Here is a 42419-nt window from a genome sequence, read left to right as displayed (position 1 = left end):
GCGTAGGCCCAGCCCTGCGTCGCGTGGCCCGAGGGGTAGCTGAAGCTGTCGGCGAGCGCCTGGGTCCGCTGCACGCAGATCGGCGCGTCGTTGCCGACGAAGGGCCGCAGGCGGCGGTAATGCACCTTCGGTCCGCGGGTGACGCCGGCGATGTCGAGGCGGGCGCGCTCGAACAGGGTGATGACGGCGGGCACCCGCGCCTGGTCGATCCGGGTGCCGAGCACGCAGGCGAAGGTTTCGAGGATCGCCGCCGCCCCCTCCGCCACGTCGTTGGCCGCCAGCTCCCAGCGCGGGCTGCCCTTCAGCGTCCGCGTGGCGTTGAAGGCGGTGCGGTCGGCCGTCTCCAGGGTCGAGCGGCTCGCCGGCGGCGGCGGCAGGATCTGCGTGGTGTCGGGCGCGGCCGCCTCGCTGAGGTAAGGCTTCAGCGCCGGCCGGCCCGGCCGGATCGTGTCGGCGCCGACCGAGGGCGCCGCGGATTCCGGGAACGGGGCCGGCGCGGGCTGCGCCGAGGCGGGCGGGGCGACGAGGGCGAGTAGCAGCAGGGCGGGCAGGCAGCGAGGCATCGGGTCCGTCATCCGTGGCGGTCCCGACAGCCATAACGCCCCGATCCTGAACGGGATACCGCGGATGTGGCGATATCCTTCCGGGTCGACGTCCAGGGCGGTTCAAGCCGGCGGTTCAAGCCCCTGCGCGGCCGGTCCGTCGCGCTCCGCGCCGCCCGGCCGCAGGCTCGCTTCAGAGCCCCGCCGGCACGCGCAGGTGCCAGTCGGTGGCCCGCTGGAAGGCTTGGCCGATGCGCAGGGCCATCGCCTCGTCGTAGCCGCGGCAGGCGATCTGCAGGGAGAGCGGCAGGCCGGAGGCCGAGAACCCGTTCGGCAGGCTCAGCCCGCAGAGGTCGAGCAGGTTGCCGAACCGGGTGAAGCGCGACGGCAGGTGCGCCTCGTCCACCTCGGAAAGCGGCACCGCTGCGGTCTCGGTGGTCGGCGTCAGCAGCGCGTCGATGCCCGCCCAGGCGAGGCCGAGCGCGCGCTTCAGCGCGTCGCGGCGCTGGAGCGTGGCGAGGTAGTCCTGCGCCGAGACGGTCTTTCCGGCCAAGATACGCCCGCGCACAGCATCGCCCAGCGGCGCGGCGGGGTCCTCGGCGAGCGCGCCGTTGACGAAGTAGGCCTCGGCGTTGGTGATGCCGCTCATCGCGACGAGGTCGGCGAACCGGAACGGCAGCGCGACGGCGACGATCTCGGCGCCGAGGTCGGAGAGCACGTCGAGCGAGGCGTCGTAGGCCGCGAGCATCTCGGGCGAGCAGCCCGCGCGCTCGACGTCGGGCATCCGCGCCAGCCGCAAGCCGCGCACGCCGCGGTCGAGCGTCGCGAACGGGTCGGCCGGCAGGATGCCGCGGGTCGTCGGGTCGAGGGGGTCGGCGCCGGAGATCGCCGCGTAGAGGAGCGCCGCGTCCGCGACGGTGCGGGCGAGCGGCCCGGGGGTGTCCAGCGTCGTGCTCAGCGACACGATGCCGTGCGTTGAGACCCGGCCGACCGTGACCTTGAGCCCGGTCAGCCCGCAGAAGGCGGCGGGCAGCCGCACCGAGCCGCCGGTGTCGGTGCCGATGCCCCAGGGCGCCATGCGCGCGGCCACCGCCACGCCGGTGCCGCTGCTCGACCCGCCGGGGGTGCGCGGCACGTCGAGGTCCCACGGGTTCCAGGGCGTGCCGAGATGCGGGTTGGTGCCCCAGCCGCCGTAGGCGAACTCGACGGTGTGGGTCTTGCCCAGCACGATCATCCCCTGCGCGATCAGGCGCTGGGCGATCGTCGCGGTGCGGGTGGCGCGGCGCGCACGGTGGGCGGCCGAGCCGCCCAGGGTGATGCGCCCCTCCAGGTCGATCAGGTCCTTCAGCACGATCGGCACCCCGTGCAGGGGGCCGACCGCGTGGCCGGAGCGGATCGCCCGGTCGGCGCCCTCGGCGGCGAGCCGCGCGTCGGCGGAAAACACCTCGGTGAAGGCCCGGAGCTTCGGTTCGTGGGCCGCGATCCGGGCGAGCGATGCCTCGACCGCCTCCACCGGCGAGAGTGTTTTGCCGGCAATCCGTTTGGCCAGCACCGCGGCCGGGAGGAGCGCCGGATCGTCGATCGTGTCCGTCATGGGGGAACGCCTACGGCATGCTGACGCGGGTGAGGTCGACGAACCAGGATTGGGGCGAGACGAAGCCCTTCACCTTCGGGCTCATGCCGCGGGGGTTGAGGTCGTGGACCACGTAGAGCCACGGCGGATCGTCGACGAGGCGCTCGTGCGCGGTCCGGGTCGCGGCGGAGATCGCCGCCGGATCGCTCGATTCGGCGAGCGTCCTCAGGGCGGTGTCGAAGGTCGCATCCTTCCAGTTCGGGAAGTTGAAGCCGTTCGGCGGGAACCGGTCGGCCCCGAAGTAGCGCACCATCACGCCGGCATCCGAGGAGGGCGACGACACGTTGAGCGCGTTCGAGCCCTGAAGGCCCGGCGCGTCGGGCAGCGCCCGGGCGGAATTGAACAGGACCGTCCACTCGACGACGTTGAACGACACGTCCACGTCGCAGGCCTGCTTGAGGTTCTCCTGCAGGAACTCGTTCATCGGCATCGGCGACATCTGCCCGGAGCCCGAGGCCGAGATCATCACCTTGATCGACAGCGGCTTCTTGGCCGCGTAGCCGGCCTCGGCGAGCAGCGCCTTGCCCTTCTTCGGGTCGAACCCGTAGCGGTTCTGCGGCGATCCGAAATCCGGGTCCTTGTCGTTGAGCCAGCCGGTGGCGGGCTCGGCGGTGCCGTTGAGGAAGCTGACCACCGCCGAGCGGTCGATGCAGTAGTTCAGGGCCTGGCGCACGCGCACGTCCTTCACCGGGCTGCCCGTCGCGCCGATGTTGAACATCCACGGCCAGATATGCGGGTAGCTGCCGGTGGTGATCGTGAAGCCCGCCTGCTTGAGCGAGGGGATCGCGTCCGGCGCCGGCACCTCGATCCAGTCGACCTGGCCGGCGCGCAACGCCGCGATCCGGGCGTTCGCCTCCGGGATCGGCATCATCCGGACCTTGTCGACCTTCGCCGTCCGGGCCTTGTCCCAGTAGCCGTCGTTGCGGGCGAGATCCACGGATTCGCGCGGGCTCACCTTGACGATGCGGAACGGCCCGGTGCCGGCGGCCGGCACGGAGGGCACCTTCGCCCAGTCGCGCCCGGCCTTCTCGAAGGAACTCGGCGCGGTGAACAGCAGGTAGACCGCCATGTAGGGGAAGTACGAGGCGGGCTGCGTCGTGGTGATCGCCACCGTGCGGTCGTCGATCTTCCTGTAGCTGCCCAGGATCGGCACCCGCGCGCGGGAGATGCCCGCCCCTTGCGCCTCGAACTGCGGGCTGTCGTTCTTGAAGTAGCGGTCGAGGTTCCAGATCACCGCGTCGGCGTCGAACTTCGTGCCGTCGTGGAAGGCGACGCCGTCGCGCAGGTGGAAGGTCCACACGCGCTTGTCGTCGGCCGACTGCTCCCAGGCGGTCGCCAGGCCCGGCATCAATCCGGCGGGCGCGTCGGTGCGGGTGAGGTCCCATTGCACCAGCCCCTCGAAGATCGGGTAGCCGAGGAAGCGCAGCCCCTCGAAGCCGTTGTTCGGCATGCCGGTGGCGGTGGGGATGTCGGTCGCGGTCATCGCGATGCGCAGCGTGGTCTCGGCCAGCGCCGGCGCGGCCGCCAGCGCGGTGGTGACGGTGAGGGCAGCCAGGGTTCGGCCGGGCATCGCGGGCCTCTTTCGACGGGGTCGGGAGCGCCCGCCCGGCAAGTCCCGCGCCAGATGCGGCCCTTCGCGCGACCCTTCGCGACCCTTGGCGCGGCGCGACGGCCCCGGCACCGGCGTTGCATCGCGGGCCTTGCGCGGCCGTATCGCGCGGCGCCACGATGGCGCGCGCCCGCGGACGGCATGAGGACGGATACGGTGGCAGCAGCGATGAACGGCGCCGAGAGCTTGGTCCGCACCCTGGTCGCCGGCGGCGTCACGGTGTGCTTCACCAACCCCGGCACCTCCGAGATGCATTTCGTGGCGGCGCTCGACCGGGTCGAGGGCATGGCCTGCGTGCTGTTCCTGTTCGAGGGCGGGGCGACGGGGGCCGCCGACGGCTACGCGCGCATGGCCGACAAGCCGGCCTCGACGCTGCTCCATCTCGGCCCCGGCCTCGCCAACGGGCTGGCCAACCTCCACAACGCGCGCCGCGCCCGCTCGCCCCTCGTCAACATCGTCGGCGAGCACGCCACCTACCACCGCACCTACGACGCGCCGCTGACCTCCGACATCATGGGGTTCGCGGCGCCCGTCTCGGCGTGGCTGAGGATGGGGACGACGGCCGAGGTCATCGCCGCGGACGGCGCCGACGCGATCGCCGCCGCCCGCACCGCGCCCGGCCGCATCGCCACCCTGATCCTGCCCGCCGACACGGCGTGGAACCCCGGCACCGGCATCGCGCCGGTGCCGCCGATCCCCGAGCGCGCGCGGGCGGGCGACGCGGCGATGGCGCAGGCGGTGGCGGCGCTCGCCTCCGGCGAGCCGGTGGTGCTGCACTTGAGCGACCGCGCGGTGCGCGGCGAGGGCCGCCGCATCGCCGCCCGCATCGCGAAAAAGACCGGCGCGCGGCTTCTGGCGATGACCGCCAACGCGCGGATCGACCGCGGCGCCGGCACGGTGCCGATCGAGCGCCTGCCCTATCCGATCGATGCGGCGATCGAGACGCTGGCGCCCTATCGCCACATCATCCTGGTGGGCGCGACGCAGCCGGTCGGGTTCTTCGCCTATCCGGGCAAGCCGAGCCTGCTCGCGCCCGCCGACAGCGCGACGATCGTGCTCGCGACCCCGGAGGAGGACCAGATCGAGGCGCTGGAGCGCCTCGCCGAGGCCGTCGGCGCGCCCGCCGACGCAGGTTCCGCCGCCGGGCCGCGACCAAGCCTCCCAAGCGCGGGCCCGCTCGCCGACGACACGATCGGCCGGGTGCTCGGCGCGCTGATCCCCGAGGGTGCGATCGTCTGCGACGAGTCGATCACCACCGGGCGCACCTTCTTCGCCGCGACCCATGAGGCCGCGCCCCATAGCTGGCTCCAACTCGGCGGCGGCGCGATCGGGCTCGGCATCCCGATGGCGACCGGCGCGGCGATCGCCTGCCCCGACCGCAAGGTGATCGCGCTCCAGGCCGACGGCAGCGCGCTCTACACGGTGCAGGCGCTCTGGACCCAGGCGCGCGAGCGCCTCGACGTGGTGACGCTGATCTGGTCGAATCGCGCCTACGCGATCCTGCGGCACGAACTCGCCAACGTCGGCGCGGCCAATCCCGGCCCGAAGGCGATCGGCATGCTGACGCTCGACGACCCCGCCATCGACTGGGTCAGCCTCGCCAAGGGGTTCGGCGTGGAGGCGAAGCGGGTGGAGACGCTGGCGCAGTTCATCGACGTGTTCCGCGCGGCGCTGGGGCGGCGCGGGCCGTTCCTGATCGAGGTGGCTTTGTGAAGAGCCCGAGCGCAGCGAGCCCTCCCCCCTCTGCGGGGGAGGGTGGGCCTCGGCTCACGCGAGGGTCGGGAGAGGGGAGCGACGGTGCCGGAAATGTCGCTCCCCTCTCCCGACTTAGCTCGCGGGCCACCCTCCCCTGCAAACAGGGAGGGAAGAGGGCGTGAGCGACTTCACCTTCACCCTCCCCGGCCTCGCAGCCCCCGCCGAGATCCGCGTCGATCGCTACGGCGTCCCGCACATCCGCGCGGCCACGCAGGACGACGCCTTCCGCGTGCAGGGCTTCAATGCGGCGCGCGACCGGCTGTGGCAGCTCGACCTGTGGCGCAAGCGCGGGCTCGGGCGGCTCGCGGCCGATTTCGGGCCGGGCTACCTCGCGCAGGACCGGGCGGCGCGGCTGTTCCTCTACCGCGGCGATAGGGAGGCGGAGTGGGCCGCCTACGGCCATCCGCGCACCAGGGCGATCGTCACGGCCTTCGTCGCGGGCCTCAACGCCTACGTCGCCCTGACGGCGGACGAGCCCGGCCTGCTGCCGCCGGAATTCGCGGCGATGGGCACCCGGCCGGCCGTGTGGACGCCCGAGGACGTGGTGCGCATCCGCAGCCACGCGCTGGTGCGCAACGCCGCCTCCGAGGTCGCCCGCGCCCGCGTGCTGGCGCGCGCCGACGTGGCGACCGACGCCCTGCGCCAAGCCTTGAGCCCACCGCACGCGACGGTTCCTTCGGATGGTCTTGAGTCGGCTCAATGGCCGGCCGATCTCCTCGACGTCCTGCGACTCGCCACCGCCCCGGTCGGGTTCGATCCCGCCCGCCTCGCCGCCGCCCGCGACGCGGCCTGGGCCTGGACCCAGGTCGACGCGCATGGCGGCGTCGGCCGGTCCGTGCCCGCCGCGGTGCCCGAGCCGGCGGGCGACGGCTCGAACAACTGGGCGGTGGCGCCCGCGCGCACCGCCACCGGGCGGCCGATCCTCGCGAGCGACCCGCACCGGGCCTACGCGCTGCCGGCGCTCCGCTACGTCGTCCACCTCACGGCGCCCGGCCTCGACGTGATCGGCGCGGGCGAGCCGGCGCTGCCGGGCATCGCCATCGGCCACAACGGCACGGCCGGCTTCGGCCTGACCATCGCCCCGATCGACCAGGAGGACGTCTTCGTTCTCGACACCCACCCGGAGGACCCGGACCTGTTCCGGTTCGCGGACGGCTGGGAGCCGATCGCGCGGGTGTCGGAGGCCGTTCCCGTGCGGAGCGGCCCCGACGAGACGGTGGTGCTCGGCTTCACCCGCCACGGCCCGGTGATCTGCGAGGACCGCGCGGGCCGAAAGGCGTTTGCGGTCCGCACCGTCTGGTCCGAGCCGGGAACCGCCGCCTACCTCGGCAGCCTTGCCTATCTCGACGCCGCGACGCCGGAAGCCTTCGGCGCGGCGCTCCGGCACTGGTCGGCCCCCTCCGTCAACCAGGTCTATGCCGATACCGGCGGGCGGATCGCGTGGTTCATGGCCGGCCTCGCGCCCATCCGCCCGAACTGGGACGGGCTGCTGCCGGTGCCGGGTGACGGCCGCTACGCCTGGGCCGGCTTCCACGAGGCCGACGCGCTCCCACGGCAGATCGATCCATTAGCCGGCTATGTCTACAGCGCCAACGCGATGAACCTGCCCGACGGCTACCCGGCGGAATCCCGGAAACTCGGCTTCGAGTGGCACGAGCCGTGGCGGGCGCGGCGCATCCAGACGGTGCTGGCGCACCAGCCGCGTCACGCGCTCGCCGATTCGCAAAGCCTCCAGGGCGACGACGTCTCCGAGCCGGCCCTGCGGCTCGCCCACCTCGCCGCGACCCTGCCCCGGCCCGAGGACGCCGAGGCGCGCGCGGCGATCGCGCTGCTGGAGAGCTTCGACGGCCGCCTGCACGAGGATTCCGCCGCCGCCGCCCTCGTCGAGGTGTTCTGGGCGCATCACCTGTGCGCCGGCCTGCTCGCCGCCCTCGTCCCCGACTCGGAGACCCGCCGCCTGCTGCCGCCGGGCGACATGCAGAGCCTGCTCGACCGGCTGGAGAACCCGCGCCCGCCCCTCGACGCGCCGGCCCGCGACGCGCTTATGGCGACCGCGCTCGCGGCCGCGTGGCGCGATTGCGCGGCCCGCCTCGGGTCCGATCCCGCGGCCTGGGCCTGGGGACGCCTCCACCATGCGCTGTTCACGCATCCGCTGGCCGCGCAAGGCTTCACCGGCCACGATGTCGGGCCGCTGCCGAAGGGCGGCGCGGGGCCTTGCGTGATGCACGCCGCTTACGACCCCGAGACCTTCCGGCTCACCCACGGGGCCTCGTTCCGGATGGTGCTCGATGTCGGCGCCTGGGACGAGAGCGTGTTCATCAACGCGCCGGGCCAGTCGGGGCATCCGGACAGCCCGCATTACGCCGACCACGCGCCGGCCTGGGCGAAGCGCGGCTACCGCCCGCTGCTCTATTCCCGTGCCGCGATCGACGCCGCGACCGAGACGGTGATCGCCCTGGTGCCGGCCGGTGCATGACGTGCTGCCGGACTTATCATGTCTAGGCACCGGCGGCGTGAGGCGGAGTTCACCGGTTCGGATCGAACCGCCCCCCAGCGACAGGACAACGCTGTGAAGCTCTTCATCGCCGGCCTCGCCACCGAGACGAACACTTTCGCGCCCCTGCCGACCGGGCGCTCGGCCTTCCTGGCCGACTACGCCCGCCGCGACGGCAGCCGCAACCCGCCCACCTTGAGCAACATCGGCCTCAAGGCGTGGCGGGCGATGGCCGAGGCCGACGGGCATGAGGTCGTCGAGAGCCTCTCGACCTTCGCGCAGCCCGGCGGGATCACCCTGCGCGCCGTCTACGAGGAGTTGCGCGACACCCTGCTCGACGATCTCAGGGCGGCGCTGCCGGTCGATGCGGTGCTGCTGTTCATGCACGGCGCGATGGTGGCCGAGGGTTTCGACGATTGCGAGGGCGACACCCTGGCGCGCGTGCGCGCGCTGGTCGGCCCGGAGACGACGGTCGGCGTCGAGCTCGACCTGCACTGCCACCTCACCGAGGCGATGCGCGCGAACGCCGACGTGATCGTGATCTACAAGGAATACCCGCACACCGACATCGTCGCGCGCGCCCACGACCTCTACCCGCTGGTGATCGCGACCGCCGCCGGCGAGATCGCCCCGGTGATGGCGATCCACGATTGCCGCATGATCGACATGTGGCGCACCTCGCGCGCGCCGGTCGCCGCGTTCGTGCGGCGGATGGAGGCTCTGGAGGGCCGCGACGGCATCCTCTCGGTCTCGTTCGCGCACGGCTTTCCGTGGGGGGACGTCGCCGAGGTCGGCGCGCGGATGCTGGTCGTCACGAATGGCGACGCGGCAAAGGCGGCGGCCGTCGCCAAGGACCTCGCCGAGGCGGTCTGGGCGATGCGTGAGGCGGCCACGACCCGCGCCGACACGATCGATGCTGGCATCGACGCCGCGCTTGCCTCCACCGACCCGCGCCCGATGGTGCTGGCCGACATCGCCGACAACGCCGGCGCCGGCGCGCCCTCCGACAACACCGCCGTACTCGCGCGCCTGGCCGCGCGCGGGGTGCGCGACGCGGTGCTCGGCTTGGTCTGGGACCCGGGCGCCGTCGGCATCTGCTGCGAGGCCGGGATCGGCGCGCGCTTCACGCTCCGCGTCGGCGGCAAGTGCGGCGTCACCTCGGGCGATCCGATCGACCTGCCCATCGTCGTGCGCGGGCTCGGCGAGGCGCACGACCAGTCGGGCCTCAGCGGCGGCCGGGCGCTGCTCGGCCCCAGCGCCTGGGTCGAGGCGGACGGGCTCCACGTCGTGCTGACGAGCCTGCGCCAGCAGCCCTTCGCGCCGGACGCCTTCACCGGGCTCGGGCTGACGCTTGCCGACAAGCGCATCGTGGTGGTGAAGTCGATGCAGCATTTTTACGCCGCCTTCGCACCGATCGCGAGCGCGGTCCGCTACGTGTCGGCACCGGGCGCGGTGCCACCCGATTACGGCGCGATCCCCTACACCAAGCGCGATCCGAACTTCTGGCCCCGGGTGGCCGACCCCTTCGCCGACCCGTTCGTGGAGACACCTGCCCGATGACAGCCCCCACCTTCGATGCGGCCGCGATGCTCGCCGGCCTCCGGCCCTGGATCGCATGTGAGAGCCCGACTCACGACGCGGACGCCGTGAACCGGATGATGGGAATCGCCGCCCGCGACCTCGCCATCGCCGGCGCCGCGGTCGAGACCATTCCCGGCCGGATGGGGCTGGGCAACTGCGTGCGGGCGAAGTTCCCGCATCCGCGGCGGGACGAACCCGGCATCCTGGTGCTGGGCCACCTCGACACGGTCCATCCCGTCGGCACGCTCAAGGACCTGCCGTGGCGGGTCGAGGGCGAGCGCGCCTACGGTCCCGGCATCCTCGACATGAAGGCCGGCAACTTCCTGGCGCTCGCCGCGATCAAGGCGCTGATCGCGGCCGGCATCGCGACGCCGCTGCCGGTGACGGTGCTGTTCACCAGCGACGAGGAGGTCGGCAGCCCCGCGACCCGCGACCTGATCGAGGCGGAGGCCGCGCGCCACCGGTATGTCCTCGTCCCCGAGCCGGGCACGCAGGACGGCGGCGTCGTCACCGGCCGCTACGCCATCGCCCGCTTCGACTTGGAGGCGGTCGGCCGGCCGAGCCATGCCGGCTCGACGCTCGCCGAGGGGCGCTCCGCGATCCGCACGATGGCGGCAAAGATCCTGGCGATCGAGGCGATGACGGACGCCGACTGCACCTTCAGCGTCGGCATCGTCGATGGCGGCCGCTGGGTGAACTGCGTGGCCACCACCTGCACCGGTCAGGCGCTGAGCATGGCCAAGCGCCAGGGCGACCTCGACCGCGGCGTCGCGCGAATGCTGGCGCTCGCGGGCGAGGCGGACGGCGTGATGTTTCACGTGAAACGCGGCGTCACGCGGCCCGTCTGGGAGCCGGACGCCGCGACGATGGCGCTCTACGAGACGGCGCGCGGGCTCGCGGACGGCTTCGGCCACGCCCTGCCCCACCGCAGCGCCGGCGGCGGCTCGGACGGCAACTTCACCGGGGCGGCCGGCATCCCGACGCTCGACGGGCTCGGCGCCGTGGGCCGCGGCTACCACACGCTGGACGAGCACATCCTGGTCGCGTCGCTGCCGCAGCGGGCGCGGCTGTTCGCCGGGCTGCTGACGCGGCTGGGTTGATACGGGAGCCGGTCGATGCAGGACCCGTTTTCCCGGACGGGTGAAGCGACAGCGAAACCTGATCCGGGACCCGTCACGGAACGTCGCGAAGCGTCGAAACCCTTTGCACCGATCGGATCGAGCCGCTGACGCGACCCTTCGTTTTGCTCTCGTCCCGGATCACCGTCCGCTGGCCCTCCAGGCGTCCGGGAAAACGGCGCGCGACCGAAGTCTTCGACCGGAAACCGTATGAGGCAATCGGTTAGCCGGCCCGGGCGCGACCGTGCCTGATCTGACGCGTGAGACTGAGCAGAAGAGGCCGCGCGCGGATCTTCGCGGGACGCGCGTCGTGGAACCCGGCCGTTCGCGACCCGAACCCACGAAGGTAAGCGCCGTCCCGCACGCCTCAGACGCCATCTCGCGCGATCATGGGCGCGCGCGAAGCAGCGTCGCCGCCGCGCGCTTGGCCGCCGTCACCGGGTCCGCCACGCCGCCCAGGTACGCCTCGGTGACCGCGCCGTCGAGCAGCAGGACGATCTGGTCGGCGAGTTCGGCGCGGTTCGGGCGGCCTGCGTCGAGCAGGTGGAGGATGTGCTCGCGCAGGCCGCGCTTGTAGGCCTGCACGATCGCGTAGATCGGGCCCGCGGCGTCCGCCGCCTGAAGGCTCGCGTGGATGAAGGGACAGCCGCGATAGTCGGCCTCGCGTTCGCGCCTGTCGAAATGGTCGAAGACGCCCAGGATGGTCTCGTCGTCCGAGAGCCCGGACGTCGCCATCGCGCCGAGCGCCTGGAGGGCCGCAGCCGCCATCTCCTCGTACACCGCCGCGGTCAGCGCGTCCTTTGAGGGGAAGTTGTTGTAGAGCGTCATCCGGGCGACGCCGGCCGCGGCGGTCACGTCGTTGATGCCGACGTTGGACGCGCCGTGGCGCGTGAACAACCGCCGTGCGGTCGCCAGCAGCCGGTCGCGCCCGGCCGACCCGCGCGGCTCACCATCACCTTGCCGCATGTCGCCCCCGGCTTGACGCAGTGCCTCGGAATAGGTAGACCTGTCTACATAATTCGGCAAGGAAGGACCTTCGCCCGTGCCCGAGATCAAGCTTTGGTACTCCCCCGGGGCCTGCTCGCTCGCATCGCATATCCTACTCCATGAACTCGGCGTCCCCTTCGACGCCATCGCGACGTCGGTCGCCAAGGGTGCGAACCTGACGGAGGACTTCGCCCGCCTCAACCCGAAGCGGCGCGTGCCGGTGCTCTCCGTGGACGGCGCGGTGATCACCGAGGTTCCGGCGATCGCCACCGCCATCGCGGACCTGGCCCCGGAGCGGTGCCTGATGGGCCGGACCGCGCTCGACCGGGTACGGGCCTACGAGTGGATGAACTGGCTGTCCGGCACCCTGCACGGCCAGGGTTTCGGCGGATTGTGGCGGCCGCAGCGATTCTCCGACGACCCGGAGGTCTTCGAGAGCATCGAGGCTCGGGCCGGGAAAACCATCGCCGCGTGCTTCGCGGTCATCGAGAGCCGGCTTTCGGGTCCCCACGCGACCGGTGACGGCTTCACCGCGGTCGATCCGTTCCTGCTGGTCTTCTACCGCTGGGGGAACGGCATCGGCCTCGACATGCCGAGAACCTACCCGCGCTACGCGATCTTCGCGCAAGGCCTCGTCCGACGGGACTCGGTCGCGGCCGCGCTCGCCGCGGAAGGGATCGGCGGCCAGTCCCTCACGGATCGGGTGCCCCCGACGGACGGCGCCACGCGCACCGCCCCCTGGAACAAGGAGACCGTAGCGTGAGAATCGCGATCATCGGCGCGACCGGCTTGGTCGGAACCAAGATCCTGTCGGAGAGTCTCGACCGCGGACACGCGGTCACGGCGATCGTCCGAAGCCCGGACAAGCTGCCGACGCGTCCGAGGCTCACGGCGGCGCGGGGCGACGCCACCGATCCCGCGGGGCTCGCCGCGCTGGTCGCCGGACACGACGCGGTGATCAGCGCGTTCAATCCGGGTGCGGACGCGAGCGGCACGGGTGCGCGATCGATCATCGACGCGCTCAAGCGGGCCGGCGTCGCGCGCCTGCTGGTCGTGGGCGGCGCAGGCACGCTCGAGGTGGCGCCGGGCCGCCGTCTGGTCGATCAGCCCGACTTTCCGGCGCAGTGGAAGGGCGGGGCGCTCTGCACCGCGGATTTCCTGGATCGCCTGCGCGGTGAGACCGGCCTCGACTGGGCGTTCGTGAGCCCGGCCGCCCTGCTCGCTCCAGGCGAGCGCACCGGCCATTACCGCGTCGGCGGGGACCGACTCCTGACGGACGCCGACGGCGAGAGCCGCATCTCGCTCGAAGACTACGCGGTCGCCATGCTCGACGAGATCGAACGCCCGCGGCATCATCGCACGCGCTTCTCGGTCGCCTATTGACGCGACGGCTTCGTCAACGCGGTAAATCCAGCGCCCGGTGGAACGCCGCGCAGCGGTTTGGTGAGGGTGTCATCCGGTTGACCGGTTCGGTCGCGCGCCTTCCCCCTCCCGCAGAGGGCAGAGGGAAAGAACGCGCGGGTGACGCGACGCGACGCCCCCGGACCGATCAACCGGAAACTCTGTACGACTCCAACGGATCGAGCAGGTGGCGATGAGCGCATTCTTCGGGCCGACCCACAGGCGTTTCCAGGACGCGCACGGAACGCGCAAGCTGGCGGACCGGCTGGAGGAGCTCGCGCACCCGGCCTTCGAGCCGCAGGAGCGGGACTTCATCCAGGGCGTCGCGATGTTGTTCGTCAGCACCGTGGACGGGCAGGGCCGGCCCACGGTCTCGTACAAGGGCGGCGCGCCCGGGTTCGTCCGCGTCACCGGCCCGAGCGAGCTGGTGTTCCCGAGCTACGACGGCAACGGCATGTTCCTGACGCTCGGAAACATCGCCGCGAGCACCGAGGTCGGCCTGCTCTTCATCGACTTCGAGCGGCCGTACCGCCTGCGCGTCCAGGGTCGCGCCGCGCTCGCGAACGACCCCGCCCTCCTCGGCCTGTATCCGGGGGCGGACCACGTCGTCCGCGTGACGACGAGCCGGATCTTCGTGAATTGCGGCCGCTACATCCACAGGAACGCCGGCTCTACACTCTCGCCCCACGTCCCCGACCCGCGGGGGCGGCAGCCCTTCCCGGCCTGGAAGCGGCTTGATCTCTTCGCGGGCGCGCTGCCGGCGCCCGATGCGCGAAGGGTGGACGAGGCCGGCGGGACGATGCCCATCGAGCGGTATCCCGGCGAAGCCGGCGCCTGAGCAGGCTTTCGTGGCTTGGCCCGGACAAGCCTGCTTCGATCTCTTTGGTGCCGCAGCATTTTTTTCGCGCGAACCGGCGGCGGCTGCGCGCAACCCTCCCCCCGCAACGGGGGAAGGACGCACAACCGAACCGATGAGCCGGCAACCGTATCATTCCTTGCCGACCGACATCAGCAGCCGCTCGGTCTTGGCGTCCTCGATGCGGTTCACCATGCGCCGGCCCTCGTGCACGTCGCGCACGGTCTTGGTCGCGGTGATGCAGGACTGGACGAGCATGACCGTGCCCATGGCGAGGTAGCCCTTGATCCAGATGTCGACCGGCAGGAACAGGATGCCGCAGGCGACCATCGCGGCCGAGCCGAGGAACGCGGCGTAGGTGAAGCCGACCCAGGCGCCGGAATGCTGCGTGGTCTCGTTGGTCATGACGGGTCCTTTCAGGTGAGAAGCGGTAGGGTGCGTGGGGTCTCAGGCGGCGTGCGGCTGGGCGAGGCCGGCCTCGCGGCGCAGCCGGTCGAGCACCGCCCCGCCGCTCGGGCGCGTGCTCGGGCCGAAGCCTTCGCGCTCCAGGCGCTCGGCGATGTCGAGGCCGGGCGTCGCCTCGTCCAGGGCGGCCTCCGTGTCGGCGGCCTCCGCGTGCAGGGCGCGCAGGCGCGCCAGGGTGGCCTCGGCCTCGCGCAGGCTCGCCGTCGCGCACGGGGCGGTGCGAGCGCCGAGGCGGCGCGCGGCTTCCGTCGCGGCCGCGATCCGGCGCCCGCGTTCCAGCTCCGCCTGCCGCCGCGTCGCGTCGGCGACGACGCTGCGGATGCGCGCGACCTCCGCCGCAAAGCGTGCGCGGGCCGCGCGCACCGCATCGCGCTCGGCCTCCAGCTCGGCGATCGCCTCGGCGGCTTCGCCTGCGAGATCCTCCCGCCCGGCCCTGAGCGCGGCGACCGCGCGCGCCGCGAGGTCCTGCGCCCGGGCTTCGAGCGCATCGATCCGGCGCGCCTCGGCCCGGTCGCCGGCAATCGCCGCGGCGAGCGCCCGGCGGCTGCGCTCCAGCGCCGCCTGCGTCTCGCGGATCTGCTGATCGAGGATCAGCAGGGCGTTGCGATCGAACAGGTCCTCGCCCGCGCGGGCGGCGGCCCCCCGGGCCAGGATGCGAAACACGTCGAGCATGCGCTGTCTCCCACGGCATGAATGTCGTCCACGGATCAAGGCTCCCACGGGTTTGAACGACGTTCAAGTGCGATTTTGCACGTCGTGCAAATAACGGCGGCGGGTCGCACGGACGCGGACCGGGCGTGACGCGCGGCCCGCATCGTGCATTCATCCGACCGCGACGGCCGCGACGCGGCGCAGGGGACCGCATGATGCGCAAGGGATTGGGCTACGGATGGTCGGCGGCGCTCGCCCTGCTGGCGGCGGCGGGCGGCACGGAGGCGGCGCTGGCGCAGGCCAAGCCCGTGACGATCCGCGCGGTGATGCATTCGGGCCTGCGCATCACCGACCCGATCATCACCACCGCCTACATCGCGCGCAACCACGGCTACATGATCTACGACACGCTGTTCTCCACCGATGCGAGCTTCAAGGTCCAGCCGCAGATGGTGCAGGATTACAAGGTCAGCGACGACACGCTCACCTACACCTTCACGCTCCGCGACGGCCTCAAGTTCCACGACGGCGCGCCCGTCACCTCCGAGGATTGCATCGCGTCGATCCGGCGCTGGGGCCAGCGCGACGGCATGGGTCAGAAGCTCATGCAGTACACCGCCTCCCTGGACGCGGTGGACGACAGGACGTTCAAGCTGGTGCTGAAGCAGCCCTACGGCCTCGTGCTGTCCTCGCTCGGCAAGCCGTCCTCGAACGTGCCGTTCATGATGCCCAGGCGCATCGCCGAGACCCCGGCCGACCGCAACGTGCCGGAGGAGATCGGCTCCGGGCCGTTCCGGTTCGTCAAGGCCGAGTTCCAGCCCGGGCTGAAGGTCGTCTACGAGAAGAACGCCGACTACGTGCCGCGCAAGGAGCCGCCGAGCTGGACCTCGGGGGCTAAGGTCGTGAAGGTCGATCGCGTCGAGTGGATCAACATTCCCGACTATCAGACCGCGGTGAACGCGCTGATCAACGGCGAGATCGACTACGTCGAGCAGCCGCCGCACGACTTCCTGGCCGTGCTCAAGCGCAGCCCCGGCATCCAGATCTTCGACTACAACCCGCTCGGCATGTCGGGCATGCTGCGGATGAACTGGCTCAACCCGCCCTTCGACAACGAGAAGGTGCGCGAGGCGGCGCTGCTGGCGCTGAACCAGACCGACTACCTCGACGCGCAGATCGGCGACCCGGACTACGAGGTGCCGTGCCTCGCGCTGTTCGTGTGCAAGACCCCGAACGCCACCGAGGCCGGCGCGCCCAAGCTCGACCTCGCCCGCGCCAAGCAGCTCCTCAAGGAGGGCGGCTACGACGGCAAGCCGATCGTGATGATGCAGCCGACCGATCTGGCCATCGTCGCGCCGCTCGGCCCCGTGGCGGCGCAGGCCCTGCGCAAGATCGGCATGGTGATCGACCTGCAATCGATGGACTGGCAGACGCTCGTCGGGCGCCGCGCCAAGCAGGACCCGGTCGCGCAGGGCGGCTGGAACATCTTCCACACCACCTGGGTCAACGCCGACATGATGAACCCCGTCGCCAACGTCGGCGTCAACGGCAAGGGCAAGGTCGGCGGCTGGTTCGGCTGGGCCAAGGACGAGGAGGTCGAGCGGATGCGCGACGCCTACGCCCTGGAGACCGACCCGGCAAAACAGACCGAGATCGCCAAGGCGGTGCAGGAGCGCGCCTACAAGATCGGGATGTACTACCCGACCGGCCAGTACCGCTCGCCGCTGGCGGCCAGCCCCAAGCTCTCGGGGATGCTGGAGGCACCCGCGCCGGTGTTCTGGAACATCGAGAAGAAGTAGCTTCCATCCCTCCCCGCTAAAGGGCGAGGGAAGACCCGCGCTTCGCCCCGACAACGCGGAGACCCACATGGGACGCTTCCTCGCCGGCCGGCTCGCCGCCACGCTCCCCGTGATGGGCGTCGTCGCGGTGATCGTGTTCCTGCTGCTGCGGCTGGCACCGGGCGACCCCGCCGCGATCCTGGCGGGCGATGCCGCGAGCCCGGAGCAGATCGCGCAGATCCGCGCGCGGCTCGGCCTCGACCAGCCGATGCTGGAGCAGTTCGGCACCTGGATCTGGCGGCTGGCGCACGGCGATCTCGGCACCTCGATCATCTCGAACAAGCCGGTCGCCGCCCTCATCCTCGACCGGATCGAGCCGACGCTGGCCCTGGCCGTCACCACCATCCTGTTCGCGGTGCTGGTCGCGGTGCCGCTCGGGGTGCTCGCCGCGTGGCGGCACGACACCTGGATCGACCGCGCGGTGATGGCGCTGTCGGTGGCCGGCTTCTCGGTGCCGGTCTTCGTGCTCGGCTACCTGCTGATCTTCGGCTTCGCGATGAACCTGCGGCTGCTGCCCGTCCAGGGCTACGTCTCGATCAGCGAGGGGCTGTGGCCGTTCCTGACGCGGCTGATCCTGCCGACGCTGACGCTCTCGGTGATCTACATCGCGCTCATCGCGCGCACGACGCGCTCCAGCGTGCTGGAGGTCCTGGGCGAGGACTACATCCGCACCGCCCGCGCCAAGGGCGTCACCGAGGCGCGCGTGCTGCGCCGGCACGCGCTGCGCAACGCGGCGATCCCGGTGATCTCGGTGATCGGGCTCGGCATCGCGCTCCTCATCAGCGGCGTGGTGGTGACGGAGAGCGTGTTCAACCTGCCCGGCCTCGGGCGGCTCACCGTCGATGCGGTGCTGGCGCGCGACTATCCGGTGATCCAGGGCGTGATCCTGCTGTTCTCCGCGCTCTACGTCTTGATCAACCTCTCCATCGACCTGTCCTACCTGCTGTTCGACCCGAGGATTCGGTATTGATGGGCAGGAACACGAACGGCACCCCGACCCTCACCCGCACGGGCTTGCGGATTCACACATCCATGCGCTTGCCACGTCGATGGCCGCGCATCACCTCGCCCCGCTTGCGGGGAGAGGGCCGCGACGACCCCGTCGTCGTCGCGGCGAGGCGGCAGCCGAGGGTGAGGGGGCGACACCGGATGCGCCCCGTCCTAGATCGCCCCCTCACCGTCGCTCCGGCTTCGCCTCCGCTTCCCGGCTGCACGACGGGGTGCAGCCGGGCCTCTCCCCGCGTGCGGGGAGAGGGGACCCGCGCTGCGGCCGGGCACGTTTCGGGGCGTCTGCCGCGAGACCCGCCATGAGCACCCTCGACGAGACGGCGCCGTCCGCGGAGGCGGGGACCGCGTCGGCCGGGCAGCCGGCACCGAGGGCGTCGCGCGCCGCCCTCCCACCGATGCTGCGTCATCCCGGCGTGCTCGCGGGCCTCGCGGTGCTGCTCGCGGTCGGCCTCGCGGCGCTCGCCGCCCCCTGGCTCTGGACCGGCGACCCGATCCTGCTGCGGCCGCGGCTGCGCCTGCGCCCGCCCTCGGAGGCCGCGTGGCTCGGCACCGACGCCTTCGGCCGCGATGTGTGGAGCCGGGTGGTCTACGGCGGCCGCGTGTCGCTCAGCATAGGCCTCGCGGTGGCCGCCGTGTCGGTGCTGATCGGGCTGACCATCGGCCTCGTCGCCGGCTACGTCCGCTGGCTCGACGCGGTGGTGATGCGGGTCATGGACGGGGTGATGGCCATCCCCTCGATCCTGCTCGCGATCGCCCTCGTCACGCTGTCGGGGGCCGGGGTCGGCACGGTGATCGTGGCGATCAGCATCCCCGAGATCCCCCGCGTCGCCCGGCTGGTGCGCGGCGTCGTGCTCTCGGTGCGCAGCGAGCCCTACGTCGAGGCGGCGATCGGCGCCGGCACGCGGCTGCCCAAGCTCCTGCTGCGGCACGTGCTGCCCAACACCATCGCGCCGCTGATCGTGCAGGGCACCTACGTCGCGGCCTCGGCGATCCTCACGGAGGCGATCCTGAGCTTCCTCGGCGCCGGCATCCCCACTGAGGTGCCGAGCTGGGGCAACATCATGGCCGAGGGGCGCAGCAGCTTCCAGATCGCGCCGTGGGTGATCCTGTTCCCGGGGTTGTGCGTCGCCGCCACCGTGCTCGCGGTCAACGTCGTCGGCGACGGCCTGCGCGACGCGCTCGACCCGCGCACCGCCCGCAGTTTTGGGGGCGGCCGATGAGCGAGCCGGTGCTCCGTATCGAAAACCTTTCGGTGGCGCTGCCCGGCGGGGGCGACCGCGCCTTCGCGATCGAGTCTTTAAGCCTCACCGTCCAACCGGGCGAGATCGTCTGCGTCGTCGGCGAATCGGGTTCGGGCAAGTCGGTGACGGCGAGCGCCGTGATGGGGTTGCTGCCGAGCATCCTGAAGCCGTCCGCGGGACAAATCCTGCTGGCGGGCGAGGATCTGCTCAAGGTCGGCGCGGCGCGGCTCCGGCGCCTGCGCGGCAGCCGCATGGCGATGGTGTTCCAGGAGCCGATGACGGCGCTGAACCCGGTGCTCACCGTCGGCGACCAGCTCGCCGAGATGCTGGAGGCGCATTCCGAAAAACTGGCGCGCCACGCCCGGCGCGAGCGGGTGCAGGCGCTGCTCGCCGACGTGCACCTGCCGAACCCGGACACGCTGGCAAAAGCCTACCCGCACCAGCTCTCCGGCGGCCAGCGCCAGCGGGTGATGATCGCGATGGCGCTCGCCAACGATCCCGCGCTGCTCATCGCCGACGAGCCGACGACGGCGCTGGACGTGACCACCCAGGCGCAGATCCTGAAGCTGATGCGCGAACTGCAGCGGCGGCGGAACACCGGCATCCTGTTCATCACCCACGATTTCGGCGTCGTCTCCGAGATCGCCGACCGGGTGGTGGTGATGCAGCGCGGCCGCGTCGTGGAGGAGGGCGCGGCCGACGCCGTGCTCACAAGGCCGCAGCACCCCTACACCCGCATGCTGATCGCCGCGGTGCCCCGCGCCGAGCCGGGCCCGCCGCGGCCCCGCCCCGCCGCCACGGCGCCGGTTCTGGCGGTGCGCGACCTGACCAAGACCTACGGCGGGCGCGGGCTGTTCGGAGCCGGGCGTTCGGTCCACGCGCTCGACGGCGTCAGCCTCGCGCTCCAGCCCGGCGAGACGCTGGGGATCGTCGGCGAATCGGGCTCGGGCAAGTCGACGCTCGCCCGCTGCATCGCCCGCTTCGTCGATCCCACCGCCGGCCACGTCCGGCTTTCGGGTGAGGACATCGCGCGCCTGCCGCACCGCGCGCTGCACCCCCATCGCCGCCGCATCCAGGTGATCTTCCAGGATCCCTACCGCTCGCTCAACCCGCGCCGCACCGTCGGCCAGTCCATCGTCGAGGGGCCGATGAACTACGGGCTCGCGCGTGACGCGGCCCTGGCGCGGGCGAGGCGGCTCATCGACCTCGTGGGGCTCGATGCGGGCGCGCTCGCCCGCTACCCGCACGAATTCTCTGGTGGCCAGCGCCAGCGCATCGCCATCGCCCGCGCGCTCGCGATGGAGCCGGACCTGCTCATCGCCGACGAGGCGGTCTCGGCGCTCGACGTCTCGGTGCAGCGGCAGGTGCTGGAACTGCTCGAAGAAATCCGCGCGCGCCTGAACCTCGCGATCCTGTTCATCACCCACGACCTGCGCGTGGCCGCCCGCCTGTGCGACCGGCTGATCGTGATGCTGAACGGGCGGATCGTCGAGGAGGGCGCGACCGCGACGCTGTTCGCGGCGCCGAAGCACGACTACACGCGGGCGCTGTTTGCCGCCGCGCCGAAGCTCAGGGCTGCGGCGGCGCTCGACGTGGCGTCCTGATACGGTTTCCAGTTGAATGCTTCGGTCGATGCAGGGCCCGTTTTCCCGGACGGGTGGAGCGACAGCGGAACCCGATCCGGGACCCGGCACGAGACGTCGCGAAGCGTCGAACTCAGCCTTCCATCGCCGCAAGCACGTCCGGCGGGAGCGCGTCGAAATCGTCCACCATGCGAATCTTGCCGCGCAGAGCCCCGGGCTGACGGCAAGATCGGATCGACGGCGATGGCGGATGAATCTCGGCCAGCACCTCACCGCGTGACGTGACCGGACACGAGCTGCCGTGCCGGGCTTGCCGCAGGAAGCCGGTCAGGTTCGCGCGGAACGCGCGCACGCCGAGCCGCCGGGGTGTCGCAGTTTCGTCCCGGTCCGGCTCAGCCATGACGACGCTCCTCCATGCGTACTCAACGTGTGTGCGCAAATTCCCGATTATCGTCTATCCCTGACCGGGGACCGTCCTCGGCCCTTACCTGCCCGGTCCCGCCGAGAGATGCCGGGTCGATCGGCGGGGTCGGGCCGGACGCGACCGGGCGCCCGATTCGGATGATCGGGTTCGCCGCAGACGCCGGCTCCGCCCGCGTGCATGATGCGGCGCGGGCGCGGATCGGTTGCCGCACGGGGGAGCAGGGCGATGACGCAAGCCACGATGACCCAGGCCGAGTACTGGAACGGCGAGGTCGGCCAGCGCTGGGCCCGCAGCCAGGCGGTGCTCGACGCGGTGTTCGCCCCGCTCACCGAGGCGCTGTTTGCCGGCGCCGCCCTGCCGCCGGGCGCCGCGATCCTCGACATCGGCTGCGGCGCGGGGGCGACCGCGCTGGTCGCCGCGCGGGCCGCCGGGACGGGGGGCCGGGTGCTCGCCGCCGACCTCTCGGGGCCGCTGCTGGAGGTCGCCCGCGGGCGCGCCGTGCAGGCGGGCGACGCGCCTGTCGCCTGGGTCGAGGCGGATGCGGAGACCCAAGATTTCGGCGCGGCCGCGTTCGACCACGCGATCTCGCGCTTCGGCGTGATGTTCTTCTCCGACTCGCGCGCCGCCTTCGCCAACATCCGCCGATCGCTGAAGCCCGGCGGCCGCCTGACCTTCCTGTGCTGGCGGGCGATGGCGGACAACCCCTGGGTCACCGTGCCCCGCGCCGCGGTGCTGCCGCTCGTGCCCGATGCGGCGCCGCCGGATGTCGAGGGGCCGGGCCCGTTCCGCTTCGCCGACCCCGAAGGGCTGTCCCGGCTGCTCCGCGCGGCGGGCTTCGACGAGGTCGCCTGCGCGCCGGTGGCGCGCGACCTCTTGCTCGGGCAGGCCGACGACGGTTCGGCCCGCACGGCGGCGGGGGCGGCCGCCGCGGTCGTGGTCGAACTCGGCCCGGTCTCGCGGCTGCTGCGCGACCGCGAGCCGCCCGTGCGGCAGGCGGCCCTGGAGGCGGTGACGGAGGCCTTCCTGCCGCACGCACGGGACGGTGCCGTGCGGCTGGAGGCCGGGTGCTGGCTGGTCTCGGCGGGGTGAGCGGGCTCGCACCGAAGAAAGCCCGGTCTGCGCGCTCTCCCCCCTCTACGCGGGGGGAGAGGGAAGACACACGTCGCGGTCCATCACCACCGCAGGGACGGCCGCGATCAATGCTTGACGACGGGCAGGCCCTTCTTGACCCAGTCATCCATCCCCAGGGCGTAGTAGCTCACCTTGGAGTAGCCCCAGCCCGTCGCCATCTTCACGGCGTTGGCGGCGCGACCGCATTTGAGGCCGTTGCAGTAGAACAGCAGCGCCGTCGCCTTCGTCGGCACGCTCTTGGCCAGAGTCTCCGCGGACATCTCCGTGTCGATCAGGCGTGTGGCCCCTTCGATGGCGCCGGCGTTGAAGTCCTCGATCTTGCGGTTGTCCAGGATCACCAGCTCGGGCTCGGCCGAGATCAATCCGATCACGCCATCGGCATCGACCGTCCGCGCGCCATCGATCGTCAGGGGGGCGTCGCCGGCATAGGCAGGCGAGAACAACAAGCTCATACCGAGCATGAGAACAGCGGAAGCGCGCATAAGTCTGAAACCTTCTTGCGGATGAGGCGGTTGCACGATGCAATCTCTATTACAGATCTGAAATTTCGATGTACGGACCATCGCGAGCATTCGCCATGACCCCGGCATCGCGGAAGATGCTTTCCCTATCGTTCGCTCGCATCGTCTTCCCGCCAGCCGGCATCCACCGCGCTGGAAAATGCTCTAAGTCCTTGTGTGGTCGCATCGTCTTCCCGCGAGCCGGCATCCACCGCGCTGGAAAATGCTCTAGGCCGCGAGTTCGGAGATGAAGGTCTCCACGTTGCCCTTCACCTCGGAGAGCCGCTCCGCGAGGGCGGCCAGGGACGCTCCGATGTCGGTGGCGCTCGCGTCGGTCTCTTCCGCGACGGTGCGGACGGTCTTCAGTTCGGAGGCCGAGGTGCGCGTGGCCGTCTCCACGCCGCCGATGTTGTCGGTGATGGCGACCGTCGCCGTGGATTGACGCTGGATCGCCTCGTCGATCGCCGACAGCCGCTCGTCCAGCGCCTTGATCAGGTCGACGATGGAGGAGACGCTGCCCTGCACCCGGTCGGCCTCCTCCTGGATGGCTTCGAGCCTGACGGCGACTTCGCCGGTCGCCTTGGCGGTCTGGGTCGCCAGCGCCTTGACCTCGGATGCGACGACCGCGAAGCCGCGGCCGGCCGCCCCGGCCCGGGCGGCCTCGATCGTGGCGTTGAGCGCGAGCAGGTTGATCTGGCCGGTGATGCCCTGGATCATCTCGGTCACGCCGCCGATCTCCTGGGAGGCGCGTGCCAGGCGCGCGACCGTCTCACCGGTCTCGCCCGCCTGTCCGACGGCCTTGGCCGTCATCGCGGCCGCATCGCCGGTCCGCGCCGAGATCTGGTCGATCGCCCTGCGCATGTCCGCGCACGCGTCCGAGGCGAGCGTGACCCGGTCGCTCGTGTCGCCCGACTGCCGTTCCACGGCACGGACCTGCTGAGCCGACGCCTGCGCGAGGTCGGCGAGACGCTTCGATGTCGTCGCGAGGCCGGTCGAGATCGAGATCGTCTCCGACATCACGCCCGCGACGCGCGTGTCGAGGGCCTGGGCCAGGCGGGCGCGCTGCGAGTGGCGGGCGTCCTCGATCGCCGCCTGCGCGGTGCGGCTCTCCTGCGCACGGTCGGCGGCCACGGCCGCCTCACGCAGAGCCTGGGCCTGGGCCTCGACCTGCGCGGCCTCCTCGCGCCTGCGGACCTGGCGCAGGAAGAACCAGACGGCGAGGAGGGAGACCAGCGACACGCCACCGGAAAACACGATCAACGCGGCAAAGGACGTGTTGCGGGTCCGCGCCAGGCCGGCCAGCAGGTCGGAGGCGTCCGCACGCATGCGCAGGACGGCGAGCGCCTCCCCGTCCGGTCCCTTGATGCGCAGGCTCGTGGCGCGGATGCCGGGGGAGGGCTGCAGGCGGATGTTCTCCGGGGCGAACAGGACTTCGCCGGCGGCATCCACGATCTCGATCTCCGCCCCGAGTTGGAGATCGAGGTTGCGCAGGACCGGCAGCGGATCGACCTGGAGCACCACGTAACCGGTGATCCGAAGGCCGCCGACGGGGGCGATCACGCTGAGATGCGGGCGTCCCGCGTCGAGGTCGGCCACCTGCGCCAAGCGCAGGCGATCCGTGTTCTTGCGCTCGCGCACGAGCAGCGCCGCCTTCTCGGAGAGCGCGACCGGCTTGTCCGACTTGCGGCTCGAGCCGACCAGCGCACCGTTCGGATCGAGGACGGCGATCTGCACGGCCGTGACGTTGCCGCTGGAGATGGCCCCGCGACGGAACTCGTCGGCCAGGATCGCCGACACCGCCGCGGCGTCCCGCGCCAACGTCGCCTTGCGCAGGGGCTCGCCCTGCGCGATCTGCATCGCGACGTCGCCGACCTGGGCGAAATGCGCTTCCCACAGGCGGCTCGCCACGGAGGCATCGACGAGGGACTGGTTCTGCGCCGTCTCGCTCATGAAGAACAGCGCCTCGTATTGCTGCGTCATCCACCATCCCACGCCGGAGGTGACGCCGAGGATGGACAGGTTGGCCGTCACGAGCAGCAGCAGCAGGCGGTGACGCATGACGGGAGGAAACTCTGATGGAGCGGGGTTTTGGGAAGGTAGAGACCCTCGCCTTCGTCGCGGATACGTGTGGGGCGGCAGCTTGATTTTTCGTTAAAACCGGTGACCCGCGAGAGCAGTGGCAAAACACCTCATTTTACTCTTAACGTATGATATTATTTAGATCGCGATGCTTTCGACACGCTGGAGCCAGAACCGTCGGGACGAACGATACTCGACATAGCAGGCTGGAACTTTATCGCCGAGGTCCTCGATGGATCTCCCATCGTCCCCCGCTCGATCCTGGGCGGTGATCCGCCGCGCAAGCCGTGAGGGGTGTCGGCCCGGACGGAGCGCGGGTTCGCGGGGTGTCGCGGCGCAGGACCCGGTCGCGCGCGGAGCGGCCGGGTGAGGGTTACGTGCGCCGATAGTCGGCGCCTATACCGGCGATAGATAAATCCTCATTCCGCATCGGCGGCGTTTCGTCGATACAGGCCTCACCGGAGGCGGCACGGGCCGCCGGGAAAGCCGGTCCCTGAAGGAATAAGGTTCATGGTTACGTTGAAAAAGCTGATCCTGGTCGCCGCCGCCATCGGCGGCGCGTCGATCATGGCGACGTCTGCCAGCGCGGAGGCTCAATGTGGTGATGTGTCGAATGCGGCCACTAAGTACAAGCTGAACGTAAAGAATGAGTCCCAGGACCCAATCTGGTATACTATATATAAGACCAAGGAAAGGGACTATAAGTCGAACTGGGGCTGCGTCATGCCCGGTCAGATCGCGCAGCACCACCCATACGACTGCGGCGGCAGCGGGTACTGGGTCCTGGGAGAACAGAAGAGGGGCTCGAATTGCAACGGCAGCAACGTCTCCGAACCGATGTACAATTTGAAGCTTCCCCCCAACGATCGTGGTATGATCATCTTCAAGAACAATTCGCGGGGTGAGAGAATCTGGGCCGACACCTCGAAGTACCGGTAGCTCGAACTGACGGGTGCGGCGGGGGTTAAGGACCTTCCGCCGTCCTAGAGCATCTTCCAGCGAGGTGGATGCCGGCTCGCGTGAGGACAATGCGACCGCATAAGGCGTTGGAGCGTTTTCCGTGATCCGGAGATCATGGAAAACGCTCCAGGGCGCACGCGGACGACGTGGATGCCGGTTCGTCGCGAACGTGCGCGTCAAAACGAGGCGCCGGAGCCGTGACCCGACCCGGCGCGGTCGGCTCACGGCTCCCGTGGGCATGACCCGCGAGGCTTCGGACGCGCCTTCCATCCGCGCCATCGGACGATCCCGAAGGCGGAGATCGGCTCGTGACGCCGTCTCGCGGCTCGGATGATCCCGGGCCGCCCCGCCCTATCCGCGGGCGGCGGCCACGCTCAGCACCGGCTTGTGGTTGAGGGTCTGGAACACGACGCAGTAGCGCTCCGTCAGCTTGAGGAGCTGGTCGAGCTTGTCCTGCGGCGCGTCGGTGTCGAGGGCGAACGCCAGCCGGATCGCGCGGAAGCCCACCGGCGCGCCCTTGTCGACGCCCAGCGTCCCGCGAAAATCGAGGTCGCCCTCGGCGCTGACGGTGCCGGCGCGCAGCGGGATCTCCAGGGCGGTGGCCACCGCCTTCAGGGTGACGCCGGCGCAGGCGACGAGCGCCTCGAGCAGCATGTCGCCCGAGCACAGCTCGGCGCCCGAGCCGCCGGTGGCCGGGTGCAGGCCGGCGACCGCCAGCGCGCGGCCGGTCTCGACCTTGCAGGCGATGCCCGCGCCGTCGAGCGAGCCCCTGGCCGTGAGGGTGATCACGGCGTCGTCGGGGGTGGCGCGGTACCGGTCCTTCAGGGGCGCCTGAAGCGCGCGCAGGGTCGTGGCGTCCATGGGGGCGTCTTCCGTTGTCGCAGTCGCGTTCGTCGGTGCCGGTTAGCGGGAACCGGGCGGCGGCTCAAGCGGCCGGTTCCGGGACAACCTGATGCTCACCACCAGTTCGCGTCGGGCGCCGCGGCCCGGCCCTCGGCCGGCACGGGGCGGAGCGAGCGGTCGAGCGCCGCGAGGATGGCGCGCGCCGCGGCCTCGCTCCGCGGCGCAGCGGGGTCGCGCGGGCGCGGGGCGGCGAGCAGCACGGTCTCGTCGAGGCGGCCGGGCTTCGGGCGCATCACCACCGCCCGGTCGGCGAGCGCCACCGCCTCGCCGACGTCGTGGGTGACGATCAGGACGGTCGGGCGCGTCTCGGCCCAGAGCGCGAGCAGGTGGCTGTGCAGATCCTTGCGGGTGAAGGCGTCGAGGGCCGAGAACGGCTCGTCGAGCAGCAGCACCCGCGGGCTAGCCACGAACGCGCGGGCGATCGCGACCCGCTGCTGCTGCCCGCCCGAGAGGTCGCGCGGCCAGCGGCCCGCGTGCTCGGCCAGGCCCACCCGCTCCAGCGCATGCGCGACGCGGGCGCGGCGCTCGGGCCGCGCCACGGCGCCGAGGCCGAAGCCGACATTGTCGGCGACGGTGAGCCACGGCAGCAGGCGCGGCTCCTGGAACACCAGCCCGACGCCGGGATGGGGCGCCGTGATCGCCTCGCCGTCGAGGGCGATGCTGCCGGCGCTCGCCCGGTCGAGGCCGGCGACCAGCCGCAGCAGGGTGGTCTTGCCGCAGCCCGAGCCGCCGATCAGCGCGACGATCTCCCCGCCCGCGACCGCGAGGTCGATGCCGGCCAGCGCCCGCGTGCCGTCGGCATAGGTCTTGGACAGGTTCTGGATGTCGAGCACGTCTGCGGGTCCGGGGCGGTGCCGCGCGCGGGTCACCGGTCGCGGGCATGCCACAGGCACGCGCGCGGCGCCAATGCTGCCGTCGCGCGCCCTCGCCCGCTCGCTGCCGGGCGCTCCGCGGGCCGTCCTGCGCCGCCGGGGCGAGGCCGCGCCCCGGGCCGCGCTACCAGGCCAGCCGCTCGATCACCGCGTCCGGCTGCACGGCCTGGCGCCCCAGCCACGCGGCGGCGTCGCCGAGGCGATGGTGCTCGGCCGTGAGCCCGAGATCCGCGGCGTGGATGCCGCGGGCCACGAGCAGGCTCGGGATGCCGAAGGTCCTGGCGCCGGCGATGTCGGTGCGCAGCGCGTCGCCCACCGCCAGCACGCGGCCGAGCTCCGGCGCCGGGCCGCCGTCGAGGGCGGCCGCCAGCGCGAGCGCCGCCGCGTAGATTGGGCGATGGGGCTTGCCCGCGTAGGTCACCGCACCGCCGATCCCGGCATAGGCGGCCGCGATCAGGCCGGCGCAGGGGATCAGCAGGCCGTCGCGCTCGACCACGAGGTCGGGATTGGCGCAGATCATCGGCACGTCGCGGGCCCTCAGCGCGGCCAGCGTGCCGCTGTAGTCGTCGGCGGTCTCGGTGGCGTCGTCGAACAGGCCGGTGCAGACCACGAGGTCGGCGGCCTCCGCCGCGACCAGCGCCACGTCGAGGCCCGCGAAGATCGGCGCGTCCCGGGCGGGCCCGAGGTGGTGAATGCGGGCGCCCGCGCGCGCGGCGATCAGCCCGCGGGTGAGGTCGCCCGAGGTGAGGATCGCGTCGTAGGCCGCCCGCGGCACGCCGTACCCGTCGAGGATCGCCCGCACGCCGTCCCACGGCCGGGGCGCGTTGGAGACCAGCACCACCCGGCGCGGACGCGGACCGGCCAGCCCGCGGAACGCCATCAGCGCCGCGCCGGCGCCGGCGTGGGCGCGGGTGCCGTCGTGCAGCACGCCCCAGACGTCGCACAGGATCAGGTCGTAAGCGCCGGCGATGCCACCGAGGCCGGACAGCGTCGGGATCGGGTCTGCCGCCATGGTCCTGCCTTCGGGAAGAGGTCGCCTTCGGGAAGAGGTCGCCTTCGGGAAGAGGTCGCCTTCGGGAGGGAGCTGCCTTCAGGAAGGGGCCGCCTTCGGGAAGAGAGCCCGCCTTCGGGACGTCCGGGCGCCGGGTTAGGCGTGCGCGCCGCCGATGGCAATCGGCGGGGCGCTCAGCTCGGGGCTCCGAACGCAGGTCGACGACACATACGAGACCCCGGGCGCGCCGGCGGCGCGGTTGCACCCCGCGCCGGCATGCGGCACAGGGGGGGCATCAGCCCCCGAAGCGTGAGAGGTGTTCCCGATGGGGAGCCCCAAGGCCGCCCGCGCGGACGCCGCGGCGCCGTTCTGGCAGGAGAAGTCCCTCGATGCGATGAGCCCGTCCGAGTGGGAGAGCCTGTGCGACGGCTGCGGGCGCTGCTGCCTGCTGAAGCTCGAGGACGAGGATACCGGCGAGGTCCACCACACCGACGTCGGCTGCACCCTGCTCGACGGGCACGGCTGCCGCTGCCGCGACTACGCCCGGCGCCAGGTCCGGGTGCCGGACTGCGTGCGCCTGACGCCGGAGGCGGTGCGCACGATCCCGTGGCTGCCGCCGACCTGCGCCTACCGGCTGGTGCGCGACGGCGAGCCGCTGTTCCCCTGGCATCCCCTGATCTCGGGGCGGCGCGCCAGCGTGCACGAGGCCGGCATCTCGATCCGCGGGCGGATGTCGGGCAACGAGGAGGAGTTCTCCGACGACGAGCTGACCGACCGCATCGTCGCGTGGCCGGCCCTGCGCCCGGACGCGGACTGACGCGCCGCCGCCGGACCGCGGCCCGGGACGTTCAGGAACCCGTGGCGGCGCTTCCGGGTTTCCCCGGACAAGCCGCCGGACACGACGAACTGTTCCGGGGCAAGCTCAAGCATACGGAGTACGCGCCATGGGTCTCTTCACCACGCCGATCAAGACGCTGGACGACCTGTTCACGCACATGCTGCAGGACATCTATTACGCCGAGCAGCAGATCGCCAAGGCCCTGCCGAAGATGATCGACAAGGCCGGCGCGCCTGCGCTGAAGCAGGCGTTCGAGAAGCACCTGCACGAGACCGAGGCGCAGGTGACCCGCCTGGAGGCGGTGTTCGGGTCGCTGGGCAAGCCGGTGAAGGGCGTCACCTGCGCCGCGATCGACGGCATCATCTCCGAGACCAAGGAGATCATGGGCGACGTCGGCGACCCGGAGGTCATGGACGCGGCGCTGATCGCCGGCGCGCAGGCGGTGGAGCATTACGAGATCACCCGCTACGGCACGCTCGCCGCCTTCGCCAAGCAGCTCGGCCATGCCGAGGCCGCCGGCCTGTTGGAGAAGACGCTCACCGAGGAGAGCGCCACCGACGCGGCGCTGACCAAGCTCGCCGGCGCGGGCGTCAACCGCAAGGCCGCCGCCTGACGCCGTCCCTATCGGCCGGGGCGCGGGCCCCGGCCGAGCAGGCGCCCGCCGGCCAGACCGTTGAGGCCAATCACCCCGAGCACCGTCACGGCGTGGATCGCGAGGTCCGTCGCCGTCGCGTCGTGCGGATGGAACGGCACCAGCAGCGTCGCTGCCGCCGCCGCGGCGGCGAGGCCGCCGAGCGCCGCGGTGAGGTTCGGGTGCAGCGGGCAGGCCCGGCGCAGCATCGCCACGAGCAGCACCGAGAGCGGCAGCGAGACGCCGACGAGGAAGGCGAAGCAGCCGCCCGCGTCGCCGTCGGCGAGGTCGGTTCCGGGCGCGCCCCAGCCGCGCAGGCACCCGAGCCCGCTCGCGCCGATCCACAGGGCGGCGGGTGCCACCGGCAGCAGCGCCCAGCGCAGCGACCGGCCGGGCACGCTGGTGACGAAAGCGGCGAGCGCCGCGGCGACCGCGGTGAGCCCGGCACCGAGGGCGGCGACGCGCAGGTCGGGGGTGCCGAGCCGGGCGTGCAGGCCGGCCGTGTCGGCCATCGGCATCAGGACCACCGCGAGCCCGAGCACGGCGGCGAGCCACGCCAGCGCGCGCAGCATCGGCGCCGGCAGCGGCCGCACCGGCTCCAGGCCGCCGACGAGGGCGTCGACGAGGGCATGGTGACGCACGGGCTCAGACATCGCCCGCATCCTTGTCCCGCGACAGCGTCTCGCGCAGCGCCTTGAGCGCGCGGTGCAGGTTGACCTTGAGCGCCCCCTTGCTGCGCCCGGTGAGCGCGGCGGCGTCCTCCAGCGAGCGTTCGGCGTAGGCGAGCTGCTCCACCGCCTGCCGCTGGCCCGCGGGAAGGGCGGCCACGGCGCGGGCAAGTTCGGCGTTGCGCTGGCGCGCCTCGATCCCATGGCCGGGCGCGGGGCCGGCATCGGCATGGGCCTCGTAGGCGGACGGATCGTGGACCTCCCGCGGCCGGCGGCCCGCCCGGCGCAACCGGTCGATCGCCCGGCACCGGGTGATCGCGCGCAGCCACGGCAGGAACGGCCGCGCCGGGTCGTAGCTCGCCCGCGCCCGGTGGATCGTCAGCAGCGTGTCCTGCACCACGTCGTCGACCGCCTCGCCGCGCACACCCTGCGCGCGGGCAATCCCGGCGATCACCGGCAGGCAGGCGTCGAGCAGCCTCCGGTAGGCCGCCGCGTCGCCCCCCTGCGCCGCCGCCATCGCGGCCGCGAGACTGTCTTCGAGCGCCATCGCCGCCCTGTCGCCGCGCCGTGCGCCGGCGGCAGGTTCTAGCGCAGGACCGCCCCCGAGGGAACGCGCCCGCAGCACAGGCAGGGCGCCGGGGCAGAGGGCGGGCAGGAACATCGGGAGCCTCGGGTCGGGGCGCACGCCGCCTCGGGCCAGTTCGCCGCGGGGCCGGCGCGGTTACAGTGCCGCCGGGCGACGACCCGCGGCGGGCCGCTCGGCGCCGGGCGCAGGGGTGGCGACGCCGGATGCGGCGAGGCGGCGCGGCGGACGAGACGGCGCGGGGCGCGTCTCCGGGCGGGTCCACCGGGCTTTGCGGGCGTCCCGCCCGCGCTCACCCAGTGTTCGCCTCGGTCTCCTCGCCCACGGGGCCGCCATCGGTGCGGGCGCGGTGGAGCAGGAAGATCGAGGCGACCATCGTCAGGATCAGGCCGGCGAGCACGGCGAGCTCGATCATCGAGGCGCGGAACAACGCCTCCTTCTCCGCCGTCCAGTCCTTGCCGTGCGTGATCTCGGAGGATTGCAGGGTGATCACCAGCACCCGCCGGATCGAGGCGATCAGCCCGACGATCAGGAACGGCTCGCAGGTGAGGCGGCCCGAGCGCATCGAGACCCGCACCGTGTGCAGGATCTCGACCAGCATCAGCAGGAACAGCAGGCGGTCGACCACTTCGAGCGTCTGCTCGGCGCCGCCCATCGCGCGCAGGGCCACCCAGGTCAGCCCAACGGCGTCGATCAGCGCGATCAGCGCGGTGAGCGCCAGCAGCAGCCCGAGGGCTGCGTAGATCGCGTGCTCGGTGTGCAGAAAGACGAAGCTCGACGCCCGCGTCAGGCGCCCCTGGGATTCGGATTCGTCGGCCATGGGTCCTCCCGGACGGTGGAACACCTTCGTTCCCGCGCGCCGGCATCCGGGGCGCGGGAGATTGCCCCAACGAGGTCGGATGAGACAGGACAGGACGGTCGGCGTCCAGCCGCCGTTCAATGCAGGAACGGCAGCGCGTGCGGCGCGAGGTAGCCGAACCCGAGCAGCACCGCGCCGGCCGCACCCAGGAAACCGCCGACGAAGACCAGGGCGACGATGCCGGTGATGACCTCCGCCGAGGCCAGCACGATGCCGATCTGGAAGGCGGCGGACGCGAGCTCGTAATGGTGGTAGCGCAGCAGGGAGAGGTCGCGCTGGCCCTGGGCGGCCTTGGCCTTCTCGGCGAGCTCCTTGCGGCCCTCGCCGGTGGCGGGCTCGGACTCCCAGCGGGCGATGGTCTTGGCCCAGTCCGCGCGCTTGGCCGCCACCGCGTCCGGGTTCGGCCCGGGCGGGATCAGCGCGAGCGCCTCGTCGGCGGTCTTGAGCACCGTGGCGCGGATGGTGCGCGCCTGGAAGAACGCCCACTGGTTGGCCGCCTCGACGTTGGCGCCGATGGCGTCCGTCTGCGCCGCCTTGCCCAGCGTCTCGCTGAAGGCGAGGAACAGCGCCAGCACCGAGATCAGCAGCGCGACGCGCCGGTTCGAACTCCCGCCCGCTCCGTGACCACCCGACATCGTTGCCCGTCCCGCCGCCTGGATTCGTGGTGGCTGTCAGAGCGCATCGCGGCCGGTGATGCAATCCAAGCATCGCGCCAAAGCATCGCGCCTCACGCCGAGCGGCGCTCGCGCTCGATCCGGCGCGCCAGCCGGGTCGCGCCGTAGATCGCGCCGAGGTGACGGCGCGCCGCGTGGACCGGGGGCGCCTCGCGCTCGGCATGCGCGGCGGCGATCACCCGCAGGGTCGCGGCGACCGAGCGCGCGAGGCGGTGCTCGGCGGCGGTTCCGGTGGTCTCGTTCATGTGCGTGCCCCTTGCTCGTGCCCCTTGGGCCTTTGGGCCGCCGTCGCGCCCTCTCGCGGGGCGGCGTCGGCGGTCGAGGCGAAGCATCCGGGGCCGGGTTGGCCGGAACAAGGCAGCTTGGCCGCAACGGCTCGCCCGATCGGACGGATCGCCGTCGGCGGGTTCCGGTCTCGCTCCCGGGTTTCGCAGGAGGATACGGTTTCCGTCGAAGGGGGCGGTGATGCTCCGGTGTCCGGGACCCGGCTCCCCCGAGCGCCCCCTTCTCCGCTGCGGGGGCGGGCGGTCCGTCAGGGTCCGTCGCGGCCCTCGCGCAGGGGCTCGACGCAGCGGTAGCCGACGAAGCACTGCCGCACGTCGCGGGTGGCCTCGTAATCGGGCCGCGTGGTCAGCTCGAGGGCGCAGAAGCCGCCGTCGCGCACGATGCGCTCGTAGGTAAGCGGGCCCGTGGTCATCACCACGGCGCCCTCGCGCAGGACGAGGGCGGAGGCCGCCGCGCAGGTCAGGTCGCGGGTGTCGGGCCGGCCCTGCGCCAGCGCCGGGAGCGCAGGGAGGACGAGGGCGAGGACGAGGGCGAGGGCGGCCGAACGACGCCGCCGGCGCGAGGCGGGACGGCTCACCGCAACTCCTCGTGCCAGGTGCGGCCGTCGCGCTCGATCAGCGCGATGGCCGAGGTCGGGCCCCAGCTTCCCGACGGGTAGGGGCGCGGCGCTTCGCGGCGCTCGGCCCAGGCCTTGAGCAGGCTGTCGGCCCAGGCCCAGGCGACCTCGACCTCGTCGCGGCGCATGAACAGGGTGGCGTTGCCGCGCACCACGTCCATCAGCAGGCGCTCGTAGGCGTCGGGGTAGCGTTGCTTGAAGGTCTCCTCGAAGGAGATGTCGAGGTTGGTGGGCCTGAGCCGCATGCCGCCGGGGCCGGGGTCCTTGGTCATCACCTCGAGCTTCATGCCCTCCTGCGGCTGGAGGCGGATGACGAGGCGGTTGGGCTCGCGCCCGAACGCTTCCTCGGGGAAGATCGAGAACGGCGCGGCGCGGAACTGCACCACGATCTCGGAGAGCTTCTGCGGCAGGCGCTTGCCGGTGCGCAGGTAGAACGGCACGCCGGCCCAGCGCCAGGACTGCACCTCGACCTTGCAGGCCACGAACGTCTCGGTGCGGCTCTCGGACCCGAGCTCGTTGAGGTAGCCGTCCACCGGCTTGCCGTCGACGGCACCCGCCACGTACTGGCCGCGCACCGTCACCTGCTGCACGTCGCCGGCCGTGATCGGTTTCAAGGCGCGCAGCACCTTCAGCTTCTCGTCGCGCACCGAGTTGGCGTCGAGGTTGAGCGGGCTCTCCATCGCGGTGAGGCAGAGCAGTTGCAGGATGTGGTTCTGCAGCATGTCGCGCAGCGCGCCCGACGTGTCGTAGTAGCCGGCCCGGCCCTCGACGCCCACCGTCTCGGCCACCGTGATCTGGACGTGGTCGATGACGTCGGCCGTCCACAGCCGGTCGAAGATCGTGTTGGCGAAGCGCAGCGCCAAGAGGTTCTGCACCGTCTCCTTGCCGAGGTAGTGGTCGATCCGGAAGATCTGCTCCTCGGGAAACACCTCGCCGACCGCGTCGTTGATCGCGCGGGCCGACTTGAGGTCCTTGCCGATTGGCTTTTCCAGCACGACGCGGGATTTCTCGCCGACGAGGCCGAACTTGGCGAGGTTCCGGCAGATCGCGCCGTAGAGGTCCGGCGAGGTCGCGAGGTAGAACGGCCGCACCTGACCGGGCCGCTCGTCGAGCTTTGCCACGAGCTCGCTCCAGCCGCTCTCGCCGGCGCCGTCGACCGGGACATAGTCGAGGTGGTCGAGGAACGCGGCGAGCGTCGCCGGATCGAGGTCGCCCGCCGGCACGAAGCGTTTCAGCGCGTCCTGCGTGCGGGCGCGGAACGCCTCGGCAGACAGCTCCGAGCGCGAGGCGCCGATGATCCGGCTGGTGCCGGGGATCTGCCCGTCCCTGTAGCGGTGGTACAGGGCCGGTAGCAGCTTGCGGGTGGTGAGGTCGCCGGTCGCGCCGAACACGACGTAGTCGAACGCGGCGACGGGGATGATGGTGGCCAAGGGGCTGCTCCCGGTTGCGTGCGGCGTCGCGGATGCCCGCCGGCGCGCCGCGCGCCGCCCGTCCCTCACGCCCTGCGATCTAGGCTTCTGCAATTGCTTCGCCAGCCTGCGATCGCCTCGCCGGTGCGCGGGATGTCCGCCGGCGGGCGCATCCTCGGCATCAGATCTCCTTAAGCACGAAGCTTGACCGGATCTTCAGCCCGCGGGGCCAGGGTGCGAATCCGAACGCGTAGCGACCAAGACGAGGTTGGTCCGGCCATGCCCCGTGGATACCGCACACACGAATCCGGCGACCGCTTCGAGCGCGAGGCCGAAGAATGGGACGACGACCGCCGCCCGCGCCGCCGCGGGCCGCTCGCGCGCCTCGTCTCGCTCGTCAAGCTCGCGCTGTTCCTGACGCCGGTGACGCTGTTTGCCGCGAGCTACCTCGTGACCGATTGCGGGTCGCGCGCGGGCAGCGGCCTCGTCCAGATGTTCAGGGCCGGCGCCTGCGCCCGCGGCGCGATCCTCAGTGGCGCCCTGTCGCTGCCGGACGACCTCGGCGCACTCCGCCGCGCCATGCACTGAGCCGCCGTCCCCGCATCTCTTGTCCCTGCGTCTCTTGCCACCCGGACCCATACGAGCCCGCCATGCAGAGCCTCTCCGCCGACCCCGCATCGCCGCCCGCCGCCACCGATGCGGACAGGCTCCGCGCGCGCCTGAACCGAGTCGTGCCGGTGGCGGTCGACCTCGACCGGCCCCGGCACGACGAAGCGCCGCCGCGCCGCCGGCAACCCGCCACCGCCGGCGGCCGCGGCTTTCGCCTCGGCTGGGTGGGCTGGCTGGCGATCGAGTGCGCCGCCGCCGTCCTGATCCTCGGCGCGGTGATCGCGTGGCCGCCGGTCGAGGCCTGCCGCGACCAAGAGCGGAAGACCGGGTTCTACACCGGCGACAGCCTCAACAAATGCATCCGGCGCGGCATCGCCGCGCGCATCGACTGGGCGGACCAGCGCCTCAAGATGGCGATCCGCGGCTCGGGCCGCTGATCGCGGGTGCGCTCGGGCGCGGCTCTCGCGGAACGATGCCTAGAACAGCCCGTCGATCTGCCCGTGTTCATCGAGCCGGATCGTGTCGGCGGCGGGCACCCGCGGCAGGCCCGGCATGGTCATGATCTCCCCGCAGATCACCACGACGAAGCCGGCGCCGGCCGAGAGCCGCGCGTCGCGCACGCCGACGAGGTGGCCGTCGGGCGCGCCGATCAGGCCCGGATCGGTGGAGAACGAGTATTGCGTCTTGGCCATGCACACCGGCAGCCCGCCGTAGCCGTCCTTCTCGAAGGCGGCGAGCTTGGCCTGGGCCTTCGCCTCGATCTGGATGTCGGCCGCGCCGTAGAGCTTGGTCGCGATCGCCTTGATCTTGTCGGTAAGCTTGGCCTCGGCCTCGTAGGTGTAGGTGATCGGCCTCGGCGTGCCGTCGGCGAGCTTGACCACCGCGTGGGCGAGCGCCTCGGCGCCGGCGCCGCCCTCCGCCCAGTGCTTGCAGGTGATCGCCTCAACGTCGAGCTTTTGCCGGCAAAGCTCCCGGAGCTTGGCGTGCTCCGCGTCGGTGTCGGCGTAGAAGTGGTTCACCGCGACCACCACCGGCAGGCCGAAGCCGCGCACGTTGGTGACGTGCCGGGCGAGGTTGGCGAAGCCTTTTTCCAGGGCGGCGATGTTCTCCCCGCCCAGGTCCTTCTTGTTGACGCCGCCGTGCATCTTCAGCGCGCGCACGGTGGCCACGATCACCACCGCCGAGGGCGCGAGGCCCGCCTGCCGGCACTTGATGTCCAGGAACTTCTCCGCGCCGAGATCGGCGCCGAAGCCCGCCTCCGTCACGGTGTAGTCGGCGAGCCTCAAGCCCGCGCGGGTGGCGATCACCGAGTTGCAGCCGTGGGCGATGTTGGCGAACGGCCCGCCGTGGATCAGCGCCGGGTTGCCCTCCAGCGTCTGCACGAGGTTGGGCTGGAGCGCGTCCTTCAGCAGCACCGTCATCGCGCCGGTGGCCTTCACGTCCTTCAGGGTGACGAGCTTGCGCGCGCGCGTCTCGGCGACCACGATGCGGCCGAGCCGCTCCTCCAGGTCGGCGAGGTTCTTCGCGAGGCAGAACACCGCCATCACCTCGGAGGCGACGGTGATGTCGAAGCCGTCTTCCCGCGGAAAGCCGTTGGCGACGCCGCCGAGCGACTGGGTGATGGCGCGCAGCGCCCGGTCGTTCATGTCGACCACCCGGCGCCAGTGGATGCGGCGCACGTCGATGTCGAGTTCGTTGGCCCAGTAGACGTGGTTGTCGATGAGCGCGGCGGCCAGCGAATGGGCCGCGGTGATGGCGTGGAAGTCGCCGGTGAAGTGCAGGTTGATCTGCTCCATCGGCACCACCTGCGCCCTGCCGCCGCCGGCAGCCCCCCCCTTCATGCCGAAGCAGGGGCCGAGCGAGGGCTCGCGCAGGCAGATCATGGTCTTGGCGCCGATGCGGTTGAGCGCGTCGCCCAGGCCCACCGTCGTCGTGGTCTTGCCCTCGCCGGCCGGCGTCGGCGAGATCGCGGTGACGAGGATCAGCTTGCCCTCCGGCCTGCCTTCGAGCCCGGCGATGTAGCCGTGGTCGATCTTGGCGATGTGCCGGCCGTAGGCATGCAGGGCGTCGTCGGGGATGCCGAGCTTTTCGGCGACCTGCGCGATCGGCTTCAGCGTCGCCGCGCGGGCGATCTCGATGTCTGAGGGCATGGTTTCCTCACCTGTGGCACGAGGGCATCGTGTGGCGTCCGGCCGCCGGCTGTTGCCGTGCGGTTTGCGTGAGGCCAAGCCCGTGGACCGGCCCATCCTCTCATCTTGCGCGAAGCCCCGGCGAAAAGCGCGTCGGATTTTTTCGCTGTGCCGACAAATTCGGTTTGGTTTTCGCTGCGCTTACGGACCGTATCGGCCCGGCGGTCCCACAGCGACGTTCGGACGAGGCGAAAGCCCCCATGCTCGGGCGGGTTTGTGGATGCACGCCACGCGGCGCGGCGACCGCCGCGCATCGCCTCGTCCCCGCTTGCGGTGAGGGACACGCGCCCTCACCCCGTCATCGCGGCGGCCGTGTAGCCCGCCCGGGTGAGGGCGTCGGCCACGACGAGGCTCTGCGCCCGCGTCCGGATCGCGACGCGCTCGTGCGCGCGGTCGACCTCCACCGCCGCCGCCGGGTCGATCCGCCGGACGATGCGGCGCACCGCCTCCGCGCAGCCGTCGCAGGTCATGCCCTCGACCCGCATCAGCAGGTCGCTCGCGCCCTCGTCCATGTCACGGGCTCCGCCGGTTTGCCTGCGGACAAGGTCGGGCGCGGGCCCCGCGGCGGCAAGGGCTGCATGTCACACCCCGGTGAAATCCGCGGGCGCCCGGCGCCTCCGCCTTGCGGCGATGCGGCCCCTCGGCGACAAAAGACGGCCCCGCGACCCGGCCAGGGCCGGTCGGCGGGCGATCGTGCAAATCATGAAGGACCGCGTGGCGAACCGTCCGATGGCCCGGAACTTCGGCCGGCATGCGAGCCTGTGGGCGACGGGGCTGCTCGGGCTCGTGGTGCTCGGGCCGCTCGCCGCCCTGCTGCCGGCCGTCGGCGCCCTGGCGCTGGCGGCGCTGGCGGCTTTGGGGGCGCTCGCGGCGCACGCCCGCGCCGCCGGGCTCAAGGCGCGCTGCGAGAAGCTCTCGGCGGAGCTCGACACGCTCTCCCGGCGCCTGCTCCGGGCCGAGGCCGCCGGGCGGCCGGAGCCGGGGCTGGCCGGGCTCCCGCGCGAGGTCGACGAACTCACCGTCGAGATCGGCCTGCTCAGCGGCATCGTGCGCGACCTCGCCGCCGTGGTCGGCACGCAGGACGGCGAGGTCGCGCGGCTGAAGGCGCAGGCCGCCGCGCTCGCCGCGGCGAGGCCGGCCCCCGCCGCGACGCCAACGCCCCCTCTCACGCCCCCTCCGGCACCCACTCCGGTCGTCCCCGCGCCGCCCGTCCCCGTCGCGCGGGCGCCGGAGCCGGCCCCGATGCCGGTGCCGCGCCTGTTCCCGCCGCGTCCGCCGCAGGCCGCGTCCGCCGAGGACGCGGCGGTGATCGCGGCCTTCGACGGCGACGGGCTCGAGGTCCACCTCCAGCCGGTGGTGACGCTGCCGCAGCGCAAGGTCGCCTCCTACGAGGCGCTGGCGCGGCTCCGGGTCGGGGGCGCGGTGCTGGCGCCGGACGCGTTCCTGCCGGTGCTGGAGCGGCACGGCCGCTCGACCGAGCTCGACCGGCGGATGCTCCAGCGCGTCGCCACCATCGCCCGGCACCTCGTCGGCCGCGGCAGCGAGGCGGCGGTGGCCTACGGGCTGTCGCCGCTGTCGCTGTTCGAGCCCGGTTTCCTGCGCAGCCTCGCCCGGCTGGTCGCCGCCGAGCCGGGGCTCGCGGGCCGCCTCGTCGTGGCGCTGCCGCAGGCGAGCTGGCGCAACCTCGACGCCGAGCAGGCCGGGGCGCTCGCCGCCCTGAAGGGGCGGGTCGGCTTCGTCCTCGACCGCCCGAGCGACCTGCGCTTCGACGCCACCGCGCTCGCCGGCCACGGCGTCGGCCAGATCAAGGTCCCGGCGGACCTGCTGCTGCGCCCCGGCCCGGCCCGGCGCAGCCTGTCGGACATCGCGATCGAGGACCTCGTCGCCGCGCTGGCTCGGGCCGGCATCCGGCTGGTCGCCGCCGAGGTCGCGGCGGAGGCCGACGTGCCGGACCTGATCGACCTCGACGTGCCGTTCGCGCAAGGCGCCGTCTTCGCCCCGCCGCGCCCGGTGCGCGCCGACGTGCTCGCCGCGCCGCCCCCCGCCCCGCCGGTCCCCGCCGCCCCGACCGCTGCCGAAGACCCGCCCGAGCCGGCGCCGGAACGCCGCCCGTTCCGGGCGTTCCTGCGCCGCGCGAGCTAAGCAGGCCTTCGTGGCCTCGCCCACGAAGGCCTGCTTCGATCTCTTTGTTGCCGCATCATTTTCTTCCCGCGAACCGGCGACCACTTCGCGCAATGATGCTTAGAGCCGCGCCCGATCACGTTGGATCGGGTCGCGACTCTAAGGTCCTGTTTTGACGCGCATTCTTGCGACGAACCGGTACCCGCTTCGTCGGACTGCGCTCTAGGTCCCGGATCGGGTTCCGCTGACGCTCAACCCGTCCGGGAAAACGGACGCTGCATCGGCCGAACCATTCAACTAGATATCACGTGTGTCGTAACCTGCGTTCGGAGCCCTGCCGGCGCTGCGGGTGACGACGGATAGGCCTCGCGGACGGGCGTGCGGCTTGCTATGACGGCGCGGGCCGTGGGCATCGTCCAGCCGCGGCGGCGCGCCCAGACCGTTCCCGGGGGTCGTAGAGAGCCGGATACCCGTCGTGCGCCTGCCGAACGCCACCGCGATCCTCACCCGCATCAAGCGCGCGTCGCTGGCCTTCGACGCGTGGGTCAACGCGAGCCTCTACGACGGCGGCGTCTCCGGCGGCGAGGCCTACGGGCGCTTCCAGGAGCGCATGCGCGCGTTCTCGGTCCGCGGCTGGAAGCGCGTCGCGCTCGACCTCGCGAGCGAGGGCGTGACGCTCGGCACCGGGGCCGCGATCCTGATGCTGGCGCTGGCCCAGCCCGCCTTCAACCTGACGAGCGACAACTGGCTCAAGGCCCAGGACCTCGCGGTGACCTTCCTCGACCGCTACGGCGCCGAGGTCGGGCGGCGCGGGATCAAGCACGACGACTCGCTCAAGCTCGACGAGTTCCCCGACATCATGATCAAGGCGCTGGTCTCCACCGAGGACCGGCGCTTCTACGAGCACTGGGGCATCGACCCGATCGGCACGCTGCGCGCCGTGGTCTCGAACTCGCGCGGCGGCGGCAACACCCAGGGCGGCTCGTCGATCACCCAGCAGCTCGCCAAGAACCTGTTCCTGACCAACGAACGCTCCCTGGAGCGCAAGGTCAACGAGGCTTTCCTGGCGCTCTGGCTCGAAAGTCACCTGACGAAGAATGAAATTCTAAAACTCTACCTCGACCGGGCCTACATGGGCGGCGGCACCTTCGGCGCGGTGGCGGCGGCCGACTACTACTTCGGCAAGCCGTTGAAGGACATCAGCCTCGCCGAGGCGGCGATGCTCGCCGGCCTGTTCAAGGCGCCGACGAAGTACGCCCCCCACGTCAACCTGCCGGCCGCGCGCGCGCGCGCCGTCGACGTGCTGCACAACATGGTCGAGGCCGGCTTCGTCACCGAGGGCCAGATCCAGACGGCCCTGCGCAACCCGGCCACGCCCGTGACCCGCACCCGCGACATCACCGCCGACTACTACCTCGACTGGGCGTTCGGCGAGATCAAGGCGCTGGCCGATTCCGGCAAGCTGAAGACCGACCGCGTGCTCACCGTGAAGACGCCGCTCGACGTCGGCATCCAGAAGCGGGCCGACCAGGTGGTGGCCGATACCCTGCGCAAGTCCGGCGAGGCCTACGAGGTCGACGAGGCGGCGATGGTGATCCTCGACCCCGATGGCGCCTTGCGCGCGATGGTCGGCGGCGCCGATTACGGCGAGAGCCAGTTCAACCGCGCCACCGACGCGCTGCGCCAGCCCGGCTCCTCGTTCAAGCCCTACGTCTACGCCGCGGCGCTGGCCTCGGGCCTGTACCGGCCGGACACGGTGGTGGACGACTCAGCCGTCTGCCTCGGCAACTGGTGCCCGCAGAACTACGGGCGCTCGTATTCCAGGCGCCAGCCGCTGTGGCTGGCGGTGGCCAAGTCGATCAACACCATCCCGATCAAGGTCTCGATCGCGCTCGGCAAGGCGGCCGGCATCAGGGGCGACTTCCCGGCGGCGAAGGCGGGCCGGGCCAGCATCATCGATACGGCGCACCGCATGGGCATCACCACGCCGCTCGTCGACTCGGTGTCGCTGCCGATCGGCTCGGCCGAGGTCACGGTGATCGACCAGGCGGCCGCCTACGCGGTGTTCGCCAACGGCGGGCGCAGGGCCAAGCCCTACGCGGCGATGGAGGTGAAGAACTCGAGCGGCGAGACGATCTACCGGCACGCCGACGAGCGGCCCGAGCAGGTGCTCTCGACGCAGGTCGTCGCCGACATGAACTACATGCTGAACAAGGTGGTGGAGGAGGGCACCGGGCGGCGCGCCCAGTTGGAGGGCATGAAGGTCGCGGGCAAGTCCGGCACCACCAACGCCTACCGCGACGCGTGGTTCGTGG

At 72.0% G+C, this 42419-nt stretch carries 39 protein-coding genes and 1 pseudogene; 19 read left to right on the top strand and 21 right to left on the bottom strand.

Annotation, left to right across the window (positions count from 1 at the left end; genetic code table 11):
* The 3 genes and pseudogenes from ACFE86_RS05465 to ACFE86_RS05455 all read right to left on the bottom strand — a co-directional run.
* Positions 1-563: pseudogene (locus ACFE86_RS05465) on the bottom strand (acid phosphatase); the annotation flags it as partial.
* A 172-nt stretch (positions 564-735) separates the two neighbouring features.
* On the bottom strand, positions 736-2136 hold the full coding sequence (locus tag ACFE86_RS05460) for an amidase (RefSeq protein WP_375454308.1): 1401 nt from the start codon (positions 2134-2136) through the stop codon (positions 736-738).
* A 10-nt stretch (positions 2137-2146) separates the two neighbouring features.
* Positions 2147-3745 carry an ABC transporter substrate-binding protein gene (locus tag ACFE86_RS05455; protein ID WP_375454307.1) on the bottom strand — a complete coding sequence of 533 codons (1599 nt, stop codon included), beginning with the start codon at positions 3743-3745 and terminating at the stop codon, positions 2147-2149.
* Positions 3746-3952: 207 nt separating this feature from the next.
* On the opposite strand from ACFE86_RS05455, the gene ACFE86_RS05450 reads away from it, so the two are divergent.
* The 4 genes from ACFE86_RS05450 (at position 3953) to ACFE86_RS05435 (ending at position 10714) form a co-directional block, all read left to right on the top strand.
* The gene (locus ACFE86_RS05450; RefSeq protein WP_375454311.1) at positions 3953-5497 is read left to right on the top strand and encodes an acetolactate synthase large subunit; all 1545 of its coding nucleotides are present in this window, start codon (positions 3953-3955) and stop codon (positions 5495-5497) included.
* Positions 5498-5657: 160 nt separating this feature from the next.
* Positions 5658-8015 carry a penicillin acylase family protein gene (locus tag ACFE86_RS05445; protein WP_375454306.1) on the top strand — a complete coding sequence of 786 codons (2358 nt, stop codon included), beginning with the start codon at positions 5658-5660 and terminating at the stop codon, positions 8013-8015.
* A gap of 93 nt (positions 8016-8108) precedes the next feature.
* Complete coding sequence (locus tag ACFE86_RS05440) at positions 8109-9593, top strand: M81 family metallopeptidase (RefSeq protein WP_375454305.1); 1485 nt, start codon at positions 8109-8111, stop codon at positions 9591-9593.
* A complete protein-coding gene (locus ACFE86_RS05435; RefSeq protein WP_375454304.1) occupies positions 9590-10714 on the top strand; it encodes a M20/M25/M40 family metallo-hydrolase in 1125 nt (374 codons plus the stop codon). The genes ACFE86_RS05440 and ACFE86_RS05435 overlap by 4 nt, the downstream gene beginning before the upstream one ends.
* Before the next feature lie 405 nt (positions 10715-11119).
* Here ACFE86_RS05435 and ACFE86_RS05430 read toward each other — a convergent pair whose 3' ends face one another.
* The gene (locus ACFE86_RS05430) at positions 11120-11698 is read right to left on the bottom strand and encodes a TetR/AcrR family transcriptional regulator (protein ID WP_375454303.1); all 579 of its coding nucleotides are present in this window, start codon (positions 11696-11698) and stop codon (positions 11120-11122) included.
* 76 nt (positions 11699-11774) lie between these two features.
* On the opposite strand from ACFE86_RS05430, the gene ACFE86_RS05425 reads away from it, so the two are divergent.
* The 3 genes from ACFE86_RS05425 (at position 11775) to ACFE86_RS05415 (ending at position 13958) form a co-directional block, all read left to right on the top strand.
* A complete protein-coding gene (locus ACFE86_RS05425; protein WP_375454302.1) occupies positions 11775-12482 on the top strand; it encodes a glutathione S-transferase family protein in 708 nt (235 codons plus the stop codon).
* On the top strand, positions 12479-13102 hold the full coding sequence (locus ACFE86_RS05420; RefSeq protein WP_375454301.1) for an NAD(P)-dependent oxidoreductase: 624 nt from the start codon (positions 12479-12481) through the stop codon (positions 13100-13102). The genes ACFE86_RS05425 and ACFE86_RS05420 overlap by 4 nt, the downstream gene beginning before the upstream one ends.
* Positions 13103-13313: 211 nt before the next feature.
* Entirely contained in the window at positions 13314-13958 is a 645-nt protein-coding gene (locus ACFE86_RS05415; protein ID WP_375454300.1) for a pyridoxamine 5'-phosphate oxidase family protein, read from the top strand.
* 150 nt (positions 13959-14108) lie between these two features.
* On the opposite strand, the gene ACFE86_RS05410 is transcribed toward ACFE86_RS05415, so the two are convergent.
* Together ACFE86_RS05410 and ACFE86_RS05405 are read right to left on the bottom strand one after the other, a co-directional pair.
* Positions 14109-14381: a YiaA/YiaB family inner membrane protein gene (locus ACFE86_RS05410; RefSeq protein ID WP_375454299.1), complete on the bottom strand. Its 273-nt coding sequence runs from the start codon at positions 14379-14381 to the stop codon at positions 14109-14111.
* Positions 14382-14423: 42 nt separating this feature from the next.
* Positions 14424-15113, bottom strand: a complete 690-nt coding sequence (locus ACFE86_RS05405) for a PspA/IM30 family protein (RefSeq protein WP_375454298.1) — start codon at positions 15111-15113, stop codon at positions 14424-14426.
* A 194-nt stretch (positions 15114-15307) separates the two neighbouring features.
* Here ACFE86_RS05405 and ACFE86_RS05400 point away from each other — a divergent pair, with 194 nt between their 5' ends.
* From ACFE86_RS05400 to ACFE86_RS05385, 4 genes are all read left to right on the top strand, one after another.
* Complete coding sequence (locus tag ACFE86_RS05400; protein WP_375454297.1) at positions 15308-16891, top strand: ABC transporter substrate-binding protein; 1584 nt, start codon at positions 15308-15310, stop codon at positions 16889-16891.
* Between the two features lie 67 nt (positions 16892-16958).
* A complete protein-coding gene (locus ACFE86_RS05395; RefSeq protein ID WP_375454296.1) occupies positions 16959-17900 on the top strand; it encodes an ABC transporter permease in 942 nt (313 codons plus the stop codon).
* A 433-nt stretch (positions 17901-18333) separates the two neighbouring features.
* Positions 18334-19158, top strand: a complete 825-nt coding sequence (locus tag ACFE86_RS05390; RefSeq protein WP_375454310.1) for an ABC transporter permease — start codon at positions 18334-18336, stop codon at positions 19156-19158.
* Positions 19155-20783: an ABC transporter ATP-binding protein gene (locus ACFE86_RS05385; protein WP_375454295.1), complete on the top strand. Its 1629-nt coding sequence runs from the start codon at positions 19155-19157 to the stop codon at positions 20781-20783. Before ACFE86_RS05390 ends, ACFE86_RS05385 begins: the two co-directional genes overlap by 4 nt.
* Positions 20784-20895: 112 nt before the next feature.
* Here ACFE86_RS05385 and ACFE86_RS05380 read toward each other — a convergent pair whose 3' ends face one another.
* Positions 20896-21162 carry a prevent-host-death protein gene (locus ACFE86_RS05380; protein ID WP_375454294.1) on the bottom strand — a complete coding sequence of 89 codons (267 nt, stop codon included), beginning with the start codon at positions 21160-21162 and terminating at the stop codon, positions 20896-20898.
* A gap of 249 nt (positions 21163-21411) precedes the next feature.
* Between ACFE86_RS05380 and ACFE86_RS05375 the strand changes: the two genes are divergently transcribed.
* A complete protein-coding gene (locus ACFE86_RS05375; protein WP_375454293.1) occupies positions 21412-22275 on the top strand; it encodes a class I SAM-dependent methyltransferase in 864 nt (287 codons plus the stop codon).
* Positions 22276-22382: 107 nt separating this feature from the next.
* Here the strand turns inward: ACFE86_RS05375 and ACFE86_RS05370 are convergent, their stop codons facing one another.
* Entirely contained in the window at positions 22383-22778 is a 396-nt protein-coding gene (locus ACFE86_RS05370; protein WP_375454292.1) for a rhodanese-like domain-containing protein, read from the bottom strand.
* Between the two features lie 267 nt (positions 22779-23045).
* The gene (locus ACFE86_RS05365; protein ID WP_375454291.1) at positions 23046-24875 is read right to left on the bottom strand and encodes a methyl-accepting chemotaxis protein; all 1830 of its coding nucleotides are present in this window, start codon (positions 24873-24875) and stop codon (positions 23046-23048) included.
* A gap of 540 nt (positions 24876-25415) precedes the next feature.
* Here ACFE86_RS05365 and ACFE86_RS05360 point away from each other — a divergent pair.
* The gene (locus ACFE86_RS05360; protein WP_375454290.1) at positions 25416-25835 is read left to right on the top strand and encodes a hypothetical protein; all 420 of its coding nucleotides are present in this window, start codon (positions 25416-25418) and stop codon (positions 25833-25835) included.
* Between the two features lie 372 nt (positions 25836-26207).
* Here ACFE86_RS05360 and ACFE86_RS05355 read toward each other — a convergent pair whose 3' ends face one another.
* The 3 genes from ACFE86_RS05355 to ACFE86_RS05345 all read right to left on the bottom strand — a co-directional run bounded on the left by ACFE86_RS05355 (position 26208) and on the right by ACFE86_RS05345 (position 28643).
* Positions 26208-26717, bottom strand: coding sequence for an OsmC family protein (locus ACFE86_RS05355; RefSeq protein WP_375454289.1), 510 nt, complete (start codon positions 26715-26717; stop codon positions 26208-26210).
* A 95-nt stretch (positions 26718-26812) separates the two neighbouring features.
* Complete coding sequence (locus tag ACFE86_RS05350; protein WP_375454288.1) at positions 26813-27592, bottom strand: ABC transporter ATP-binding protein; 780 nt, start codon at positions 27590-27592, stop codon at positions 26813-26815.
* Between the two features lie 163 nt (positions 27593-27755).
* Positions 27756-28643, bottom strand: coding sequence for a TIGR01459 family HAD-type hydrolase (locus ACFE86_RS05345; RefSeq protein ID WP_375454287.1), 888 nt, complete (start codon positions 28641-28643; stop codon positions 27756-27758).
* Between the two features lie 304 nt (positions 28644-28947).
* Here ACFE86_RS05345 and ACFE86_RS05340 point away from each other — a divergent pair, with 304 nt between their 5' ends.
* Positions 28948-29439: a YcgN family cysteine cluster protein gene (locus ACFE86_RS05340; RefSeq protein ID WP_375454286.1), complete on the top strand. Its 492-nt coding sequence runs from the start codon at positions 28948-28950 to the stop codon at positions 29437-29439.
* A 127-nt stretch (positions 29440-29566) separates the two neighbouring features.
* A complete protein-coding gene (locus ACFE86_RS05335; protein ID WP_375454285.1) occupies positions 29567-30073 on the top strand; it encodes a ferritin-like domain-containing protein in 507 nt (168 codons plus the stop codon).
* A gap of 8 nt (positions 30074-30081) precedes the next feature.
* On the opposite strand, the gene ACFE86_RS05330 is transcribed toward ACFE86_RS05335, so the two are convergent.
* From ACFE86_RS05330 to zwf, 7 genes are all read right to left on the bottom strand, one after another.
* On the bottom strand, positions 30082-30744 hold the full coding sequence (locus ACFE86_RS05330; protein WP_375454284.1) for an NrsF family protein: 663 nt from the start codon (positions 30742-30744) through the stop codon (positions 30082-30084).
* Positions 30737-31306, bottom strand: coding sequence for an RNA polymerase sigma factor (locus tag ACFE86_RS05325; protein ID WP_375454283.1), 570 nt, complete (start codon positions 31304-31306; stop codon positions 30737-30739). The genes ACFE86_RS05330 and ACFE86_RS05325 overlap by 8 nt, the downstream gene beginning before the upstream one ends.
* 328 nt (positions 31307-31634) lie before the next feature.
* The gene (locus ACFE86_RS05320; RefSeq protein WP_375454282.1) at positions 31635-32162 is read right to left on the bottom strand and encodes a phosphate-starvation-inducible PsiE family protein; all 528 of its coding nucleotides are present in this window, start codon (positions 32160-32162) and stop codon (positions 31635-31637) included.
* A 116-nt stretch (positions 32163-32278) separates the two neighbouring features.
* The gene (locus tag ACFE86_RS05315; protein WP_375454281.1) at positions 32279-32836 is read right to left on the bottom strand and encodes a DUF4337 domain-containing protein; all 558 of its coding nucleotides are present in this window, start codon (positions 32834-32836) and stop codon (positions 32279-32281) included.
* Positions 32837-32928: 92 nt separating this feature from the next.
* Positions 32929-33120, bottom strand: a complete 192-nt coding sequence (locus ACFE86_RS05310) for a hypothetical protein (protein ID WP_375454280.1) — start codon at positions 33118-33120, stop codon at positions 32929-32931.
* A gap of 287 nt (positions 33121-33407) precedes the next feature.
* Positions 33408-33737, bottom strand: a complete 330-nt coding sequence (locus tag ACFE86_RS05305; RefSeq protein WP_375454279.1) for a hypothetical protein — start codon at positions 33735-33737, stop codon at positions 33408-33410.
* Complete coding sequence (gene zwf, locus ACFE86_RS05300) at positions 33734-35206, bottom strand: glucose-6-phosphate dehydrogenase (protein WP_375454278.1); 1473 nt, start codon at positions 35204-35206, stop codon at positions 33734-33736. The genes ACFE86_RS05305 and zwf overlap by 4 nt, the downstream gene beginning before the upstream one ends.
* A 258-nt stretch (positions 35207-35464) precedes the next feature.
* Between zwf and ACFE86_RS05295 the strand changes: the two genes are divergently transcribed.
* Both ACFE86_RS05295 and ACFE86_RS05290 read left to right on the top strand, forming a co-directional pair.
* Positions 35465-35773 carry a hypothetical protein gene (locus ACFE86_RS05295; RefSeq protein ID WP_375454277.1) on the top strand — a complete coding sequence of 103 codons (309 nt, stop codon included), beginning with the start codon at positions 35465-35467 and terminating at the stop codon, positions 35771-35773.
* Between the two features lie 62 nt (positions 35774-35835).
* Complete coding sequence (locus ACFE86_RS05290; RefSeq protein ID WP_375454276.1) at positions 35836-36231, top strand: hypothetical protein; 396 nt, start codon at positions 35836-35838, stop codon at positions 36229-36231.
* A gap of 39 nt (positions 36232-36270) precedes the next feature.
* Here ACFE86_RS05290 and ACFE86_RS05285 read toward each other — a convergent pair whose 3' ends face one another.
* Together ACFE86_RS05285 and ACFE86_RS05280 are read right to left on the bottom strand one after the other, a co-directional pair.
* Positions 36271-37944 carry a formate--tetrahydrofolate ligase gene (locus tag ACFE86_RS05285; protein ID WP_375454275.1) on the bottom strand — a complete coding sequence of 558 codons (1674 nt, stop codon included), beginning with the start codon at positions 37942-37944 and terminating at the stop codon, positions 36271-36273.
* A 329-nt stretch (positions 37945-38273) separates the two neighbouring features.
* The gene (locus tag ACFE86_RS05280; protein WP_375454274.1) at positions 38274-38495 is read right to left on the bottom strand and encodes a heavy-metal-associated domain-containing protein; all 222 of its coding nucleotides are present in this window, start codon (positions 38493-38495) and stop codon (positions 38274-38276) included.
* A gap of 217 nt (positions 38496-38712) precedes the next feature.
* On the opposite strand from ACFE86_RS05280, the gene ACFE86_RS05275 reads away from it, so the two are divergent.
* Positions 38713-40125, top strand: coding sequence for an EAL domain-containing protein (locus ACFE86_RS05275; protein ID WP_375454309.1), 1413 nt, complete (start codon positions 38713-38715; stop codon positions 40123-40125).
* Between the two features lie 454 nt (positions 40126-40579).
* Positions 40580-42419, top strand: a 1840-nt coding sequence (locus ACFE86_RS05270) for a transglycosylase domain-containing protein (protein ID WP_375454273.1), incomplete at its 3' end; no start/stop codon positions are given.

This window comes from uncultured Methylobacterium sp. (assembly GCF_964244095.1).
In the GTDB taxonomy this organism is placed as follows: domain Bacteria; phylum Pseudomonadota; class Alphaproteobacteria; order Rhizobiales; family Beijerinckiaceae; genus Methylobacterium.
Note: the sequence above shows the minus strand (reverse complement) of the source record. Positions and strands in the feature narration are given on the sequence as shown.

Bases quoted from the DNA above. Each gene is read 5' to 3' on its own strand.
- ACFE86_RS05460 (WP_375454308.1), bottom strand. From the start codon at position 2,136: ATGACGGACACGATCGACGATCCGGCGCTCCTCCCGGCCGCGGTGCTG.
- ACFE86_RS05455 (WP_375454307.1), bottom strand. From the start codon at position 3,745: ATGCCCGGCCGAACCCTGGCTGCCCTCACCGTCACCACCGCGCTGGCG.
- ACFE86_RS05450 (WP_375454311.1), top strand. From the start codon at position 3,953: ATGAACGGCGCCGAGAGCTTGGTCCGCACCCTGGTCGCCGGCGGCGTC.
- ACFE86_RS05435 (WP_375454304.1), top strand. From the start codon at position 9,590: ATGACAGCCCCCACCTTCGATGCGGCCGCGATGCTCGCCGGCCTCCGG.
- ACFE86_RS05430 (WP_375454303.1), bottom strand. From the start codon at position 11,698: ATGCGGCAAGGTGATGGTGAGCCGCGCGGGTCGGCCGGGCGCGACCGG.
- ACFE86_RS05415 (WP_375454300.1), top strand. From the start codon at position 13,314: ATGAGCGCATTCTTCGGGCCGACCCACAGGCGTTTCCAGGACGCGCAC.
- ACFE86_RS05410 (WP_375454299.1), bottom strand. From the start codon at position 14,381: ATGACCAACGAGACCACGCAGCATTCCGGCGCCTGGGTCGGCTTCACC.
- ACFE86_RS05405 (WP_375454298.1), bottom strand. From the start codon at position 15,113: ATGCTCGACGTGTTTCGCATCCTGGCCCGGGGGGCCGCCGCCCGCGCG.
- ACFE86_RS05400 (WP_375454297.1), top strand. From the start codon at position 15,308: ATGCGCAAGGGATTGGGCTACGGATGGTCGGCGGCGCTCGCCCTGCTG.
- ACFE86_RS05395 (WP_375454296.1), top strand. From the start codon at position 16,959: ATGGGACGCTTCCTCGCCGGCCGGCTCGCCGCCACGCTCCCCGTGATG.
- ACFE86_RS05390 (WP_375454310.1), top strand. From the start codon at position 18,334: ATGCTGCGTCATCCCGGCGTGCTCGCGGGCCTCGCGGTGCTGCTCGCG.
- ACFE86_RS05385 (WP_375454295.1), top strand. From the start codon at position 19,155: ATGAGCGAGCCGGTGCTCCGTATCGAAAACCTTTCGGTGGCGCTGCCC.
- ACFE86_RS05380 (WP_375454294.1), bottom strand. From the start codon at position 21,162: ATGGCTGAGCCGGACCGGGACGAAACTGCGACACCCCGGCGGCTCGGC.
- ACFE86_RS05375 (WP_375454293.1), top strand. From the start codon at position 21,412: ATGACGCAAGCCACGATGACCCAGGCCGAGTACTGGAACGGCGAGGTC.
- ACFE86_RS05370 (WP_375454292.1), bottom strand. From the start codon at position 22,778: ATGCTCGGTATGAGCTTGTTGTTCTCGCCTGCCTATGCCGGCGACGCC.
- ACFE86_RS05365 (WP_375454291.1), bottom strand. From the start codon at position 24,875: ATGCGTCACCGCCTGCTGCTGCTGCTCGTGACGGCCAACCTGTCCATC.
- ACFE86_RS05355 (WP_375454289.1), bottom strand. From the start codon at position 26,717: ATGGACGCCACGACCCTGCGCGCGCTTCAGGCGCCCCTGAAGGACCGG.
- ACFE86_RS05345 (WP_375454287.1), bottom strand. From the start codon at position 28,643: ATGGCGGCAGACCCGATCCCGACGCTGTCCGGCCTCGGTGGCATCGCC.
- ACFE86_RS05340 (WP_375454286.1), top strand. From the start codon at position 28,948: ATGGGGAGCCCCAAGGCCGCCCGCGCGGACGCCGCGGCGCCGTTCTGG.
- ACFE86_RS05335 (WP_375454285.1), top strand. From the start codon at position 29,567: ATGGGTCTCTTCACCACGCCGATCAAGACGCTGGACGACCTGTTCACG.
- ACFE86_RS05330 (WP_375454284.1), bottom strand. From the start codon at position 30,744: ATGTCTGAGCCCGTGCGTCACCATGCCCTCGTCGACGCCCTCGTCGGC.
- ACFE86_RS05325 (WP_375454283.1), bottom strand. From the start codon at position 31,306: ATGGCGCTCGAAGACAGTCTCGCGGCCGCGATGGCGGCGGCGCAGGGG.
- ACFE86_RS05320 (WP_375454282.1), bottom strand. From the start codon at position 32,162: ATGGCCGACGAATCCGAATCCCAGGGGCGCCTGACGCGGGCGTCGAGC.
- ACFE86_RS05315 (WP_375454281.1), bottom strand. From the start codon at position 32,836: ATGTCGGGTGGTCACGGAGCGGGCGGGAGTTCGAACCGGCGCGTCGCG.
- ACFE86_RS05310 (WP_375454280.1), bottom strand. From the start codon at position 33,120: ATGAACGAGACCACCGGAACCGCCGCCGAGCACCGCCTCGCGCGCTCG.
- ACFE86_RS05295 (WP_375454277.1), top strand. From the start codon at position 35,465: ATGCCCCGTGGATACCGCACACACGAATCCGGCGACCGCTTCGAGCGC.
- ACFE86_RS05290 (WP_375454276.1), top strand. From the start codon at position 35,836: ATGCAGAGCCTCTCCGCCGACCCCGCATCGCCGCCCGCCGCCACCGAT.
- ACFE86_RS05285 (WP_375454275.1), bottom strand. From the start codon at position 37,944: ATGCCCTCAGACATCGAGATCGCCCGCGCGGCGACGCTGAAGCCGATC.
- ACFE86_RS05280 (WP_375454274.1), bottom strand. From the start codon at position 38,495: ATGGACGAGGGCGCGAGCGACCTGCTGATGCGGGTCGAGGGCATGACC.
- ACFE86_RS05275 (WP_375454309.1), top strand. From the start codon at position 38,713: ATGGCCCGGAACTTCGGCCGGCATGCGAGCCTGTGGGCGACGGGGCTG.